This window comes from Flavobacterium sharifuzzamanii (assembly GCF_003254585.1).
Lineage (GTDB): Bacteria > Bacteroidota > Bacteroidia > Flavobacteriales > Flavobacteriaceae > Flavobacterium > Flavobacterium sharifuzzamanii.
On record NZ_QJGZ01000035.1, the window covers coordinates 173,015 to 230,685 of the forward strand.

The window sequence follows — 57,671 nt, forward strand, 5'->3', positions numbered from 1 at the left end:
ATGCTGGAGCTTACTGTTTCTCAATGTCTTCAAACTACAACTCAAGATACAAACCAGCCGAAGTTCTTTGGATGAACGGAAAAGGAATCTTGATTCGCCAAGCCGAAACATTTGAAGATTTACTTAAAAATCAAATTCCGTTGCCACAAGAAATTGCAGCTACGGTTTAACAATAGAAAAAAAGAGAATATCAATTGTTGAAATCCCGTTCCCGAAAGGTGAACGGGATTTTTTTTACTCAATCTTGTCATTTCGAGGGACGAGAAATCTTCACAAGAAACTCCGTAAAGAGAGTTACTTCACACCAGTTTGTCATTTCGACGAAGGAGACTCGAGCGATAGCGAACAGGCGAAGCGAATCTTCGCAGGTAGCTCCACAAAGAAAGTCAAAACACGCAAAGTAACCACAATATTTGTCATTTCGACGAAGGAGACTCGAGCGATAGCGAACAGGCGAAGCAAATCCTCGCAAGTAGCTCTACAAAAAAAAGTCAAAACACACATAACGAAACCACCAAGTTTGTCATTTCGACGTAAGGAGAAATCTTCGCAAGAAACTCCACCAAGCATATAAAATCCATTACAAAAGAAAGAAAAATCTTAAACAATTATTTATCTTTAGCCGAAAAAAAATGCATCAACAAGAAGGCTATCACACATACTACATATACATTCTTACAAACAAATACAAAACCGTTTTCTACACAGGAGTCACAAATAATTTAAAAATTCGCTTAAGTCAGCACAAAGAACACAATACAACGGGAAACAAAACCTTTACTGCAAAATACAATGCTACTTATTTGTTGTACTACGAAAAATTCACTTGGATTCAAGAAGCAATTGCTCGTGAAAAAGAAATAAAAGACTGGCGTAGAGAAAAGAAAATTGAATTAATAAAAACCATTAATCCTGATTTGGATTTTCTAAATTATTTATTTGAATAATGTTTCCAATCTTTGCGGAGCTACTTGCGAAGATTTCTCCTTCGTCGAAATGACAAGATTGTGGATAATTAAGAAGTGATTAAAAGTTTTATAACTACTAAAAAAAAATATTTTTCAACAAATATTATATTTGAAATAAAGAAGTAAATCGCAATTATTTGTAAACTATGAATTCCTTTGAAACTATTTATGATTTTGCATCCAGCGACGGATTCAAAAAGCTTCAAATATTATTTGTTCCAATTGGGTTTTTCTTATTTTCAAGATTTCTCCTATTCTTGATTGAAAATGACAAAGATGAAGATTTATTTAAAGATCCCGAACAGCAGAAATTTAAAGTGTATATATTCCAATATATTTCTGTATTTATTTTTATACTTTTCGTATTAATGTTTGGCAGTAAATATTACAAAACTTATAGCTTATACAACAACTCTCTATTTGAAACTGAAGGATTTGTAACCAATTTTCACGCAATGCCTGAAGGTGGTCACGATAGCGAAAGATTTACTGTTAATGGAGTACAATTCCAATTCTCAGATTTTGACATATCAGGTTTTGGATATAATAATGCAAAATCACATGGTGGAGCAATAGACCAAAATAAATATGTTAAGATTGGCTATATCAAAATAGAAAATTCAAATCAGATTTTAAAATTGGAAGTCAGAAAATAAGAATCAATTAAATTATAAGAAAAACCGTATTTTTGTTTCAGAAAAAATTAAATACCTTTGAAATTATGAGCACGACATCAAAACCAAAACATATCGGCAGAAACATTAGCCGAATCAGAGAGCTTAAAGGTATGAAGCAGGAAGCGCTTGCAATTGCGATTGGTTTAAGCCAGCAAACAGTTTCTAACATTGAAGCAAGTGAAACTGTAGATGAAGAAAGACTTGAAGAAATTGCAAAAGCTTTAGGCGTTACTAAAGAAGCAATTGAAAATTTTTCTGAAGAATCTGTTTTTAATTTTTTTAATAACTTTCACGATCATAGCTCTATTAGTGGTGCACAAGGAATTAATAATAATTGCAATTTCAATCCACTTGACAAAGTTGTAGAACTTTACGAACGTTTGGTTCAGGCTGAAAAAGACAAAGTGGAATATTTAGAAAAATTACTAAAAGGGAAATAATTCCTTAGAAATATAAATTTTACAAAAGCACAGAGATTTACTTTGTGCTTTTTTTAAGCCCAGAAACAAAATGTCATATCTTCTTCTTGCCCTTTTTATCGTCCTACTAAATTGCTCCATTTTTTATTTTCTAAAACCTGAAAATGGGTTAAAAAAAATACTTTTGTATGCATTAGTCTATTTTGTAATTGCAATAGTTTTTACCAAAATTTATACTTTACTAAACATCGAAGGAATGCCAAATGGCTTTGCATTTTTTGTACTTTTAATGTTTAGCTGGTCAATCGTATTAATGCATTTTTTAAAAACCTTAAATAACAGAAGAATAAATATTGCAAAACAATTACAGATAGAAAACAATAAACTTATTAATTCTTCTGCTTATCTCACACTTATTACGGTCTCTATAACTGCCTTTCAATTGTATTTAATTTTATCAAAAACGATTAATGTTTTTAGAAGTTAGTTAGAATTTTAAAATTAAACTTGGCAAATAAAAAAAACATTCAAAGTTTTAAAAATAAAACAGCTTTTTAACTCCAATAAACCACCAGTTCAATGAAAAAAATTTTAGCAGTAGGACTACTTTTTTTTGCAATATCAAATGTTACAGCCCAAAGTAAATTTACTTTAGAAGAATCATTCTCAAATTACGACATTAAGTACGAAAAAAAAAGTAAAGATTGTGAATATAAAATCTACGTAGACAGTATTGGCACAACAAAATATACTCTCTTTTTAATTAAACTACCTAGCGGAAATAATTTTAAAAATACTCATTCGGTATTGGTTTATAATGAACTTGAAAGGAAGTCAACTTACTTTTTTCCAAAAGAAGAAAATAAAACTTCAAATTTAGATACGATCTCTATGGTGGTCAAAAGTTTAATTTCTCAAAATTTTAAGCCCAAAAAAGATATTACGTTATCGGATAAAAACCTGAATAGCCAAATAATAAGTCAAGCTAATAGTAAAATTGCAGATTTAGTAAATAAAAATTATAAAAAATTCGCATTTTCATTGCATCCGTTTACACTAAAAGGGCAAAACTATAATGAGGCAGGTCAGAAATTACAGGATGATTTTCTGCAAAGCAAAATAAACCTTACCTATTTGAAAGGAAAGTCTATTGTTACATCTCAAATAATCAATCATAATCAGCAACTAGAATGTCTGATGAAATGGGAACTTGATGTAAAAGCTGATAATCAGAATCAAAAATTGGTCTGGAATATTTTAGCAACTTCTATTGACGATGGCAAAAATTGGTTTTTTACAGAGTTTGGAAATAAAGAAGGTCTAGAAATTTTGGCAAATGATAAATTTATAAAACTGAATAAAATAATAATTTCTAAAATTACTCTCAATAGTTTTAAATAATCCCCAAAAGCAATGAAACCTACAATCCTACTATCAACACTATTCCTACTATTCACAACAAATTTATTCAGCCAAACCTTAGCCGATTTAAAACTAAAACCAAAAGAAATTCCGAAAGGCGGTTATATGGTAAGCGATGGCAATATTTGCATAACGCCACAAGCTTGTAGTTTTTATAATGATATTGAAACCTACAGTAACATTGTTGGAACTATAAAAAGTAAAGCTATTCAGAGTTTTAAAAGCAAAGCAGATCGCGGTTCTATTATGTATTTTGAATTTGATCATGTTTTTAAAGGTGATCGTTTCCTGCAAGGCTTGCTTTGGGGAAAAGCAGGTGAACCAACAGACGAACATCCAGAAGAATATGTTGTAAAAGGAAAATTTCTAATCATTTGGAGTTTGAAGGCCGATAGTCCGCTAAAAGAAAAATCGGAAACCAAAATAGAAACGCTTTTACCATAAAATAAACTTGAATAACGCTGCAAAACATGACCAAAACATACAGACAAGGCGCAATTGGAGCTGTACTCGATGAATACGAAAGAGCGATTTTAGATTTAAGCAAAACGATCTCTTCTTTTAGTGACACAGCACTTACGGCAACAATCAATGATGTATCGATTCAGTCAATATTATCTCATGTAGTTCGTTCTGGATATGCTTATGCCTTGTACATTCAAAAATTGTTGGGAGAGCAAAATAACATCCCAGATCTTGTATATAGAAAGACTGTTTCCGAGTATCAAAATGACTTAACTGCATTTTTTATTTTCACAGAAAATGTGCTTAAAAATTTTAGCGATAATCAATTGGAAGAATGCGACGACGAGAAGAAAATAACAACTTCTTGGGGACAAGTTTATGATATTGAACAAATGATGGAACATGCAATTGTACATATCTTACGTCATAGAAGGCAAATTGAAAAATTCAAAATTGAGCTTGAAACCAAATAATCAAAAAAGTTTGTTAATCTTAATTCATGAAGTTCACAGACTTCATCTTGCATTCATCATTTAGTAGTATCTTCGCGTATAAAAAAATCATCCTAAAAATATTAAAATGAAACCGCAAATAAGAATCCTGATTTATTCTATACTTTTCTTTTTATACCTTACTTCTACGCATCTTCTGCTTGAATTAAACGAAAAGTTTAAAGGTGATCCGTTTGTAACTTTAGGAGTTGGTTTCGGTATTTTGAATCTTATTTATGCCTTCACAGCTTTAAAATGGAAACCGTTGCTTAATGTACTTTGCGCTGTCGGAATTGCAGCTTTAGCTATGTTTCTCGCTTTACAGTTTACCAATTTACATCTGTTTGTCAATTACGATCCTTATCAGGTTAAAACTGCCATTTTTGCTAATGCTGTCTTCTCAATTATTTTTTGGGAGATTGTGTATCAGGTGAAGATTAGAAAATCTAAATAATATATTTTAATTGCCTCCATTCATAAAAAGTCTCAAAAGGGCTTTAGCCAAATAAATAAATTTTGGCTAAAGCCTTTTTTCTGCATATACTGCCCTCAGCTAAAGCTGAAGGCAATTCATAATATGATTGTTCAATAATTCATAAAACAATATATTTTCGTAGGTAATTTTTTATATTAGCATTTTAAAATCATTTAAGCCTAATATGAAAATTAGAACTCTACTCCTTTTATCATTACTAACTATTTCTTGTAAAAAAGAAACTAAAACTGAATCAGAAACTCCTAAAATTGCTTCAAAAGATTCTCTAAAAGTGACTGAAAAGAAAGAACCCGAAACACAAAAGGCAGATACGATTGTGTTATCTACAAAACATAAAACCAATAAAATTTTATGTGATCTTGACGGAGATAATCTAGATGAAACTGTAGAAATTTTTAGAAGCGTAAAAAACCAAAAAAGCGGTTTTAGAATCACTTTCGGAAACGGAAAAAGAACTGATTATTTAGGTTTTGGAAATAATATTTTAGGAAGAGGTTTTGACGAAATTGATTGGGCTGGAATTTTTGAAAAAGCGCCTAAAAATGAAGTTTACTTTGATAACGTAAATGAAGACGGCGACATTATCGACGAAGAACAAGTTGCAGAAGAAGACAAAATAAAACTGCCAAACGATGGAATCTTTATTCATGCCGATGAAAGTTGTGGCGGTGGCGTTATATATTTGAAAAACGGAAAATACGAGTGGATTCAGCAGGAATAAACTCTTAATAGTAACTCCAAAATTTACGGAATATGAAAAGTACATTAGAAATTGCCAATCGTTTTAGAGAAGTTATTTTAAACGGAACTTGGATTGCAAATACCAATTTTAAAGATCAGCTAGAAAATTTAGATTGGAAAATTGCTAATAGTCCCATTCAGGATTTAAATACGATTGCGGCTCTGGCTCAGCATGTTCATTATTACATAAACGGAATCAATCAGGTTTTTAAAGGCGGGTCATTAGAGATAAAAGACAAATTTAGTTTTAACTTCCCTCCTATTCATTCGCAGGAACAATGGAATAGTTTTCTAACTAAATTTTGGTATGATGCCGAAGCGTTTGCCACTTTTGTAGAACAAATGCCCGACGAAAACCTCAATGATGTCTTTGTAGAAGCAAAATACGGAACCTACAAAAGAAACATAGAAGCTATGATTGAACATAGTTATTACCATTTAGGACAAATTGTACTGATAAAAAAACAACTCTCACATTAGAATTGCACATAACCTTTTTATGAAAAAAATTACAATCTTATTATTCTTTATTCTTCTCTTTTCAAATTGCAAACCAGAGAAAAAAGATGAAATTAAAACTGAGGTTTCAAATGAAAAACCTTCAACGGAAGAACCTTTTATTTTAACAGTTGAAAAAATCGATTCTACACAATTTCCAAGTTCAATAAAATACGAAGGTTTTATAAAAAATGCTGTTCGCTGGAAAGATAAATTGGGAGATAATATTGTGATTACAACAGAAACAGATATACATTTTAATGACAAATTCAAACATGAATTAGATGGAAGAGATGCTGAATTATTTGCGTATCATTTTATAATTTCAGACAATAATGTTAAACAGACTTGGAAAGTGTACGATTATATTTCAGATTGTCCTGTTGATATTGTAGCTTCATTTGTAAAAAACACTTTTCAGGTCACAGATTTAGACAAAAACGGAATTGCCGAAACTTGGCTCATGTATAAAACCGTATGTCATGGCGATGTTAGTCCGTCTGACATGAAGATTATTATGTACGAAGGCAATACAAAATATGCCATGCGTGGCGAAAACAAAGTCGCTGTTGGCATAGATGATAATGGAAAAAAACAGTTTGAAGGTGGTGAATATAAACTAGATGAAAACTTTAAAAAAGGTCCAAAAGTTTTTAAGGAGTTTGCTCAGAAATTATGGAATGATAACTTGATCGAAACATGGGAAGATTAAATGTGTCTACGATAGCAGATGCAAAAGATATATCGTACAGCGGGACAGATGTTTATTTTGAAAATAGCTTTTTCTGCTCCTTAAAATAAATTAGAAAAAGGCATAGTTGTTGAAAGTTAAATAAAATATATTTGCAACTTCAAAAAACACACTATGCAAAAAATTACTTTTCTACTTTCTATATTGTTTTTAGCTTTTTCTTCTTGCGGGGTAAAAACAACACAATCAATGCTTAGCGACGGAAATTATGACGGCGCAATTGATCGCGCTGTTGAAGCACTTCGCACCAAAAAAGATTCAAAAGGAAAACAAGATTATGTTTATCTGCTTGAAGAAGCTTTTGCAAAAGCCAAAGATCGCGATTTGCGTAATTTGGAAATGCTAAATAAAGAAAACAATCCTGCAAATGCCGAACGCATCTACAATACTTATGTACAGCTAAATAACCGTCAGGAGAAAATTAGACCAATTCTGCCTTTGCCTTTATTGAAATTGGGACGAAATGCAAATTTTCCGTTTGATAATTATTCTAATGAGATTGTTAACAGTAAAAATGCACTTTCGAAATATTTATATGAAAACGCTTCGTCTCTTTTGAAATCGAATAACAAATTGGATTTCAGAAAAGCATACGATGATTTTGCTTATTTGGAAAGCATTAATCCTGGATATAAAAACACCAAAAAACTGATGGACGATGCTCAGTTTAAAGGAACTGATTTTGTGGATGTTTATGCCAAAAACGAAACCGAAATGGTGATTCCGAAAATGCTTCAGGAAGATTTATTAGATTTTAAAACCTACGGATTAAACGATAAATGGACGGTTTACCACAGCACGAGACAAAAAAATGTGACTTATGATTATAGTCTGATTTTGAGTTTTAGACAAATCGCTATTTCGCCAGAACAGATTAAAGAGAAAGAATTTGTAAAGGAAAAACAAGTTAAAGATGGTGTAAAAACACTTTTGGACAGCCGTGGAAGGCCTGTAAAAGATAGTTTAGGAAAAGAAATTAAAGTGGATAATTATAAAACGCTTCGTGCAACGGTTTACGAATTCAGACAGTTTAAATCTTGCCTTGTAACAGCAAAAGTGGATTATGTAGATTTAAAAAGCAATCAGTTGGTGCAGACTTTCCCAATAAGCAGCGAATATGTTTTTGAAAACATTTACTCAACTTACAAAGGAAACAGAGGCGCTTGCGATGATAACTATCTTGGGTATTTTGACAAACGCGCTGTTGCGTTTCCAAACAACGAGCAGATGGTTTATGACACAGGTGAAGACTTGAAAGCCAAACTTAAAGATATCATTGTAAAGAATAAATTTAGAAGGTAATTATGTAACACGATTATAGAAGAAAAGACGCATTTTTGATGCGTCTTTTTTTTGTTTACAATATTCTCATTAAAAAAAATCGCATTTTTATATTGCGCAACCAAAAAGTTGCGTATATTTACAACTGATTAGTTGCGAAATAAATATTCCAAAAACATGAAAAGAGATATTTTTCAAGCTATTGCCGATCCGACGAGAAGAGCAATATTAGTTTTGATTTCTTCAAGTGCATTAACCCCAAATGCTATTGCAGAACAGTTTCAAACTACAAGACAGGCAGTTTCTAAACACATTAAAATACTGAATGAATGTGATTTATTGGAAGAAAAGAAATTGGGCAGAGAAATTTATTATCAGCTCAAAATTGATAAAATGAAAGAAATTGATCAATGGCTGGAGCAATTCAAAGCAATTTGGGAACAGCGTTTTAGCCAATTGGATCAAGTATTACTTAACTTAAAATCTAAAGAAAATGAAAACTGATTTATTAATGAATTTTTCTGTAGACAAGGAAAATAAAACAGTGAATGTAAAACGCGAATTTGACGCGCCATTGTCAAACGTTTGGTCTGCTTGGACAGAAGCCGAAATTCTAGATTTGTGGTGGGCACCGGCTCCGTTTAAATCTAAAACTAAAATCATGGAGTTTAAAGAAGGCGGTCGAAGATTGTATGCTATGGTTGGCCCTGACGGCACAGAGCGTTGGAGTTATTTTGAATATTCTTCGATTTCTCCTAAAACAAATTTCAAGCATTCTGCTACTTTTTCTGATGGCGATGGAAAACCAAATTCAGAATTTGGCAGTTCATATTGGGATATTACTTTTTCTGAAGAAGGCAATTCGACAATTGTTGATATCACAATTAGACGTGACAGTTTTGAAGAACTGCAAAAAATTATCGAGATGGGCTTTAAGGAAGGATTTACTTCTGCAATGCAAGGTTTGGATAAAATCTTAGCAGAAAAATAAATGTATTTTTAATTGAATTAATTATTATAAAAAATGTTAGATCTGATTTAACACATAGAAACATAGCCTTAGAATATAGAGAAAAGGCGTTTCACTAATCTAAATGCACATAGTTAAGCTATATGTGGAAACTAGTTTCTTTTGCTTTCTTTCCTAAAATAAAAATCTATGTTTCTATGTGTTTTAAATTTCATCCGACTGGTTATTAACTAAAAATCTAAAGAAAATGAAATCAAATCTTTTAATGAATTTTACTGTTGATAAAGAAAATAAGACTGTCAATGTAAAACGTGAATTTAACGCCTCTTTATCTCAAGTTTGGTCTGCATGGACAGAAGCGCAAATTTTAGATTTATGGTGGGCGCCAGCTCCGTGGAAAGCCAAAACAAAAAGCATGGAGTTTAAAGAAGGCGGCCGACGATTATATGCCATGCTTGGACCAGAAGGAGAAGAGCATTGGGCTATTGCTGATTTTACTTCAATTAGTCCGAAAAGTAATTTTAAATACTTAGATGCTTTTAGCGACAGCGAAGGAAACCTAAACAAAGAATTCCCACGCTCTGACTGGGATGTGACTTTCTCTGAAAAAGACGGATCTACTTTTGTGGATGTTGTAATTAAACATGAAAAACTATCTGATTTGGAAATGATTATTCAGATGGGCTTCAAAGAAGGTTTCACCATTGCAATGGAAGGTCTGGATGCTATTTTTGCAGAAAAAAAATAAGAATTAAAAAAAGTCTTACTATTTGTTAAATCCTGCATTTTTGCAGGATTTTTTTGTATTTTCGATCTGAAAATTAATTTTATGATCTAAAAAACTAAAAAAAATACAAATGATGAAATTCTTTACTTTCTTGTTTTTGTTCATTTCAGCTGCCGTTTTTTCACAAAACAGATACGAGCTTTCTGATGAAGGACAAGACAAACTCTATCTTTCCGATTCTATTTCAAACCTTGCTAAAGCTGGAAAAATCACAGATCATCCGATTGTAGTGGTTGATGGAATTCCACATCGTTTTGAAGATCTAGAAAAAGAAAAACTTGTTCTTTCTAAAATTGAAATCAAAAAAATTATTGCTCTTGAAAAAAAAGCTGGAATCAGTATTTATGGCAATTACGGTGAAGCTGGCGTTTTAATTGTCACTACAAATAGAAGCAGTTATTACAAGCCTGAACAAGAAGTGAAACAAGAATCTTTACCACAAAATTTCAAAAATTAATGACCAAATTTATTGCCCTAGCTTTTTTGCTTTTTTCTTCGAATTTTATATTCAGCCAAAAAAATAAAACTAAAACCACAGAAACTCCAAAGCCTTTTGTATTAGGCGTTATCGATGAAATTCAATCAAAAGAATTAAACGAAAAAAGAGTTTTAAACATTTATCTTCCTGAAGGTTATAATCCTGCGGACACTACAAAATATCCTGTCATTTATTTGCTGGACGGTTCTGCCGATGAAGATTTTATTCATATTTCGGGATTAGTTCAGTTTAATAGTTTTGAATGGATTAATCAGGTTCCAAAATCAATTGTTGTGGGTATCGCAACTGTTGACAGAAAAAGAGATTTTACCTTTCCTACTACTCTTGAAAAAGATAAAACTCGTTTTCCAACCACAGGCCATTCTGATCAATTTATTGCTTTTATTGAAAAAGAATTGCAGCCTTTTATTGAAAAGAAATACATGACAAATGATTCTAAAACCATCATTGGTCAATCTCTTGGCGGATTATTAGGAACTGAAATCTTACTCAAAAAGCCCAACCTTTTTAACAAATATGTTATTGTAAGTCCTAGTATATGGTGGAACAATGGCTCTATACTTGATTTGGATTCTATAATGCTGAAAGAAAATTTTAATCAGCCAACTGAAATTTATATTGCTGTCGGCAAAGAAGGGTTGACTCCAACAGAAATTCCGCGTGTTATGGAAGTTGACGCTAATTTACTTGTAGAAAAACTAAAGGAATCAAAAAGCAAAAATGTAAAAGTCTATTTTGATTACTTCCCCGAAGAAAACCACGGATCGATTCTTCATACAGCTGTTTCTAATTCGTTTAAGTTTTTTTATCCTCGCATTAAATGATCAAATAAGCTGTTTTATACAAAACGGCTCGTTTTGTTTAACCAAAAAATCATAAAAGAGACTCTTCTTTTATGATTTTTTAGTTTAAAACTAAAAGTAATCACTTATGAATCAAACGATAATAAAATCAAAAAAAGAGACAAAAAGCAACAACCAGTTTTTTAAAAAAAAATAAACAAAATTACGTTTTCCCGTAAAGATGTTAGTTTCTTATTACAGTATATTTGGCCAAAAAAATTATAAAACAATTTAACCTAAACAAACAATTTTTATCACTCAATTAAAAGAAGAATAATTCTTTTATTCATCAAACCAAAATAAAACAAATCTATAATAACCTATTTAATTTAATGAAAAAACAAATTTTATTTATTGCTTTAACCCTTCTTTTATCTATTAAAAATTATTCTCAAATAACTTTCGAAAAAGGATTTATCATCTCAGAAAACAATCAAAAAACAGAATGCTTAATTGAAAATATAGATTGGAAAAACACTCCTACCAATTTCAGATACCGAATTTCTAATGATTCGCCTATTATCGACGCAGATATTAAAACTGTAAAAGGGTTTGGTATTACTGGTCAAAACAAATTTATAAGAGCAACTGTAAATATAGACCGCTCTACAAAAAACCTGCAAAACATGACCAAAGACAAAAATCCTGTTTTTAGACAAGAAAATTTGTTTCTACAGGTTCTAATGGAAGGAAATGCTTCTTTGTATTTGTTTGACGATGGAACCGTAAGACGCTTCTTTTACAAAATGAATGATTCTGAAATAAAGCAGCTTGTTTACAAAACTTACTTTGCAAATGACGATCAAATTTCTAAAAATAATCAATTTAGAGAACAGCTTTATCTTGATTTGAAATGCGATAATATTCAACAAAATGAATACGAGACATTAAGCTATTCAAAAAGTGCTCTAATGCGTATTTTTACAAAATATAATAAATGCACAAATTCTGAATTTGTTGATCTTGAAGTAAAAGAAAAGAAAGACTTATTCAACCTTACACTTAGACCTAGATATAATAACAGTTCGCTGTCTATGGATAATTCTGTTTTTGCAGGAATGGACTTTGATTTTGGAGGAAAATCTAGCTTTAGTTTAGGAATTGAAGCTGAATTCATTTTACCATTTAATAAAAACAGATGGTCTATTATTGCTGAGCCAACGTACCAATATTACAAAGGAGAGCAAACAATACAAAGTTCTCAGGTTGTTGGCGGAACGCTAACAGGTAAAGTAGATTACAAATCCATTGAATTACCAATAGGTCTTAGACGTTATTTCTTCATTAATAAAAATGTCCAAATATTTGCTAACGGATCTCTTGTTGTAGATTTCAGCAACAATTCTAAAGTCAGCGTTACAAGAAAAGATGGCTCTGAACTAAATAAATTGGATGTAAAGTCAGGCATCAATTTTGGATTTGGTCTAGGATGCAAATTCTTAGATAAATTTAGTGCAGAGGTGAGATATCAAACACCTAGAGGCATATTGGCAGAAAATCCGAATTGGGGTTCTTCTTACCAAACCACTTCTTTAATTGTTGGATATTCTTTCTTTTAATTTTAATTTAGCTAATTATATATGCTAATTGATAAGATTCTCAATTAGCATATATAATTATAATAAAATCACCCTAGCCACCCTTCTCGATCCAGACTTCTATATTGAATCGCTTCAGCAATATGAGAAGAAACAATATTTTCAGAATGATCTAAATCGGCTATGGTTCTGGAAACTTTCAGAATTCTATCATAAGCTCTAGCAGAAAGATTAAGTCTTTCCATGGCTGTTTTCAGCAATTCTTTTGAAGGCTCATCCAAAACACAAAACTCACGAATTAGTTTACTGCTCATTTGTGCATTATAATGTACATTCTCAACGGTTTCAAATCGCTTGGTTTGAATTTCTCTTGCTGTGGTAACTCGTTTACGAATTTCAACACTGCTTTCTGCTTTTCGTTCGTCTGATAGTTTATCAAACGGAACAGGAGTAACTTCTATATGAATATCGATTCGATCTAATAATGGTCCAGAAATTTTACTCATATAACGTTGCATTTCGTGCGGAGAAGAAGTATTTGGCATACTTGGATCGTTAAAGAATCCGCTCGGACTTGGATTCATACTCGCAACCAACATAAAAGACGATGGATAGGTTATGGTAAATTTAGCTCGCGAAATAGTTACTTCTCGATCTTCTAACGGCTGACGCATGACTTCTAAAACATCTCTTTTGAATTCCGGCAATTCATCCAGAAACAAAACACCATTATGCGCCATCGAGATTTCTCCCGGCTGAGGATAACTGTTATATTTAACTAATAATGAGACAAAAAAGCTACAAGACCTCATTCAAATTGAGATTATTTCGTCCTTCAAGCTTTTTTAAATCAAAATAACACAACATATGTTGAGAATATTTAAAAAAAGAGCGCGCGAAATTGGATATAAATACAGTTCATTATCAGGCTACTTTGTAAGTAAGAAACAACAGAATGAAATTATTCAATTTGAATCCGCATTAGAAAGAGATTACATATACTTGCTGGAATTCAATCCCTCAGTACTTTCATATCTAGAACAGCCTTTATCCATTTTTTATACAGACAGCAGGAATAAAAAACATAAGTATACTCCTGATTTTTTGGTCATATATTCGGATAATAATATTCAAGACACTTTAGTAGAAATAAAATATCATGAAGACTTAACATCTAATTCATTGATTTACAAAGAAAAATTCCAAGCTGCTGACAAATTTTGTAAAAAAAATAACTTAACTTTCGTGATATTGTCTGAGAGAGAAATCCGTGATTCAAATCAAGAATACCTTAATAATATAAAATTTCTCTCTGCATATAGAGATGCATTTGAAGTATTTGAAAAAAACGGACATGAAGTTGACGACAAAGGAGTGTTTTCATTATTAAATAGAATTAATGTTTTAAAAAATTGCAGTATAATTTATTTAATTGACTCTTTAACAGATAATGAATATTATAGAGCTGAATTAATTTATTGCATTTGGTACTTAATCGCTAACAGATATGTTAAATGCGATTTAAATAAAAAACTGAACTTAAGCACTATGATATGGGTCTCTTAAAACTTGAAATAGGAGAAAAAGTACTATATAATGGGAAAAATTCTATAATAGCAAAAATTGTAGATATTGATACTGTTTGTATTGAAGAAATCGAAAGAAATATATTTCATACAATTAATGTTTCAGCTTTAGAACCTCATGATAATTATGAACCTGAAAGGCAATTAGAGTCGCTTAATAACAAAGAATGGGCTATTGCATCGAAGAGACTTGAAATAATCAAACCGCTTATTAATAAAAAGACCAATCGCCTGCTTATTGACAGCGTGGCAAAAGAAAATAAAGTCAGCAGAAGCACAATATACAGATGGTTAGAAAAATATAAGAAGTATAAGACAACATCATCTCTGGCTCCAACTAAAAAGAAATGCAATAAAAGCAGGTTAGCTATTGAAGTTGATCAGATTATTTATGAAAATATTAAAAAAGTATATCTTAACAAATCAAGATACTCAATTAATAGACTAATTCGTTCTGTAGAAGAATCCTGCATCAAAAATAATCTTGCTAAACCTCATAAAAATACAATAATAAGGAGAATAAAATCTTTATCAGAAGAAGAAGTTATGCGCGGGAGATACGGCAAGAGCAAGGCTGACGAAAAATTTTCTCCTAAAACTGGTCATTTTCCTGGTGCTACCTTTCCTCTTTCTGTTGTTCAGATTGACCACAATACTGTTGACGTAATTCTTGTTGATGAAATCTACCGCCAGCCTTTAAAAAAACCAAATCTTACTATTGCAATTGATATTTACAGCAGGATGATTTTGGGATTTTACGTTTCATTCGATCCGCCTGGAGAATTTGGAACAGGAATTTGTATTTATAAATCAATAATGAAAAAAGAGGACTGGCTGCTACAATTTGAAGTGGAAGGTACATGGCCTTGCTGGGGAATAATGCAGACCATACATCTTGATAATGCCAAAGAATTTAAAGGAAAAATGCTTCAAAAAGCAGCAATAAATTATGGGTTAAAAATTGACTACAGACCTACTAAAAAACCGAGCTACGGTGGGCATGTGGAACGCGTAATAGGAACATTTTCAAAAGAAATTCATGATCTTCCTGGTACTACATTTTCAAATATTTTTGAAAAAGGCGACTACGATTCAATGAGAAAAGCAAGTATGACAATAAAGGAATTTGAAAAATGGCTTTTAGAGTTCATCATAAACATTTATCACGTTAGAGTTCACAAAACAATAGAAATGCCTCCTTTACAGAAATACAGGGAAGCTATAATGGGATCAGATACAAACAAACCAATTACAGGTATCCCTCCTGTAGTTATTAATGAAAGACGGCTTAGATTTGATTTCATGCCATATGTACTAAGAACTATTCAAGAGTATGGAGTTAGTATCAACAAAGTATTGTATTACAGTAACGTTTTAAAAAAATATATTCATGCAAGAACTGATAATAGCAAATACTCAGGAAAACAGCAGTTTCTTTTTAGAACTGATCCACGTGACATCAGTAAAATATATTTTTATGACCCCATAATAGAAGATTATTTTGAAATTCCATATAGAGATTCTTCATACCCTCCTATTTCAAAATGGGAATTAAATAGAGTAGTTAATCACCTAAAAAAAACTCAAAACAAAAATATTGATTCAGACAAGATCTTTAAAACCTATCAGAGGATGAAAGAAATTGAGGAAAATTCAAAGAAAGATACAAAATATAGGAGATTAGAAATAACAAGAATGGAAAATAAAAATGTACTACAAAAAAAATCAGACTCAATAGATTCTAAAATTATTATAAGTGAGGAAGAGGATGAATTTGATCCTAACGCTGAACCATTTAAAAATATTGATTATGAATGAATTTATAGAAAAAATATCTTCGCTCTCTGATGAGGAAAGAATCATTGCTTCATCTAAATTTAAATGGATTGGTTATACTCAATCTGACGAGATACTTCGAAAAATGGAGTTTTTAAAAAATTATCCCACCACACTCAGAATGCCAAATGTTTTGCTCGTAAGCGATTCTAACAATGGAAAAACCCGTATTTTAAATAGATTTGAAAAACTCAATAAACCATATATCAATGAAGCAACTGGTGAACTTCATATCCCTGCTTTGTATATAGAAGCCCCCATTGAACCAGATGAAAGAAGATTTTACAACACTATTCTAGAGGCTTTATTTGCGCCAATAAATGCATCTGAAAGAATTGAAATCAGGCAGTCACGGGTGATTCATCTTTTAAAGAAAACAAATGTAAAATTACTTATGATTGATGAAATACATCATGTGCTGGCAGGCACTATGAATAAACAGAGAACTTTTCAAAATATATTAAAGTCTCTGTCAAACAGAACAAAAATTTCTTTTGTTTGTGCAGGAACAAAAGCAGCTTTTAATGCAATCAACACTGACACGCAATTAATAAATAGATTTGAACCTTACATTTTAAATACATGGAAATATAATAATGAATATGCAAAGCTTTTAAAAAGTTTTGAGCAGATTTTACCTCTCAAAAAAGCATCTAATCTTACAGATGATAAACTTTCCAAACAAATACTTTTTAAAAGCGAAGGCTTACTAGGTGAAATTTCAAAAATTTTAGAACTTTCATCAATCTTAGCAATAAAATCTGGCCATGAAAAAATTGATTTAGAAATTCTAGAAAAAATTAGATTTACGGTTCCTTCAAAAAGAAATAATGAGCAATATATCTCAAAATGAATATCGATAAACTTATTTGGCCAGGCTACATTGCTCCTGAAAAGAATGAAATCTTTTCCAGCTGGTTTATAAGATTATGCTGCGAGCATAAAATTAAATCTCACAGTTTTTCAAAGTACTATTTAAATAATATCCCAATCTGGAATAGAGATATTGACCTATACTGCCCTGAATTTTTAGTACAAAAAATTAAGGAACATACGATATTATCTGATATTCAAATTAGAGATTTGTTTTTAAATTCATATCAAGATTTACTATTTAATAAAAATAAAGATAGACTTTTTACAATTAATCAACTTGGAGTAATTCATCGGAAAAGAAAACTAAACGGTTTAAGGTATTGTCCAGGATGCCTAGGTGAGGAAAAAATTTTTTTCAGAAAGAACTGGCGATTATCAACATCTTTAATCTGTACCAAATGCAAACTGATGCTTCTCGATTGCTGTCCAACATGCAGAAGTCCTATATGCTTTTATAGACTTGAAACAGGCAATAAAAGTTCTCTATTAGAATTTCCCTTAAACAAGTGTTGGAATTGCAAAACTAATCTGCACCTTGAACATTTTAAAATCCCTGCAAACAATCTACTATTAGAATATCAGACATACATAGATAATACATTAAATAACGGTTATAATGATAAAACTCAGTATTCTTTTCAATACTTCTATATGCTTATTTCACTACAAAAAAAAATAATAACAAAAAGCCATGGTTGGTCAAGAATAAAGAATGCTGCTATATCTGAATTCGGATCTATTTTCTACAACATTGATTTTGAAAGCAAAGATTTATCATTATTAACAAATTCCCTTCTTGCCTCTTATTTAATACTTCAAAAATCTCCCCTATCTTTTAGTACTTTTTGTGCTGATTATAATTTAAGATCATCTGATTTTACAAAAGATTTAGACAATATACCATTTTGGTTTATCAAAACTTTTAGAAATTCTTATTAAACAGCTTTGCTTATAAAAATACCTAGTTTCTGCTCTATATCAGAAATCTTTTCAAAAGCTTTATTATCACTAGAATAAAAATCTAGTGGATTATAATCTTGAGAATCTAAAATATCAATTTCAAAATCTTTTATAAAAGTAGATCTATCCTGTTTTATTTTAAACCACATATAAAAATTAGGATAACGAAGATAATTATAGATAATTTTATGCAAAAATACTTTCATGGTCAGAGGAGTAATTCTTGAGTATCCTCTTATGCTTGAGACAACTCCAATGTGCTCTCTTAAAAAATCAATCAAATAAAAGTAAAAATCTTTATACTTTATTTCAATAACCCAAACATTAAATTCTAATTCATTGACAAAAATAATTGTTTGCTTTCTTTTAAAAATTACATCGTCAATAGCAATAAAATTAATTTTCTGAAATCTTATATCATTAATTAAAGATTCGTATATTAAATTCATATAATTAGAATTCAAAGCAATTCCTCTACTATTGTTTTGATATAAATTATGGTGAATCTCTATTAATTCATCGTCGCTCATCTGAGTTTCTATGTATAATCCAAAAGAAGAGGGAAGATTTTTTAAGCAAAAATCTGATGGAAAATAAATGCCATTGTAATCTTTTACATATTGCAATTTTTTATACCCTTCATTTAGTTTACGACGCTCTCTTTTAGTTCTTTCACGAAAATTCTTTATTGCATTTTCCCAATACTTAACCTTATTATATTTGGGAACCAGCATTACTTTATCAACCTTAAATAAATCATCATCTTTTATAATTATATTTTTAACAGCATAAGAAAAAAAATATTTTTTGTTGTTAATTGTGATCATTTTTCCTTTTAATTCGAAATCAACCATATTTGAAAATGGCATTATCGTATTTAAATAAATCAATTTATCAGTTTCTTCCATTCTATTCTGAATGAGCCCCAATAATATATTATTAGAAATCAAGTCCAACGATTTCATCCCTAATGAATCTTTCAGAAAAAAAAATGGAACAATCGATCTGACTTCATTATTTAATATTTTGGAATTGTCATATTCAACATATCCAATTTTTTTATTGTCCTTTTCAAGTTCATGAAAAGAAATAAAATATAATAAATCATTCGATACAATGAGTTCAGTTATTATTTCTGATTTAAAATAAAGGTAACTACAAACTGACAGAATAGGAATGATTACCTTAATCCAGTCTTTTTTAATTTTTACATTTGCTACAAAATAGCAAATTTCATTAGTCAATCTCAAAGATGGAAGGGGGTAGAATATATTATCCACCAGTTCCTTAATATTTGCTTTTTCTTTAATTAAACTGTAATTCTCACTTAAAGTAATAACATCACTGTTATAATTATCGCCTTCTGGAAAATGTATTAATCTCCCATATTCGTCAAATACACAACCTATCGAAAAAAAGCATACTAAACTAAATTTCAAACTTATAATTACTCGTTTGCTATTCTGAAATTCATGAAAGTTATCATCTGGAGAGTTTTTATTTATAAAATGAAAGTCTGCATATTTTACTTCATCTCTAATATATATCCCATCAATCCAATATAGAAACCAAAACGATTTTTCTATAAAATTTTCCCTCAGTTGAAAAATATTGGGAATTTCATCTTTAATTTTCATATGTCATCTCTATATTTACCAAAATCAGACTTTAAACTAAATTACTACAAAACAACACACTAACACCTTACTAATTAATTATTAAATACAAACTATATGATATTTTGAGCTGAAATCATCAAATTTATAACGAAGAGACAAATTGGATGGCGAAAAAGAACGGAGTGATATACGTGTATAACCTTTAAAAAACTCCATAATAAAATAAGGCATTTGGAGTTTTTTTATATAATAGTATTTTTAAATCTTTACTAATTTTTAACTATTCCCTTTAGTTAAAGTAAATTCTTCGATTGTCTTATAACCTAGATGTGAATGTCTTCTCTTTTTATTGTACCAATTTTCAATGTATTCGTAAACTTCGACTCTCATCTGTTCCCTCGCAAGGAGTTTATTTCCGTTAATTAATTCTCTCTTAAAATTACCGAAGAAACTTTCAGCAACAGCATTGTCGTTATGATTTTGACGACGACTCATACTGCGCCTAACACAATTATAAGAATCTAAAGTTTTAGTGAAAATTTTATTAGCATATTGAACACCCCTATCAGAGTGGAAAATTAAATCCTTACTAATAGCTCTATTTTTTACAGCCATTTCCCAAGCAGGTAAAGTTGTTTCTTTTGTATTCATGCTGTCGGTTAAACTCCATCCTATAATTTTCCTATCAAATAAATCCAAAACAATTGTAAGATATAAAAATCCCTTTGCTGTTGCTATATAGGTAATATCTGAAACCCATGCTTTAGAAGGCTCATTAACTGTAAATTCTCTATTTAAAATATTCGGCGCAACATAGTGATTGTGAATTGAATCAGTTGTTATCCTAAATCTTGTTTTAGCTCTTTTACGCAAACCTAGCATTCTCATATAAACTTTTACCTGACCTTCGCCGACTTTAAATCCTCGTCTTCGAAGTTCTTTTGTAATTTTGAGATATCCGTATGTTTTCTTAAACTCATAATATACAGACAAAACTTCTTCTTTCAGTAAAATTATTCGAGCTTGCTTTTCTGATATTTCTTGTTTCTTTCTTCGATAATATGCGCTCGAAGACATTTTCAATAATGCACACATTTTACAAATAGGATATTTAGATGAATTATTTTCAATAAATCGTTTAGTCATTATTTTGCCTTGAGCAACATACTCACTTGCATTCTTTAAAATCTCAAGTGTAATTTCTGAATCTTTAATTTTTTTGTTGAGCTCAACAATTATAACATCTTTTGAAGCCAATTTTAGGTAGTCATATTTTTTTCTCCAACTACTCAAAGATTCTCTACTTATCCCAAGTTCTTTAGCGAGACTTTTAATTTCCCCACGTTCATAACTTAACCTTACTGCTTTCTCCTTAAAACTTTGCTCATATATTTTCATTGGAAGAAGTTTTGTAATTTATAACATCATGAATTTTAATGGAGATTTTAATATATTCAGATATTTTTTCTTCCATCTGTTTTTTAGTCAAAAGCATGTTTAAATCAGCTAGTTCAGATTTAAGGGAAGTAAAAAAGATTCTAGGCACAGCATTATCTAAATGATTCCCTGCCCTGCTCATACTTCTCTTAATATCCTTATATGAATTTAATTTACGAGTGAATATCTTATTAGCATATTGAAATGATCTATTAGAATGAAATAACAGACCCTTCTTTATTTTACGATTACGAACAGCCATTTCCCATGCTGGCATAGAAGTTTCCTTTATTGTCACTCCTTCGCTTAAATTCCATCCAATAATTTTCTCGTCAAACAAATCAATAATAATTGTTAGAAACAAAAGTCCTTCCGATACTTCTAAGCTTGTTATACCCGACACCCATACACACGAAGGTTGGTAAGTTTTAAACTGCCTGTCTAGAACATTAGGAAAAATACAAGGATTATTGGGAATAAACCGTGTACTAGATTTTACCTTATTTCTGATACTGTGCTTACTGATAAGCCCCAGTTTTTTCATGTAAAAAGAAACTTGCCCCTTTTTTAATTGAATTCCTCGGCTTTGTAGTTCTACAGCGATTCTTTCATTCCCGTACATCCCTTTGTACTCATAAAAGATGGAAGTAATTACTTCTTCTAAAAAAGCTTTACGACATTTGCTTGGGGAAATTATTTTATTTTTCCATTTATGATATGTGCCAGTTCTTATATGTAAAACTTCACACATACTCCAAAGAGAATATTTATCTAAATTATTTTCAATAAAATGAAAAATGCTTGGTTTACCCTCAGAAATATATTTGCTAGCACTCTTAAAAATTTCAATATGAAGTTCTATTTTTTTTAGCTTTCTTTTAAGTGCGATTTTGAGTTCTGCAAGCCTTTTTCGTTCAGGATTTCTATTAGCAAAACTTTCTACTCCATATTTCCGAAATTCAGCTTGCCATCTATAGATATTTGTTGTCGCTATACCCAGTTCTTTTGCTACTTTAAAACGATTTGTTTTAAGTGCCAATTTGACCGCATTTAATTTGAAATCACGGTCATAAATTTTATGCTTCTCCATTTCCTAAAGTTTAGGTTCCATTACGTGAATTTAAGAAATATAACAATGCACATTGATAATAAGACACTTCATTAATTGCCTATTGTATTGAAAATTTAAATTTATTATAAAACATTATTTCATTTTTAGATTACAGTTTAAATTTGATATTATATCTGTATATTTATCCAACAGACTTATTAAGTTAAGAACATATCAAATACACCTATCCTAAAATTGATATATTTTCACAAATGAAAGCACGTTATATAAGAGTTTCGACATTAAACCAAAATATCGAAAGACAATTGGCAAAACAGCATCCCGATGAAATACTTTATATAGATAAAATAAGTGGAGCAGTGCCATTTCATCAGAGACCTCAGGGAATAAATATGATAGAAGATATTAGTACTGCAAAAATTTCATATTTATCAATTTCTAGCATCGATCGGTTGGGCCGTAATACTTTAGATGTTCTACAGACAATAGAAATACTCCACAAGAATCTAATCTGTCTTAAAGTAGATAATTTAGGATTGGAAAGCATGACTTCTGGAAAAGAAAACCCTACATTTAAACTAATAGTTAGTGTATTAGCAAATATCAGTGAAATGGAGAGAGATACAATGCTAGAAAGGCAAAAAGAAGGAATTGCGATTGCAAAAGCAAAAGGCCTGTATAAAGGAAGGGAGAGAAATACAGTTGAAACCCCTGATAAGTTTCTAGATAAATACCCGAATGTTATTGCCTATTTAAAAAAGAAAAACACCCATTCTTTAAAAGATATCGCTAAATTGTCAGATTGTTCAATAAATACAGTATTAAAAGTAAAAAGATATTTAACTGATTCAGCAGCTGAAAAATATTAATTATTTAATGTTTGCAGGATTATCGATAAATTTATACTGAACATTCTCGGTAGAAACAAGAATAGAAAAAAGAAAATATATTTCTGGATTTTACATATAAATTTAAAATCTTACTCTCTTTTTTACAAAATTTAGCATTGCCTTCAAAAATTAAAAACTCAAATTAAAAATTTATATATTGCACTTATTTAACGGAATATTATATTCAATTAATTTAATATTTTTAAAGCTGCTCCCAAGCAATATTTTAAAAAAGATGAAGAATAATATTTCAATTTTTAAAACAGTATTTATAGAATTTAAGCATTATAGTAGATATCTTTGTTTTAAACATTTTAGATTAAATGTCCAAATTTATAATTGTTGTTATTTTTTAAAAATTGATTTTTAATAATAAAGAAATATGGCAGAAATACCATTTACCGTATCTGCAAGAACTGCCCGTCTGATAGGTCGAGAAAACGTTGCCAATGCTGAGGGTGCTCTTATTGAATTAGTCAAAAATTGCTATGATGCAGATTCAAAAAATTCAATCATACTTATTGATAAAAAAAATGACACTTTACTTCTTATAGATACTGGTGAAGGTATGAACAGTCAGATTATCAGTGAACAATGGATGACTATCGGTACTGATGATAAATTATACAACGCAGTAACTGCTTCTGGAAGAATCAAATCAGGAGCAAAAGGCATTGGAAGATTTGCATTAGACCGATTAGGAGAAAAATGCACAATGCTGACATTTCCCAAATCCGATTTTAACCATGGATACGTTTGGAATGTAGACTGGAATAGATTTGAACAGAAAGATGATGAAGGACGAAATGTTAAGATCAACGAAGTCTTTGCAAATATAGACGATATAGTAGACACAGGCTATTTCTCGGAACTAAAAAAGAATATTGATAATGACAAGGTAATTGAGATTCTCGAAGAGATAAATACTGAAACAAAAATAGATTACGGAACAGCTTTAATTATTAAAGGTCTTCGTGATAACTGGAGTGACAATAACATATCTAAAGTTTTTCAGACTTTAGAATTGCTTAACCCTCCTGAAGGTTTGAACAAAATTAAAATTTGGCTACTAAGCACAGAAGAGCCGAAAAAATATGGTCTTGTAGAAAATGATGAATTTCAAGATTATGATTATAAACTGGTTGCCACATATAAAAAGAATGATACGTTTAAAGTTGACTTCGATATTCATAGAAATGAATTTGATTTTAACCTAATTCCAAAAGAATTATTTAACTATAGTGACATGCAGGAGTTTCCCTTTGATATGGAAACTTTTAAAAATGAAAAATTTAACTTAACCAGGACTTTTCCCGAATTGATAAAAGGTCTGGTTGAAAATAGTCTTCTTTTAAAAAATATAGGAGACTTTGAATTTACCTTTTATTTTTTAAAAAATACTTTAAGCTCAAAAGATAGGGAAAAGTTTTATCAGAAAGAATTTTTAGGAAATCGAGGTAAATGGATTGAAAAATTTGGAGGAATCAAATTGTATAGAGATGATTTTAGAATCAGACCTTACGGAGAATTAAACACACAGTCTTATGACTGGCTCTTACTTGGAGAAAGATATGGACAAAATCCTGCTGCTTTTTCTAGAAAGGGAAGCAGAGTAAGACCTAATCAGGTAGCTGGTGTAGTAAAATTTTCCAGACTTGATAATCCATATTTAGAAGATAAATCCAATCGTGAAGGAATTCAGGAAAGCGATACTTTTGAATTTTTTAAAAACCTTCTTAAAGCTATTATTAAAGTTTTAGAAGATGATAGGAGTACTGTCGGCTTTAATCTAGACAAGCTCTTTTCTGATTTAAATCAGGAAGAAGAAAACATAGAAGAAACTGCCGACATTGCCAATGAAGAAAATGATGAAAATGAATCTCCCGAGGAAACGAAGGAAAAAAATAAAAAATTAAAAAGAGGAGTTCAGGCGCGAGATAAAAAACTTTCTGAAAAAGAAAATGAACTGGCCACATCACGTGCAATGGCTTCTGCGGGCATTATGATTGCAAGCTTTTCTCACGAATTTCATGGCATAAAAAATAATCTCACTTCAAGAGTATTTCTTTTTAAAAAGAGATTAAATGATGTTGTAAGTGAAGAAGATCTGCAAAACAGTTCGCAGGGTATTAAGCTATCCAATGAGCTGGACAAACTTTACAGACAGGATCAGAAATTGAAGCAATGGATTGACTTTGCAATTGGATTGACTAAGAGAGACCGTCGTAAAAACAAAAAAATAAATATAGTTGAATATTTTTCAAATTTCAAACAAATTTGGGATGTTAATCTGTTTACAGAAAGAAACATTACATTTTCATATTCGTTTACAGAAAGTCCAGAATCTTATACAACGAATATTTCTGAGCTAGATCTAGACACTGTATTTGATAACTTAATAACTAACTCAATTGAAGCATTTCAACGAAACGGTGTTAATGGGGAGAGAAAAATAGATGTTAACTTAACTATTGAAAATAATAAAGACATTAGGATAAAATATTCTGATAGCGGACCAGGAATTATTTCCTCTTATTCTAAAATTAATGACATCTTTAAACCTTTTGAAACATCAAAAGTTGATGATTTAGGAAATCCAGTAGGAACTGGTTTAGGTATGTGGCTTGTAAAATCTGCTGTAGACAGTAATAAAGGAAAAGTTTTATTATCAAAACCTCAAAGTGGATTTGAAATTGATTTTTGGTTTAAAAAAATAAAATAATTATGAAATATACGTTAGGTATCCTGGACGAAGAAACTGATCAGATAGAACTGATCGAAGCCTGTTTTCAAGATGATTTTAATATTGTAAAAATTGATTCTATCGATTCCATTGATGATCTTCTTGATATTATTAAATCTGAAAAAATTGACGTTTTGTCCATAGATTACAAACTTAAAGACCATAATAGCGGGTTCATATTTAATGGCGATTACTTCTTTAGTGAACTACTTGATAAATTTGGAGATTTTCCCGCATTTGTACTAACAAATGATGTAGAAAATGCGAAAAAAGAAAGCAAAAAAATAAATCCAAGATTTATTGTCGATAAGGCTGAAATCCATTCATTTATAAATCCTGCAAATGAAAAAGCCAAGAATAGTTTTATTGAGGAATTAAAATTAGAAATTCAAGTTCATAAGAATAAAATAGATAGTGACATTGCTGAATTAAAAGAGCTTGAGCTTATATTAGAACAGGGAAAGACACTTGATGACAAAGAAAACAGATATATAGAGCTTAACAATAAACTTTCAAGATCAATATCTGGGTATGACAGTCTGCCCCATACATATTTTAGTCAGGCCACAAACGATAGACTTGATATTCTAATAAAACAAACAGAAGAAATACTAAATAAATTAGGATAATTATGTATACTTTTATTGACGTTACACCTGCTCATCGCGCCGATGCTCCTGTCTATGCTAAATATACTCAATATAAAAAAATACTTAAAGAGGACTTTAAAAGAAGATGCGCATATTGTCATGATCTTGATAATTATCGAATAAGGAGTTTTGCAATTGATCACTTTGTTCCTCGGAAGCCCATAAATTTTGTTACGACCATACCTCCCAATAAATATGAAAACTTGATTTACAGTTGTTCATATTGTAATAGAGCAAAGTGGAATAAGTGGCCAACTGACAAAGAAGATGAAGAAAATAATGGCAGTATTGGTTTTATAAAACCTACCAATACTGCTTATAAAGATCTTTTCTTCAGAAATCCAAATGGCAGAATTATTCCTGTTGCCAATAATATTCTGGCAGTTCATATAAAAGATGAGTTACTGCTCTGGCATCCTATTCATTCTTTAATGTGGAGGATTGAGAAGTTAATGAAACTTGAAGAGAAGGTTCGATCTAAATTACAAGCAATAAATAACGATGAACTTAATGCGATTCATCATCGAATTACAACTGAAATAACAGATATCGCAAGGATGATTTTCCATACAAATGATTAATAAAAAAGAAACAGGTTCATATTACACCCCTATTAATTTAGCAAAATTTATTGCTGATTATTGTTTATGCCAAATAAACAAAAAGAATATATCCATATTAGAACCAAGTGTAGGCGATGGAAATTTTATAGAAGCGATAAATGATGTAAAAGATTTAGAGAATTTTAAAAAAATTGAATTGACTGTAGTAGAAAGAGAAAATGCAGAACTACAGAAAGCTATAAAAAAAAATAACAATAAAAAAATAACATTAAAAAGCTATAATTCTGACTACTTGAATTTCCATTTTCAGAATGATAAAAAATATACTTTAATATTAGGGAATCCGCCATATGTGAAAAGGAATCTTCTTTCAGAAGAACAGATTGAATTATCTCAAAAAATCCATTCAGAGCAAAATCTTTCTCTTAAAACAATTAATAATGTATGGACTCCCTTTCTGGTAAGTGCTATTTCAAAACTTGATAAAAAAGGGGTCTTAGCATTTGTTCTACCGCTAGAACTACTTCAAGTTAAATTTACTGAAGAAATCAGGGAATTGCTAAAAAAATCTTTTCAAAGACTTGAAATCTTTATGTTCGAGGAACTACAGTTTCAGGAATGTAAAGGTCAAGATACTGTTTTATTAATAGGTTATAAAAAACATATACAAAACGGAACATTTTACACAACCATTAAAACAATCGAAGATCTTCACAGCAGAAGTTTTAGTTTATACACAAACATCAGCGTTTCAGAATCAGGCAAAAAATGGACAAATCATTTTATTACCCCTGAGGAATATTCATTTTTGGAAAACATAAAGAAAGAATTGAAGCTTGTTTCACACTATGTGGATAATAAACCAGGAATTGTTACTGCTGCAAATGACTTTTTCATAGTTGATAAAGAAACTATTCAAAAATATAACCTTGAAAGATTTTCTAAACCGATTCTTCAGAAAGGTTTTTTTGTAAATGGTTCTGTTACATTTACATCTCAAGATCATGAAAGATTAATTTTAGCAGGTAAGCCTGCTTATTTATTGGATTTCAAGGATTTGGAAACTGATAGTATTCCAGCAGATATTGAAGAGTATTTAACAATAGGAAAAGAAAGAGAGCTTCATGATCGCTTTAAATGCAAACAGCGCAACTTTTGGTATAAAATTCCTAATATTAATAAACAAGCGGCAGCATTTTTTTTTAAACGTTCGCATGAATATCCTAAAATCTTAAAAAATGAAGCAGAAGTTTTTGTTACCGACAGTGCTTACATGATAGAAGCAAAAGATACCTGCAACTTAAATGATTTTATTTATTCATTTTATAATTCTCTTACACTGGCTTTTGCTGAATTAGAAGGTAGGTATTATGGAGGAGGAGTTTTAGAATTAACGCCAAATGAATTCAGGTCGCTTCCTATTCCCATGATTAAAGTTTCTGATTTTGAATCTTATGCTGCAGATTTTAAAAATAAATCAAATATTGAAGATCTTTTATCAAAATATAATTTTGAAATTCTAAATCGCTCTCTGAATTTAAATTCTCATGAAATAGATAGGATCGAGCAAATACGAAAAAAACTGGTTAATAAAAGACATCGAAAATAATGTGATAAATAATACGAAAGAAATTCCCAAAAGATTAGCTCCCAGATTTCAAACATTACGACTTCTTCTTGCCAAGTCAGGAAATCAGTGTGCGTTTGAAAATTGTTTTGAAGTTATCTTTAATAATGCCAACGAATTAGTAGGTCAATGTTGCCACATTGAAGCTGCTCTTCCTGGTGGTGAACGCTTTAATTCCAATCAGAACAATGAAGAGAGGAGATCTTTTGAAAATTTATTATTTCTATGCCATAAGCATCATTTAGAAAGTAATGATGTGAACATTTATACAGTATCAGCATTAAAGAGAATAAAAGACAATCATCATAGTAAATTCTCTGAAAAAGAATTCATTGTGAATCCAAACCATATGGATTCTCTGATAGAAAAATTTAATGACATTACTGCTAATTTAATTGAAACTTTAGATTCTGTAAAAAGGATAGAAACAAAACAAGATGAATTATTAAGCAAAATTAATTCTACAAAAAAACAACAGGATTTTGCAGATATTACCGACCTGAACGGAGCTCCAGCAGTTCATAACTTTATTACTAGAAAAAATGAAATAGATAAGGCAGAAAGAAATTTCACTAATTATCAGACTATTATTTTTCAAGGAGTTTCCGGTATTGGAAAATCAAGTCTTGCATCCTATTTTACTGGAAATTTAAAAAAATATAAAGTATTATGGATCAGTTGCGATACAATCACAGACAAAGATTTTTTTTTATTTACGCTTTCAAACTTTTTAATACAAAATTTCAATGACTCGTCATTGGAGAAATGCTTATCTGAAAATGATGAAAGAGCTTTAGAATATAGCTTAATAAATATTCTAGAAAATCATTCCATCTGTATTGTTTTTGATGCCTTAAATAAAGACAGCCACTGTCTTTTCACTTTCGCAAAACTATTTAATGAAAAATTAACCTGCACCAAAATAATTATTACCACAACTCAGAATTTTAATATTTTAAACTGGCGAAATGCTCCAATTAAAATTGCTGTTGGGGGTTTTAGCAGGACTGAATTGAATGAACTCGCTGCACTCTACAATATCCCTAAATTAAATCCTAATGATTTTGAATTATTATATGTTCTTATCGGCGGCCACCCGTACCTATTAAAGCTTGTAGCATCAATAATTCAGTATTACCCAATAAAAGAACTACTTAATGATCTAAAAGACAGGAGTCTTAATGATATTGAAGAATACATAAAAGATTCGTTAATTTCTGAAATCACCGATGATGAAAACAAGCTACTTTTTTACATTTCAGTTTTAGATATACCATTTAGATATGAGCTTGGGAAACACATACCAAACATTAACTTTATAGCTGCAGTCAAATCACTTCATCAAAAATTTATACTAGAAAAAAACACAGAAGACTTTTATGCAATTCCAGAGTATATAAAACTTTATTTAACAAAAAAATATGAGGCTTTAACAAGTGATGCAGATTTACTGATATTAATTGACTATTTAAAGAATATTGGACAGAAGAGAATAATTGAAAAAATAACCTACATCAATCTGCTTTTGAAAGCAGATCTAGAAAATACTGCAAAAAACGAATCGGGCGAATTCATAACATCCTTAGTAAAGTATGGGCATTTTAATCTAGTCATTAAATTTGGTACTAATCTCTTACAGCACTCCATTTCTAAAAATTGGGATTTTATTTATTTTATTCTAGGCCGAATGTACAGACTTAAACGTGAGTATCGGAAATCATTAGCAATGCATGATAAGGGAATAGCCCTTGCAAAAAATCCCCTGTTCTATAACAGCTTACTTTTTGAGAAAGCCAATATGCTTTACTATTTATCTCTTGAAGAAAAAAGTGAACATTTGAAGTCACAGGCAGTAGATATCTACAATAAGCTTATCAACTCAGATGATCTGGAAATATCTATTCAAAGTACATTAGCTTTAGCCAGATTAGTACTAAACAAAGATAAAGCTAAAAAGGTCATTAAAAACATAACAAAAATCCTACACAAAACTGATATCGAGAAGATACAGCCCCATATTGCTGCACAGATATATCATTGTCTTGGAGATGCTTATAGTACAGATGAAAACTATAACTCAGCCATTCAATATTTTGATAAAAGTGCTGAATATTATAGAACTGTCATAAATTTTAACGGTCTACATGCTTTAGATGGACTCTACCATCTTTACATCAGCTATGCCACAGCATATTCGTCCGCAGGTGATTACAATTCTGCATGCGGAATACTTGAATTAAATGTCAATCTCTCTAGAGATTTCAATTTGGAAAAAAAACTTGAACAATCTCTTTTAGATTTCGGATTTCATCTGGCTTTAGACGGAAAACTAGATAAAGCTATTAAAATCCTACAGCAATGTTATAGTTTAATGGACGAAAGTGCTTTGGAACTAACAAAACTGCGTATTTTATATGGCACACTTTTGTTTTCGTATTGGTATTCAAATCAGTCTCTTCTCGCAGTTGAACTTTTAGGTCTCTATATAAATGTTTGCATTTATACAGAAACTCCCCCTACCGTAGCCGTAGTCGAGAAAAATGACACTGCACTTGATTTAATTCAATCATTAAAAAAAGGTTTTATATTTTTAATTATACCTGAAAATAAAAATATAAATGATTTTGAAAACTGGATCTCAGAGGTAAGCTTAAAAGCTCCACATGTAGCAGATTCTTTACAATCTTTTTCACGTTTAAAATAATTTCAACTTATATTCTTATTAAGTTTTTCCTTAGCTTTATATAAATTATAAGTACTCTGAAGCGCTAAAAAATGTTTAGCGCTACCACCAAAAACTTTTTCAAGTTTTAAAGCCATATTAGGTGTAATGCATGTCTTTCCATTAATTATATTGGACATATTTGAACGAGATGTATCTAGAAGTTCAGCAATTTTACTAACAGTTAATTTCCTCCCTTCAACTAGTTCCATCCGCAAAATTTCTCCTGGATGTATATTTCGCATAACTTTTTCCATAAATATATGCACTTAAAACATTAGAATAGTTACTATGATAAAAATACAAAATTATTTATTAAACGCCATATATATAATAAACTGAAATATTCTCAAATTGAATGAGTTATTCCCATCTTAAACAATATATTCTCAAGTTGAGTGAGATCTGACAGCGTTTAACGCTTTCTTGTCCGCGTACGTCTGAAAAATCATGCTCAGGGAAATCGAGAGTTTTATAAAATTCAGCTCTTGTATCGATAACTATAGGTTGTAGCGTTCCTTTACCAGCGAAAAAATCAATGATTTCTTTTAAATTTTCAACGCCATAAACATCCAAACCTGCTACAATTGCTGCTTCCTTCACGTTTTGAATCGGGAGAAAAAATCCTTTATAACCTTCTTCTTTGGCTTTTATAGCAATTGGCAATGCTCCACGAATAGGCTGTAAACTTCCATCGAGGGAAAGTTCGCCCATAATAATATATCGTTCAATTTCTGGAGCTTTGATCTGATCTGAACCGACTAGAATTCCCATAGCCAATGTCAAATCGTATGAAGAACCTTCTTTTCGAAGGTCGGCTGGCGCCATATTAACTGTAATTTTCTTTCCCGGAAAAGTAAATCCGTTATTCTTTAAAGCAGCCGCAATTCTAAAACTGCTTTCTTTTATAGCATTATCTGGAAGTCCAACCAAATGATAACCAATTCCTTTATCCATATGAACCTCAACTGTAATCGTTGTGGCTTCCACTCCAAATACGGCACTTCCGTAAACTTTTACTAACATAATTATTCTTTCATTAATAGTATTTAAAACTAATGAAAAAATAATTAATTGTAAATATTTTATTACAAAATAATTTAATCCTAAAAAGGTAGCTGGATTTGATTTTTAATCTCTTCTACTATCCCACTCAAATCCAAACTATTCTCATGTGACCAAAGTTTACTTTCAATTTCATTGTTCAGAATACAATTTTGACATTCGATTATTTCATGAGAATATCCTTTTCCTAAAGCTGGTAAGGTAAAAGTGGCTTCTTTTTCTTCATTTATATATAAAGAATAACCATTGGCAATAAACCATGGAGCATTTAATTCTATTCTACCTTTTGTTCCTGAAATAATAGCTTTCATATCAGATTCAGAAACTATTGAAGCATTCAAAACTGATTGAGCGGTTTCATATTGCAAAATCATCGAAGTCTGCAGATCAATATCGTTTTTATGCCTGATCGCTTTTGCAGTAATTTCTTTTGGTTTTCCTAAAAGTATATAAGACAGAAATAAAGGGTAAACGCCAATATCAAACAAAGCTCCGCCACCCAATTCTTTATCAAAAAGTCTTTTATTTTCTGTTTCACTTCCGTGAAAGGCAAAATCGGCTTTTATGTAATTTACATCTCCAATTATTCCGTTGCCAATTTTCTGAAGAACATCTTGAACTGAAGGGATAAATCTTGTCCAAAAAGCTTCCATAAAGAATACATTATGTTTTTTAGACGCTTCTATCATTCTTTGTGCATCTTGATAAGATAAAGACATTGGCTTTTCACAAAGCACATGTTTACCTTTTTCTAATGCTTTTATAGACAATTCGGCATGCGAATTATGAGGAGTTGCAATATAGATGATTTCAACTTCTGAATCTTCAAAAAGCAAATCATAAGAATTGTACATTCTTAAAGCATTAAATTTCCCTCCAAATTCCTCAGCTTTAGCAAAATCTCTTGAAGCAACTGCTGTCAGCTCAGCGTTTTCAACCAATAATAAATCTGACGCAAATTGGCTTGCAATATTTCCCAATCCTACTATTCCCCATTTAATTCTTCTATTTCCCATTCTTATATTATAATCATCAAAATTGTTAAAAAGATTAAAAAATATCCTTTACAGCATGTATAGAGCATTTTTTAAACAACAAATATCTATTATCCTACAAAAAATAGCAATCAATTACCCCAAAAATTATCAAAAATGGCAGTAAGTGAAAAAAAAATGTTGTCAAATTGTAAATTTTAAGTTTGTTTTAAGAATTTCATGCAAAATCATAGGGTGTAAATTTTAAATTTAACAAAAATAAAGCACATAACCCTATTTTTTTAGGGGGCATTAAATGATTTTATACTTTTATAAAAAATTTAAAACTAAATAACTATGCGAAAAATTATTTTAAGTGTGATTCTTATCACGATTTTGGTCCTAACCTTTATTTCGAACTTTATCATTGCAGACAACCCAATTCCTGCAGAAGCTGTAAAGTTTGATACAGGAGATACTGCTTGGATGATCGTTGCAACTGCTTTTGTATTGTTAATGACACCTGGATTAGGATTCTTCTACGGAGGTATGGTAGGTAAGAAGAACGTAATTAGTACTATGCTTCAAAGTTTTATGGCAATGGTAATTGTTACAATTTTATGGGTTGTTGTTGCTTTTGGATTGGCTTTTGGTCCCACAATTGGAGGAATCATCGGAAATCCATCTTCGAATTTATTCTTTGAAGGTGTTGGAACTAGCACTGCTTGGAGCCTTGCCCCAACGATTCCTTTTATGTTATTCGCATTATTTCAAGCAAAATTCGCCATCATTACACCTGCTTTAATTACTGGTGCTTTTGCAGAACGTATTCGTTTCTGGGCTTATTTATTATTCATGGTTTTATTCATAATCCTTATATATGCTCCATTATGCCACATGACTTGGCATCCTGATGGATATTTCTTCAAAATGGGAGTTCTTGATTTTGCTGGAGGAACTGTAGTTCACATGAGCGCTGGATGGGCGGCATTGGCTGGAGCCATCTTCTTAGGAAAAAGAAAAGTTCAAAAAGTTAATCCTGCAAGAATTACTTATGTATTATTAGGAACTGGTTTACTTTGGTTCGGATGGTTTGGTTTCAATGCTGGATCTGCATTAGGAGCAAATGGTCTTGCTACTCAAGCTTTAGGAACAACTACTGTTGCTGCTGCAGCTGCTGCAATGGCTTGGGTTTTCCTTGATAAAATCTTAGGACATAAATTATCTGCTCTTGGAGCTTGTATCGGAGCTGTTGTAGGTCTTGTTGCTATTACGCCTGCTGCTGGTTTCGTAAGTATTCCTCACGCAATCTTTATTGGTTTATTCTCTGCAATTGTAAGTAACATTGTAGTGAGCAAATTCCCTAAAGGAAAAATCGATGATGCTCTTGATGTATTTGCTTGTCATGGTGTTGGTGGTATGGTAGGTATGCTTTTAACTGGTGTTTTCGCTTCAAAAGCTATCAATCCAGCCGTTGGAGATAATCAAGGTTTAATCTTCGGAACTCCAACTTTATTCATCAACCAATTAACTGCTCTTGTTGTGGTTTCAATCTTTGCTTTTGTTGCTTCTTATGCATTGTTTTTCATCGTAAACAAAATTACTCCGCTGAGAGTTACAGAAGAAAAAGAAGAATTAGGATTAGACATCTCTCAACACGGAGAATTCTTATAAGAACAAATTCCCTTTCTCACATTACTTGATAATTAAAAAAGCACTCTAAATTTGACTTAGAGTGCTTTTTGCTTTTTGAATTAAATCCCTTTTATATTTTAGATTTTAGAATGTAGATTTTAGATTTCTGAATATCCTCTTGCTTCTATTATCTTTTCTCTTAATTACTTAAAATTCGAAATTCCTTCTTTTAGCCATTGCAAATATTCTTCTGTACTCACGTAACTAATTGTTGGTTTTGTGCTGTTCAAATTATTCCCTTCTAAATCTGTAATTACATACAAAGGTTGTGTATTGGTTTTATATTTAGAAATCATAAAATCTGTCCATTTATCTCCAACCGTAATAATTTTATCTCCTGCTTCAGTTGTAAATTGTTCTTCTTTAGGCAATTCACGTTTATCATCAACATAAAGCGAAATCAAAACCACATCATTTTTAAGAATTGGCAAAACTGAAGGATCAGACCAAACATTGTTTTCCATTTTTCTGCAGTTCACGCAAGCATAACCAGTAAAATCAAGCATAATTGGCTTATTGATTTCTTTTGCATAGGCTAAACCATCTTCATAATCATGGAAAACCATAATTCCGTGTGGCCCCAATTCTGCTCCTTCCGGCATACCTTTTATAGATTCTGCAGAAACCGCTCCGTTTCCTGAACCCCCTACTCCAAACGGACTTTCACTATACTGTGGAGGTGGTGGAAATGCACTGATTAATTTTAAAGGCGCTCCCCAAAGCCCTGGAATTAGATACATTGTAAACACAAATGTCAATAATCCTAAATACAATCTTCCTACAGAAATATGATTGGTCGGACTATCGTGAGGCAATGTAATTTTTCCGAATAAATATAAAGTCAAAGCACCAAAAATAGCAATCCAAATAGCGATAAATACTTCTCTTTCTAAGAAATGCAATTGTAAAACTAAATCGGCATTTGATAAAAATTTGAAAGCCAAAGCCAGCTCTAAAAACCCTAAAACTACTTTTACAGTATTTAGCCATCCTCCAGATTTTGGCAGAGAGTTTAACCATCCTGGGAACATTGCAAATAACATAAACGGAAGTGCTAATGCCATAGAAAATCCTAACATTCCAACAATTGGAGCAATTCCTCCATTTGAAGCCGCTTCAACCAATAAGGTTCCAACAATTGGTCCTGTACAAGAGAATGACACAATTGCCAAGGCTAAAGCCATGAACAATATTCCGATTAAACCACCTTTATCTGCTTGCTGATCTGCCTTATTTGCCCATGAATTTGGAAGCATAATTTCGAAAGCTCCCAAAAATGAAGTAGCAAAAATGACCAAAATCACAAAGAAAATCAGGTTAAACCAAACATCGGTTGATAATGCGTTTAGAGCATCTGCACCAAATATTTTAGTTACAATAAGACCTAAAATAACATAAATGGCAATGATCGAAAATCCATAAATAATCGCATTTCTAATTCCTTTTGCACGGCTTTTACTTTGTTTTGTAAAGAAACTTACCGTCATCGGGATCATTGGAAAAACACAAGGCGTTAACAATGCCGCAAATCCTGATAAAAAAGCAATAAAAAAGATTGACCATAAACTTCTCGAAGGCGCTGGTGCAGGAATTTCTTCTTTAGCAGTTTCAGCTGTTTTTTCTACTTTTGGCTGCGTAGCTTCTTCTTTTTTAACGGTATCAACAGCCAAACCAACAACTTTTGTTTCGTCTAATTTAGCTTCTGCGACAACTGGAACTTCGTCCATTTTAAAAGTCGAAGGCACAGCAATTGAGAATTTTTTGCTCGAATTGATGCAAACTTCTTTACAAACCTGAAAATCAAAATCTACATCAACCGTTTTTAAATTTGGGTTAATGATTTTTATCTCTTGTTCAATATGCGCTTTACCCTCAAAGAAAGTTTCATCTACACCGAAAACATCGTTGAAAGCGGTTCTAGTTTTACCTTCTTTTGCTTTTCCAACTAACTCGTAATTTCCTTTTTGGTTTTTAAACGAAATTTCCAAAGCAAGCGGTCCGCCATCTGGTGTAAACTGAGAGTACATATGCCAGTCTTTTTCGATTGTTCCATCAAAAATTAGAATAACCTTGTCTCCTTTTTTCTCCATTTTAGAAGTCCATTTTACCGGTTCTAATATTTGAGCGTTACTTGCTAATGCAAAAAAGAAAAAGAGCAAAAAAGCAGTTATTTTATTCCAGATACTTTTCGAAATTATCGACTGATGGGCTTGAGTAAAGTTCATTATTGCAATTCTATTTTTAGTATTTTATTTGTGGCTTTTTCTATTTTAAAACGTTCGTCCTGTCTCATTCCGACAACCCAGACTATTTGATCGTCTGAGCATAAAATCCAAGTTTTCTCCTTTTCTATCAAGGATAGCTTTTCATCTTTAAAAAGTTTGCTTACTTTTTTCGATTTTCCATGCATTCCAAACGGCTGAAAAACATCTCCTTCTTTCCATTTACGTAATATCAAAGGGTAACGGATTTTATCGGAATCGACAAATATAACTTTATTTGAGCCGAATGTTGTGTGACCTACGTTACAAAGACTCATTTTTAAGGGAAAATTAACTTCTGTATCGCTTTCGCCGATTTCATATTCGTCTTTTTCTGATGTTTCAAAAAACGGACTTAAAATGAGTGTTTCTCTATTCTTCAACAATCTAAACTCCTCTGAAAGAACTTGTTTTCCAGATTGGCTTTCTATTAAATCATAAATATCATTCCAAGCAGAAAAACCAAATTCTTTCAGCCATTGATACAAATACGATTTATAATTTGGAAGTTTTTTAAGCTGATTTAAATCAAAATGAATATCATCACCTTCTTCTTTTGCTACTTGCTGATAAACGATAATCGATGCATCTTCAACCATTTCTTTTGATTCTTGAAGAAAAGATTGCGTTTTCTGAAAAGCATCCAAAAAATTCGGATTGATTTCTTTTAAAACCGGAACTAAATTATGACGAATTTTATTTCTGAGATATTTTGTCGAGGCATTACTGCTATCTTCTCTCCATTCTATGTTATTTTCCTCTGCGTATTTCAAGATTTCTTCTCTTGAAAAGGGCAACAACGGACGAATAATTTTATCGTTTTGTTCTGGAATTCCAGTTAAGCCTTCTAAACCTGTTCCGCGCGTTAAGTTGATGATAAAAGTTTCTAGATTATCATCGGCGTGATGTGCAGTCAGAATATAATCGAAAGCTTCTTCTTCTAATAATTCATAAAACCAGCTATAACGCAGTTCCCTTGCTGCAACTTGCGTAGAAAGTTTGTAGTCTTTAGCGAAAGCTTCTGTATCAAAATGAGTTGTAAAAATCGGGATATTATTCTGATCGCAATAGTTCTGAATAAATTCCTGATCTCCAAAACTTTCTAATCCGCGAAGTTGAAAATTACAATGTAAAACGGCAATTTCATAAGACAATTGATTCATTAAATGCAACAAAACCATACTGTCAAGTCCGCCACTTACAGCCAGAAAAAGCTTTTTTTCGGCTAAAAAGGGAAATCTTGAAACGATATGATTTTGAAATTTTGAAAACATCTGATAAAAGTAAAAAATTAAATTCGATCTATTTTTAAACGAAATGTTAAGCGTTGTTTTTTTCTGCCACGAATTACACGAATTTGCTCGAATTATTTTTTTGCCTCTCCCGATAGCTATCGGGATAAAAAGATTTACACAGATTTTTTTTAATCATTTTAATCCTTTAATCTGTGGCTATTTTTTAAGCGAATTGAAGAAAAAATTAGTGGAAATTAGTGTAATTCGTGGCTGAAAATTACTGCAAAACTTCGTGCATTGCCTTTGCCTTTAGCAAACATTCTTCGTATTCTTTTTCTGGAATTGAAAGCGATGTTATAGCGCTTCCAACCGAGAAAGAAACATATTTATTTTCCTCATTGTATAAAATACTTCGGATTACGACGTTGAAATCAAAATCGCCTTCAGGAGTAAAATAACCAACCGCACCGCTATATAATCCTCTTTTTGTTTCTTCTATTTTTTCGACAATTTCCATTACTGAAATTTTTGGTGCACCAGTCATGCTCCCCATAGGAAAAGTCGTTTTCAAAACATCTATAGCCGAAAATTTTGAATCTAATTTTGAAGTGATCGTCGAAATCATCTGATGCACTTGGAGAAACGAATAAATTCCGCAAAGTTCTGCAACCTCAACCGAGCCTTTCTGCGCTGTATGCGATAAATCATTACGAACTAAATCGGTTATCATGATATTTTCAGCTCGCTCTTTGGCGTCAGAAACTAAAATATTTTTTGATTCTTCATCTTGAATCAGATCTGTAAAACGTTTTGAAGTTCCTTTGATTGGTTGTGAAATAATCTTATCTCCCACTTTTTTCAAGTAGCGTTCTGGCGAGGCAGAAAGCAGATATTGCTTATAATTTTTAAAGAAAACCGAAAAAGGTGCTTGCGAAATCTCATTAAGTTTCTGAAATTTTTCTAACGGATTTATAATTGCATTTTTAGCATAAAATTCCATACAGAAATTGGCTTCGTACATATCCCCAATATGAATATGATGAAGCATTTGATTCACTTTTTCAACATATAATTCTTTCGAAATTCGTTGCTGTATGATTATCGTTTCTTGACTTTCGACTTTTGACTTTTGGCTTTCGACTATCTCATTAAAATCTTCTTCAAGCTCATCATCGCAAAGCATTAAATACTGAATTTCGAGTTCATTGCCTTTTAGTATAAAAACTTTTTTAGGCTGAAAGAAAAATAAATCGGGAAAATTTAAACCATCAAAATTATTAGATTGAAGATTTTCAATATCATTTTTTAGATCATAAGAAAGATATCCAAAAAGCCAATCTTTCGTGTTTTGCTGATATTGTTTTAAATCTTCAAAAGCATTGTAATAATCTGTTTTTAAAGACGTAAAAGCATCAACTGCCAATATGCAGTCAAAACTTGAATACTGCTGCGGATAAGAATTACTGTCTAAAAAAACGACTTCGCGAAATTGCTGCGCCCAACTTAAAAGCTGTTCCTTAAACAGTCTCGAATTGGCAATATTTTTACGGATGGAAACTCTCAAAAATGGTAATTTTAAAGGTCAAAATTACGACAAAATTATTTCATTAGAAGAAAACAAAAAAATATTCAAAATGATTTGGATTACATTGCAAAACTGTTAAAAAGACATTCATTTTATAAGAAAAAATTCGTTATATTTGATATTCAATTAGATTAATCCAAAAACAGTATTGATTTGATTATAGAATCCTTAAAAAAGAACCTTAAAAAAAAATATTTTATGATTCTCTTTTAGGCTTTTAGATTGCATTTCTTCCAATAACTTAATTAATTTTTTAACCTTAAAAAAATCCTAAGTATTATGAAAATTGCCACAATTATTGTCCGCGTTTTAATTGGCCTTTTGCTGCTGTTCGCCTCTATCAGTTATTTTTTCCATCTAATGCCTGAGCCTGAAACTACAGGGAATTTTAAAGCATTTAATGTAGGTTTAATGGCCTCGACGTATTTAATGCCACTGGCAAAATCTATCGAGTTATTGTGTGGTATTGCATTTGTATCTGGGCGTTATGTAACTTTAGCAAACATTTTGATCTTACCGATTACGGTAAATATTTTGTTTATCAATTATTTCCTTACTCCAGATGGTCTGCCAATTGCAGCTCTTCTTTTTCTAGGAAACCTATTCTTGATTTACAGATACTGGGATAATTACAAAAGTGTTTTTACTGCATAAGTATTTTTCAAATCGAAATAAAAAAGTCCGTCAATGTTATCTGACGGACTTTTTATTTTTAATTTGCCTTATCGTGTTTTACCCAAACCAAATCGGTTACTTTATATCCAATTTCCTGAGCTTTGATAAGAAAATCTGCTTTTACACTTTCTGGAATTGTTTTTTCTCTAGAAAGTATCCACATATATTTTAAGCTTTCTCCAGCCACAAGCGCGTATTTATAATCAGAATCGATTGCTACGACATTGTAACCAGAATAAAAAGGACCAAAAAATGAGACTTTCAGCATACCAATGTTGTCTTTTTTGACAAATCTAGCTTTCCCGACACTTTGTTCCCATTTGTCTTTTTTGACATTATAGCCCTTATTATCGACTTTTATTGTTTTATCTTCATTTAAAGAATACTCGGCAGTTACATTGTTCAGATCTATTTCCCATTTGTAGTCCAATCTGGCAATTTCATACCATTTTCCGAGATATTTTGCGCTGTCAAAGTTTGTTACAGCTTCTGCATTTTTGGGAATTCCGCCTCCGCATGAGTACAGCGCGATTCCAATTCCTGCTCCGATCAAAACCGGAACTACATATTTAGTTTTCATAATCCTATCTTTTTAATTATCATAAAGATAGCACCTGAAATACACATCTAATTTACAAAATTATTTTTGATTATTATATTATATGAAGCACAAAAAAACCGTCAGATCACTCTGACGGTTTATAAATATAATTTAACGTAAAAATTATACGTGTAAAGCTCTATTTTCAGTTGCTGCTAAAGCTGCTTCTTTTACCGCTTCCGCGAAAGTTGGGTGTGCGTGGCTCATTCTAGAAATATCTTCAGCAGAAGCTTTAAATTCCATTGCAGTAACCGCTTCAGCAATTAAATCTGCTGTACGAGCACCAATCATGTGAACTCCTAAAACCTCATCTGTTTTCTCATCAGCCAAGATTTTTACAAATCCATCTAAGTCAGCACTTGCTCTTGCACGTCCTAACGCTTTGAATGGGAAACTTCCAGATTTGTATTTTACTCCAGCCGCTTTCAATTGCTCCTCAGTTTGACCAACTGCAGCAACTTCTGGCCAAGTGTAAACAACACCAGGAATTAAGTTATAATCGATATGTGGTTTTTGACCAGCTAAAATTTCAGCAACCATTACTCCTTCTTCTTCCGCTTTGTGCGCTAACATTGCCCCACGAACAACGTCACCAATTGCATAGATATTTGGAGTACTAGTTTGTAAATGATTGTTTACTTCAACTTGTCCTCTGTCTGAAATTTTAACTCCAGCTTTGTCAGCGTTTAATCCGTCTGTGTAAGGACGACGACCAACAGAAACTAATGAATAATCTCCTTCAAGAGTAATAGTTTCTCCTTTTGCGTTTTCAGCTTGAACAACAACAGCATCACCGTTTCTTTCAACTGATTTTACTTTGTGAGAAACGTAGAATTTCATTCCTTGTTTTTTCAATACTTTAGTCAATTCTTTAGAAAGCGCTCCGTCCATTCCAGGAATGATTCTGTCCATGAATTCAACTACAGAAACCTGAGCACCTAAACGAAGGTAAACTTGTCCAAGCTCGATTCCGATAACACCACCACCAATGATTACTAAGTGTTTTGGAACTTCTTTTAAAGCCAAAGCTTCAGTAGAAGTGATGATTCTTTCTTTGTCAATTTTGATAAATGGCAAAGAAGATGGTTTTGATCCTGTAGCAATTACAGTATATTTTGCTTCGATAGTTTCAGAAGTTCCGTCAGCTTTTGCAACAGCAATGTGAGTTGCGTCTACGAAAGAACCTAAACCATTGAAAACAGTAATTTTATTTTTATCCATTAGGTAGTTGATTCCACCTACTGTTTGATCTACAACAGCTTGTTTGCGTGCGATCATTTTCTCTAAATTGATTTTTACATCGCCAGAAACTTCGATTCCGTGATCTGCAAAATGAGCGATTTCTGAATAATGGTGAGAAGAAGATAATAATGCTTTTGAAGGAATACAACCTACGTTAAGGCAAGTTCCGCCTAATGAATTATATTTTTCTACAATTGCAGTTTTGAAACCTAATTGTGCGCAACGAATTGCTGATACATATCCTCCAGGACCTGAACCTATAATGACTACGTCAAATGAACTCATAGTATTTTGTTTTTATTTTAGCGGTTACAAAATTAAGCAATAAAGTTCTGTTTGAGGTTTAAATTTCAATGTTTTTTGTGTGAAATATTAGCCTGTTTTAATCTTGAAGCTGGTAAGATTGTATAGGGTCCGCTAAGTTTTGTTTTTAATCTCGCAAAGACGCAGAGTCGCAATGTTTTTTTTATAAATTGTTTTGAATGTTTTCTGCCACGAAGGCTCGGAGACAAAAAGTTTTTGTTTTTTCATGAGTTTTTTGTCATCCTGAGGAACGAAGGATCACACTAGAAATTCCGCAAGCTGAATCGCCAATATTTGTAGAGTTTCAGTGTGATCCTTCGTTCCTTAGGATGAGAAACAGAACGTTAGACGCACTGCGGTGCGTCTCTACATAAAATCTTTGCGCCTCTTAGAACGAAATCACCGTAGAGTTCTTCACTTCACTAATCATGAACATACTTTGCGTACTTCCGATATGTTGCAGTGAAGTCAGTTTTGTGACTAAAAACTCTCTATACGCTTCCATATCTTTTACCAAAACTTTCAGAATATAATCATAATCACCGCTTACGTGATGACATTCTAGAACTTCATTTAGTTTGATGACTTCACTTTCAAATTTGGTTAAGAATTCTTTAGTATGTTGAATGAGTTTTAGGTGGCAGAAGACCACAAATCCTTTTTCAATTTTGGATTTATCGACTAAGGCCACATAGTTTTTTATTATGCCTTCTCGTTCCAGTTTTTTGATTCGTTCGTAAACTGCTGTAACCGAAAGATCAAGTTTTAAGGATAATTCTTTGGTTGTTTTTTTACTATCGGTTTGAAGTAAAACCAGAAGTTTTTTATCTGTAGCGTCTAAAGTCATTTTTAGTTGATGGTTAATAGTTGATGGTTGATGGCTATTAAAAAGAAATAAAATCTACTGAATTGCAATTTCAGAATCAAATTTAGATTAAAAATCATTATAAAAACATATTTATAGTTTTAAAATCTAATTTTTCATTTTACAGTTGATTAATTTTCTTATTAGACATTATTTTGACTAGAATTTATTTTGAAAATGAGTGTCCTAACCCTGATAGAAGTGGAAATCCTTTTGTGCCGGTCCCGATAGCTATCGGGAGGCACAAAAGATTGAAACGGATAGCAGGAAATAGCTCCTAATAATTTTGTTTCAGGTTTCAAGTTTCAGATTGTTGGAACTTGAAAACTGAAACTTGACCCGAGGTTGAAAGCCGAATGGGCGAAGCAAACAAAACAAAAAAACTAACTATAATGAAAAACTTCAATCCAGCAGATAAAATTCAGGACTTACAATATTTTGGCGAATTTGGCGGTGTGAATCCTTCGATTTCCGATTCTTCGACCTATACTTTTCTTTCGGCTAAAACCATGTTTGATACTTTTGAAGGCAATATGGAAGGCTGTTATTTATATTCGCGTCATTCTTCTCCAAGTAATTTATACTTAGATCAGGCTTTGGCGGCGATGGAAGGAACAGAAACGGCAAACGTTTCGGCTTCGGGAATGGGAGCGATTACGCCTACTCTACTGCAATTGTGCGGTGCGGGTGACCATATCGTTTCGAGCCGAACTATTTATGGCGGAACTTATGCTTTCTTGAAAAACTTTACACCGAGATTCGGAATTGAAACAAGCTTTGTTGATATCACAAAACTGAATGCTGTTGAAGCTGCGATTACTCCTAAAACTAAAGTTTTGTATTGCGAAACGGTTAGTAACCCTCTTTTGGAAGTTGCCAATATTGCAGGTTTGGCAGAAATTGCGAAAAAGCATAATTTGAAATTAGTAGTTGATAATACATTTTCGCCTTTATCTGTTTCTCCAGCAAAATTAGGTGCAGATATTGTGATTCATAGTTTGACAAAATACATTAACGGAAGCAGTGATACGGTTGGTGGTGTAACTTGCGCATCGAAAGAATTTATCAATTCTCTAAAAAATGTGAATTCTGGTGCGAGCATGCTTTTAGGTCCGACAATGGATAGTTTGCGTTCTGCAAGTGTGATGAAAAACCTTCGAACACTTCATATCAGAATTAAACAGCACAGCCATAATGCACATTTTCTAGCGGATCAGTTTGAAAAAGATGGCTTAAAAACGGTTTATCCAGGATTGAAAAGTCACCCGAGTCATGAATTATATAAAACGATGATTAATCCAGAATACGGTTTTGGTGGAATGCTGACAATTGATGTTGGTTCTTTGGAAAAAGCCAATGAATTGATGGAGTTAATGCAAGAACGAAATCTAGGTTATCTAGCGGTAAGTTTAGGTTTTTATAAAACTTTATTCAGTGCGCCTGGAACTTCGACTTCTAGTGAAATTCCGTTAGAAGAGCAAAAAGAAATGGGATTAACTGATGGATTGATTCGCTTTTCTATTGGATTGGACAATGATATCCAGCGCACTTATGAAATGATGAAAGCTTGCATGAAAGAGCTTGGAATCTTAAAAAAAGAAACATCACTCTATTAATAAATTTGCACATTTTTTTTTAGATTGTTTTGAATCCGCTGGAGATTTTCTCTAAGCGGATTTTTTTATTTACTAAAAACTCTCATTTACAACCATTTAAATTTTATAAATATCAATTTCATATTAAAAAATAACAAATTTTACGATTAATGTTTTTTAACTCATTATTTCTGAAAAAGTTTTAAACACTAAAACGTTGTAGTAATTGGATTTCAAATTATTAGATATTTTAAATGTTAATAAAATATACTTTTATCAGAAATTTAACCATTTAACCAACTAAACTGAAATTATGAAGAAAAACCTACTCTTGTTTTATGCCTTGTGCGTTCCCTTTGCTTTTCTGCAAGCACAAGTGCATACTTCTTACTTATGGCATCTGCATCAACCGACTTATTGGGGTGATCTAAGTAAGAAAAATCCAAATCGATACCAAATCGTAAAAGAATCTCAAGACTTGAAAGTCTCTGGTGCCAATAACGATAAAAACGGATTGGCTCACCCAACAAACAATCTTGAAGAAATTTTTGGAGCAGGTGATCGAGTGGCCGCTTATCAATTTGCACCAAAAAATGCTATTAATTCTATTCGTGATTTAAGCAAAGCTGGAGCGCAAATTACATACGGTGGTTCTTTAATGGAAAATGTTAATGAATTGGCACAAGCAAATCAATGGGGTTATTCGAATTCTTGGACACAGAATATCAAAGATGCAAAAGGATGGAAAACTTCTGGCGGATTTTCTCGTATGGAGGTAGTTTCTTTTACAATGCATCATGCGCTTTCTCCTTTGTTAAGCGACGAGGCTCTAAAGAAAGAGATAAAAGCACATCAATACTATAGCGCTCAATTATTTGGAACTCATGATTCTAAAGGATATTGGCCAGCAGAATGTGCTTTTTCTGAAAGAATTATAAAAACTTTAGCTGAATGTGGCATCGAATGGTCTGTAATTGCCAATAGTCATTTATCAAGAACTTTGGCCGACTACCCTATAAAATATGGCTCTGGAGGAACTATGTGCGATCTTCCAAACAAAGCAGATCAGGTAGAAACTCTTGGAGGAACTTGGTTCTCTGCACAAAAAGATGCTCGTGGCGGACAGTTTGCCGTACCTTATTCTTATCTTCCTTATAAAGCCAAATACGTTGATCCTGAAACTGCTCAGGAATATAAAATTACTGTAGTTCCAATGGCTGATTACGAAAGTTACGAAGATGGATATGCCGCAATAGGAACTTCATTAATTGCTCCAATTGTAGCAAAAGCATCGACTTCGCCAAGACCACCATTGGTATTATTTGCTCATGATGGCGATAATGCTTGGGGCGGTGGATCGTCTTATTACAACGAATCGGTGACGGGATTTTCTCATGCATCGTCTGCTAATGGAAACATTGCAACTACAATTCCACAATATTTATATGACAATCCTGTTCCAGAATCTGCGGTTGTACACGTTGAAGACGGAGCTTGGGTAAACGCAGATGGAGATTTTGGACATCCACAATTTACCAATTGGCTTTGGCCTTTCTTTGATCCGGTTACCAAAAAATTTAACCCAAATGGCTGGACTGAAGACATGATGAATCAAGCGATAACAACTGCTGGAGAAAATCATGCAATTATGGCTGAGCAATTGGAAGGCAATAATCTTAGAATGAGCGAAATTGTAAATCCGACCGCTGGGGTAAGTCCCGCTGAAAAAGCATGGCACTTTTTAATGGCTGGTTATGACAGTGGAAATGCTTATTATGGACTAGCTGAAGATTTAGAAATAAAAACCACGCTTGCTGTTAATAGATGCGTGCAATTTGCAAAACCTACTTTAGATGCACATCCAGGAGTTGATGCAACAAAACCATCTGTTTTTATTCCGCAGCGCTGGCCTTATAATCCTGGAGAAAAAGGATATGGAGCGCCTTATGCTTATAAAGATTTCTTAAACTCTGCCGATTTTACGGTATATACTTTTGCTTATGACGTGAGCGGAATTGAAAGAGCGGAATTAAAATATAGAATTGATGTTGACGGAAAAAATAATCTGAATTCCAATCAAAATGAAACTTATGCTGGCGGAAGCGAAGTAGGAAGCTGGATAACTTTGCCTATGGCAGAAAGAGTTTTCCCGAAAGGAAATGTTACCAATAATCCGCAAGCTGATTTATACATGCTTCCAGATGTAATTGCAAATCAATACTCTGCTGAAATTGCTGGAATATCAGAAAAATTATTAGACTACTATGTGGAAGTGACCGATAAAAAAGGAAATACCACTAAATCTAAAATTCAACACGTTTGGGTTGGCAAAAATCTTGATGTTGCTCCAAAAATTGCTTTTACACCAGATGCTGGAAATTCGACTGCAGCAATAGATGTCACTATTACAGCTACAGACAGCACAGATCCTAAACCAAAATTATATTACACAATTGATGGTTCTACTCCAACGACAGCTTCGCCAGTTGTGGAGTCGACAAAAACAATCAACATTACTCAAACTACAACAATTAAAGCTTTTGCAGTAGATAAAGACGGCAATCAATCTGATATTGTAACCAAAACATATACTATTGGTGCACTTCCAGAATTTACGGTTTATTTCAAAAAACCATCTAACTGGAACTCTGCTGTCAAAATTTACTATTGGTCACCAACAGGAACTGCTCCTGCAGTAACTTATCCAGGAGTTGCAATGACTCAAGATTGTGGAGATTGGTATAAATATACGTTCCCATCGACAGTAAGTGCTTCAAATTTATTGTTTAATGATGGTTCCCTAAAAACAGGCGATTTAAGTTCGGCTGGTGGAATCAAATTTTATGATAACGGTTGGCTAAGTGCTGAACCTGCAAACAGATGCCCTTCTGTTGTTCCTGATTTCACATTCTCGCAAGCAGGTGGAAATTTCACTACAGGAACCACTTTAAATCTGACTTTAACAGCAAACGAAAGCGCTTCTGTAATCTATTATACTCTTGATGGAACAGATCCTACTACAGCTTCTGCTTCTGCGGTGGGTTCAAAAGCAATTACAATAACAAGCACAACGACACTTAAGGCTTTTGTTAAGAGTGCTACCGGAATTAGTTCTGCTATAAAAACAGAAACCTATACTTTTAGTACTCCTGCTGCTTTTACGGTTTATTTTAAGAAACCATCTAATTGGAGTTCTTCAGTTAAAATATATTATTGGTCTCCAACAGGAACTGCTCCTGCAGTAACTTATCCTGGAATTGCAATGACACAAGATTGTGGAGATTGGTATAAATATACTTTTCCGTCAACAGTAAGCGCTTCGAATTTATTGTTTAATGATGGTAACCTAAAAACTGGAGATTTAAGCACTACAGCAGGAATTAAATATTATGATTCTGGCTGGCTGAGTGCAGAACCTGCGAACAGATGTCCTGTTATTGCACCAGATTTTACCAATTCTAAACCAGGAGGAACATTTACAACTGGAACGACTGTAAATGTTGTTTTAACCGCAAATGAAACGTCTTCTACTCTATATTATACTTTAGACGGTACAACTCCAACAACAAGCTCTGCATCTGCAATTGGCAGTAAATCTTTTGCTTTTACTGCAAATACAATTTTAAAAGCTTTTGTTGTCAATACGTCTGGAGTTTCATCAGCTGTAAAAACAGAAACTTACACTTTTACTGCAGTTCCAACACTTACAGTATATTTTAAACCTCCAACAACTTGGACTACTGCTCCAAAAGTATATTATTGGAATGCTGTTCCATCAGGAAGTGTCGCTAATGCGACTTGGCCAGGTGTAACAATGACAGCCGATACAAACGGTTTTTATAAATACACCATCACTGGACCAACATCAATCAATCTTATTTTCAATAATGGTTCTAGCGGTTCTGCAAATCAAACTGCCGATTTGTTAAGTAAAACTGATGGCTACTCGTACACATGGGGGGCAAGTACGGCAAAAATGGCAATTAATGTAGCTACCAAAGAAGAAGCACAGGAAACCTATGCCGTTCGTCTATACCCTAATCCAGTAGATCAGACACTTCTCATAAACTCAACTATTGCAATAAGTAATTACACTATTATTTCTGCACAAGGAAGTATTGTTCAGGAAGGAAAATCGAATACAAGCAGTATTGATGTAAGCCGTCTAAGCTCTGGATTGTATTTTATTACCATCCGTTTAGAAAATGGCGTAGAAACGATGCAAAAGATTGTAAAAAAATAAATCTATTAAATTATTATTTCAATAAAAAAAGCCGTTCTGAATTATACAGAACGGCTTTTGCAATTTATCTTGGCTCAAAATGTCTAAACGACTGCCAGTATTTGTCTTTGTAAATTTCATAGCTTATTTCAAAAACACCATTGTATTTTTTAATTAACTCGTCAGCAATTTTGGCTGGCTTTCTAAAGTCCTTGCAAGTAAAAAAGATTTCCCTTTTATTATTTGCCGTTTCTCTTCCAATATTTAAATATCCTTCAGAATCTGGAAGACTATAGACAATTTCTTCTTCAATTTCCTCTAACAGCTTGTATGTTTTTTCATCTGGTAATCCGCCGTTGTCACAGTCATCAAAAGGAACTCCAACTATAAAAACCCAAGGATGAGACGCTTTTTTATCCCACTCAATAATTGTGGTATTGATCAAAGCCAAAACTATTGAACCATCTTGCTTTTTACCTTCAAAATTGGCATAACTGTCATTCTCTGTATTATGTCGTGTCCCTTCGTATTTTTCAACAAATTCTTTCTCTCTCCAAATTAAATAATCTTTTAATTTTTCTATCGGAATTAATTCTTCAGAAACATTTTCTGAACCTGTAACAACCAAATTATCAATCAAAGTTACAGAATGCAGTTCCCCCAAATAATTATCCAGAAAAATATAAACTCCATTGCTTATATTAGACTTTTTCTCTTCAATAAAATGATCATAAACAATTACCAGATCAATTTCATCTGGATATCCTTCATGAATGCGAGGATAAAATTTCAGGTTTTCTTTACTGAACTCAAAATCCTGATACGTAATACCTATATTGTTGATATCTGAGGCTGGCTTTAGAGCTGTAAATTTCCAGCCATCAATTTTAGGAGCATTAGCAACTAATTCCTCAATTGCATAAATATTTCTAATTGCTCCGTCTGGCGTTAAAACTAATTCGGCTGTCTGATCGTCAAACATTCCAGTAAGGAAATAAATTCCTTCATGAATCTCATCCAGTTTTGGAGCTAGTTTATCAAAAAAACCTTGGTGTATATTCTCTCCGCTTTGTACGGTTTTAAAAAACGCTTTTTCATTTCCTGAAAACCAATTCCAGAAATCATTATAAGATTGTATTGGAGCCTCTTTTTTGCCCAATATTTTATCTAGAAAACTCATGTATTACTAATTAAATTTAAAATTTCACTAGAAACAAACTTAAGGAAAAGCGTTTTTAAAACATAGGAATATTTCTATAAAATATCAAAAATGCAAAAAGCCGTTCTGAAGTACTCAGAACGGCTTTTTGCAGTATATAATTTTATTTTTATCCTATATTTTCAGTATTCAGTTTACTATTTTTTCGGCTGTAGCCAAAATAAATCAGTAATCCGATTAGTAACCAGATTGTAAAATAAATCCAGTTCCAAACGCTTAATTCGGCCATCATATACAAACAGCAGATTAATCCTAAAAGTGGAATTAAAGACAGATTTTTTCTGAAAGCCCAAACTGCTAAACCAACTAAAACGAATAAGAATATCCACATTGGAATTTTGTGTTTGAATAAGCTGAATCCTGATTCATATTTTGCAGAATCAGCAATTGGCAATCCTTTTACAACCTCAACATATTTAGCTTCATCATCTTGATATTGTCCTAACAAATGTTCTAAATCTGAAGTTTCGGCTGTTTTATTGTTTACTTCGATACTTTCCAAATATTTAAAAACCTGCTCAGATTCTGATTTATCTAAAGAAGTTACAATTGAAGTAGCATCGTAAATCTGCGGGTCGTTATTGATAAATGCCATTGTAGCTTTATTGTTGAAAGCAAAAGCGTAATACAGGCCCGCAATCATTAAAACTGGCAAAATATATTTTGAATTGATATAAGGTGTTTTGAATTTCCCTCTTGGAATTTCAGGCTTATTCTGCAATACTAAAACTCCCGCGCAAACTAACACAAAGGCAAATAAAGTTCCGATACTGCATAAATCGGTTACCATTGTAAGATTTAAGAATAGTGCAGGAATCGCCACAACAAATCCTGTTACGATTGTAGCGAAAGAAGGTGTTTTGAATTTTGGATGAACAGTAGAGAATTTCTTTGGAAGTAATCCGTCACGGCTCATACTCATCCAGATACGTGGCTGTCCCATTTGGAAAACCAATAAAACGCTCGCCATAGCCACTACTGCACTTACAGCAATAATTCCAGACATCCATTTCAAATCTAATTTATCGAATACAAATGCAAGAGGATCTCCAACATTCAATTCGTGATATTGCACCATTCCAGTTAAAACTAACGCAATTGCAATGTATAAAAGAGTACAAATAATAATTGCCCACATCATACCACGTGGCAAATCTCTCTGCGGATTTTTACATTCTTCTGCTGTTGTTGAAATAGCATCAAAACCAATATAAGCAAAGAATACAGCTGAAACTCCTTTTAAAACGCCGCTAACTCCATTTGGCGCAAACGGATCCCAGTTTGCTGTGTCTACATAAAATACTCCAACTGCGATAACTAAAAGAACCACACAAAGTTTTACCACAACCATTAAGTTGCTTGCGTTACGAGATTCTTTCATTCCTCTATAAACCAATGCTGTAATCAAAATAATAATGAATAAAGCTGGTATATCAGTAACAAAATGGAAAGATCCTATTGTTGGTGCAGTTGCCCATGCTGTATGAGCCTGTTGTAACGCAACAGTTAAATTTTCGAATGATTTTCCGCCGCGCATTAAAGCTTCTGCATCTTTAAATCCGTTTGAAGCAGTTAAGTAATCCATCTGAATCCATTGCGGTAAATGAATTCCGCCGCTCTGGAGAAGTCCCGTAAAATAATCACTCCACGATATGGCGACGGTTATATTTCCAACGGCATATTCCATAATCAAAGCCCAACCGATAATCCAGGCAATCAACTCTCCAAAAGCTACATACGAATAGGTGTAAGCACTTCCTGAAACTGGAACCATCGAAGCAAATTCTGCGTAAGCAAAAGCAGCAAAACTACATGCAAGAGCAGTAAACAAGAATAGGAAAATTACAGCTGGTCCGCCATCTGCACTCGCTTTTCCGATCGTGCTAAAAATTCCCGCTCCAACAATCGCCGCTATTCCAAAAGCCGTTAAATCCCTAGTTGTCAAATGTTTCCCTAAGGCATTATGACCATCTGTTTCGTTCTGTGCAACCTGCTTCAGAATATCCTGTACTGTTTTCTTTCGGAATAAACTTGAAAATGCCATATAATGTTTTACTGTTATAAATTAATTTAATTCAATTCTTTTTGTTTTATTTTGCAAATAATGCAAAAATTATCTTGATTTCAAATATATAAAACGATTTTGTTTTTACAGGTGTTTTTTTCTGCCACGAATTCACGAATTATTTTCTCAAATCTTTGTCGATAAATTTTCTATCGCAGATTTAGCAGATAATGCAGATTTTTATTATGCTGAAAAGATTTACGCAAATTTTTTTTCCAAATTAAATCTGCAAAATCAGCTTAAGTCATCATTCTCGATAGCTATCGGGAGCCTGATACAAAAAATAAATCTGCTCAATCTGCCAAATCTGCGTGAAACAAAATCATTCTAATCTTAATAATCTGTGGCTAAACTTAAAAATAAAAAATCCGTATTAATCCGCGTTTTCACGAAGTAAATCCGTTTCATCAGCGTGCTATTTCTCAACGCAAACAATTTCTCAAAATACTAACCGGATGTTGCGCCTCACGTTTTGTTCCGTCGTAAATTTGATGACGGCAGCTCGTTCCTGCAGCTGCGATTTTTACATTTTCAGCTGTGTTTCTCACTTTTGGAAAAAGCGTATCCTCTCCCATTTGCATACTTACTTGATAATGTTCTTTTTCATAACCAAAAGAACCCGCCATTCCGCAACAGCCCGAATTGTAAATCGTAACTGTATTATTTTTAGGAAGATTCAGCATTGCGAAAGTCGCTTCAACAGAACTCAAAGATTTCTGATGACAATGTCCGTGAATTTTAATCTCTTTCGTTTCTTCTGAAAAAGAATCTGAAGTGATTTTTCCGTCTATTATTTCTTTCTTGAAGAATTCTTCAATCGTAAAAGCATTTTGAGACAACTTTTCTGCAGCTTCTTTATCATCGGCTAAACGAAGATATTCATCTCTGAAAGTTAAAATCGCCGAAGGTTCAATTCCGATTAAAGGCGCATTGGCTAAAACCAAATCTTTAAAAATGTTTACGTTGTGGTTCGCAATTTTCTTTGCTTCTTCCAAAAATCCTTTTGAAAGATAGGTTCTGCCACTTTCTTCATGATCTACAACTAGAACCTGATAGCCTAATTTGGTCAGTAATTCAAAAGCATCAATTCCGATATTTACGTCGTAATAATTCGTGAATTCATCTACAAACAAATACAATTTCCCATTTGGAAAATCTGATGAAGCAGGTTTATTGTTTGCATACCATTTTCTAAAAGTCTTTTTTGCCAATAACGGAACTTGTCTTTCTGGCGCAATTCCCATTGTTTTTTTCACCAAAGACTGATTCGAAATAAAATTCGTAATCGAAGGGAATTTACTTCCCATTTTGTTCAGTTTTGCATTGTTGGCAAAAATTTTATTTCTGGTCGAAAACCCGTTTGCTTTTTGATATTGATATAAAAATTCGGCTTTTAGAGTGGCAACATCAACATTACTCGGACATTCGCTCGCGCAGGCTTTACAGCTTACGCACAACTCAAAAACTTCGTATAATTCTTTCTGATCAAATTTGTTTTCTTTTTCTGAATACGTCAAATATTCTCGTAATGCATTTGCTCTCGCACGAGTCGTTTCTTTCTCGTTTCTGGTCGCACGATAACTTGGACACATCGCTCCGCCAGCCGATGGCATTTTTCTACAATCTCCCGAACCATTGCATTTTTCGGCCGCACGCAAAATTCCTAAACTGTCTGAGAAATCCTGAAACGTTTTAATATCCGGTTCTACCCTTCCTGAAACTACACGATGATTCTCGTCCATTTTCAAAGCGTTGACAATCTTCCCGATATTTAAAACCGAATTCGGGTCAAACGCCAATTTAATTCTTTTCAGCAATTCGTAATTCTTATCACCAATCATAAACGGAATAAACTCACCGCGCACGATTCCGTCACCGTGTTCACCGCTCAGCGAACCTCTATATTTTTTTACCAAATGCGCTACTTCGGTCGCAATGGTTCTAAATAATTTTAAATCTTCCGTTTTCTTCAAATTCAAAACTGGACGTAAATGCAGTTCTCCCGCACCCGCATGCGCATAATAAATCGCTTCCTGTCCGTGACGCAACATCATTGCCGAAAACTCTGCAATATAAGCTGGTAAATCGCTTAATTCTACCGCTGTATCTTCAATCGAATCGGCTGCTTTGTCGTCGCCTACAATACTTCCTAAAAGTCCGAGTCCCGCTTTTCTCAATTCGTTGGCTTTGTCAATATCAGCTCCAAATAATTTAACGCTAGCATATCCAAAATTGTGTTTCTCTAAATCGGCAATTAAGGCGTTTGCTTGATTTTCTGCATCTTCAAGATTATGTGAAGCCACTTCAAACAGCATAATTGCTTTTGGTTCCCCAACCAAAAAGAAACGATTTTTAATGTGTTCGCGGTTCGTTTTGGTACAATCCAAAATCGTGTCATCGATCATTTCGCAAGTGTACAAATGATGCTTCATCGCGACTACAACCGATTCCAAAGATTCCTGAATCGTGTGATAATGCGCCACAACCATAATACTGTGAGGTGGCGGTAAATCGTCAACTTTTAACGTAATTTCGGTTGTAAAAGCTAAGGTTCCTTCGCTTCCGCAAAGCAGTTTCCCTAGATTTATTGTAGGTTCAGTTCCGCCAAACAATTCTGATTTTAACAGAATATCAACTGCGTAACCTGTATTTCGCCTGTGAATTTCTGGTTTCGGAAACTCCTTTATAATTTCTTCCTGATTCTCTTTTAGCGAAAGTTCGTCGTAAACGCTTTTGTAGATTGTATTTTCTAAAGAATCACCTTTGGTTTTCTCAATAAATTCTGCTGATGTTAATTCGCCAAAAGCCACTTCAGTTCCATCGCTCAAAATCGCTTTTACCTCAGCAATTTTATCGCGCGTAACACCATACCGAATCGAAGTAGTTCCAGAGGAGTTATTTCCCACCATTCCGCCAATCATCGCGCGATTTGAAGTTGATGTAATTGGCGCGAAAAATACGCCATAAGGTTTCAAATATAAATTCAATTCATCGCGAATAACTCCAGGCTGAACGATAACCGTTTTTTTCTCGGCATCGTAACCTAATATCTTGGTAAAATGTTTCGAAACATCCACCACAAGTCCGTCTCCAACCGCTTGTCCTGCCAATGAAGTTCCAGCAGTTCTAGGCGTAACCGAAATATTATGCTGTCCCGCAAATCGAATTAACTTGCTAATATCAGCCGTAGATTTAGGCAAAGCCACCGCATTTGGACGAATTCGATACACCGATGCATCTGTCGAATAAAGTGTTTTATGAAGATCATCGTATAAAAGTGTGCCTTCGAGTTCGCTGGCTAATTGCTCTAAATCCTTAAGTATTGACATTCTTGCTTTCTTTTTGAAGTACAAAAATAGGGATTTTTTTAGGTTCAAAGGCTCAGAGTTACAAAGTGCCAAAGGTTTTCTTTGAGATCGTTTTTGGAGTTGGATTTGGTATTTCCTTTTTTGGAATTTCACCCCCATTGTCACCCTGAGCGAAGTCGAAGGCTTTTGAAACCTAAAAACTGACACAACAAATTTCCCAAATCTTGTCATTTCGACGAAGGAGAAATCTCCACGAGAAACTCGACAAAGATTGGCTTTTCGTTGCGGAGTTACTTGCGAAGATTTCTCCTTCGTCGAAATGACAAACTACGTGGAAATCTCACTGAGTTTATCGTTTCTCGAAATATCGTTTTATATTTACAACGTAGAGATGATTTACTACAGTTAGCTCGCTTTCAAGTAATAAAAAATATATTATTTTTCTTACTTTTTGTCGTTTTTTTTGATACTTTTACAACTCTTAAACTACGACCTTAAGAACTAAATAGACTTTGCCCTTGTATTATGTGGACGGTATTGGAAACGACCGTGACGCTGTCGTAGGCGTTAGAACCACTAATTTACAAGGGTTTTATTATTTTTAAACTACGACTTTATGAATGCAAACACAATTTCAAAACAAACCGAAATCAAGCTTTTGAATTTCTTCAACGACAGAATCGATCCTGTAGAAATGGCTAAAACTTTAAGGCAGGTAAATTTCACACTCGCTTTATGTGTTTTGAGCGAACATGAAACATTTCAAAGCGAAATCATCAAATTAAGAGACAGCTTTTACTGGCTCAATGAATTGGCAGAAACTTTAAATCCTTATTTGGAGTTGGAGTAGAATTTAAAATGAAAAACCTCGATTTTAAAAAAAATCGAGGTTTAAACAAAAATAATAATTTTCAACAGTAATACCAAATTTGCAATCTTTATCTTCAAAGCATATAAACCTCTATTTTTTTCATATTATTTTGAAGACAATCCTAAATATTTATGGGATATTAAAACTAGAAAAATTATGATAATAAGATGTTTTAGCAATCTTAAATTTTCGATCCAATTGATCAGCATTTGAAATTGAAATCAATTGTTTGTTAAGTAAATTATATATATAAATATCTTTCAAACTATCAATCGTTGCTTCATCATATAAATCAAAAATATTTTTTCGAAATAATTTTGTAAAAATATTTCTTGGAGCCAATTCCATACTCAAAAATTCATAAACATCCATTTCCGCAAATGTATCTTTAAATCCCTTATCTGTTATATAATTTAAAAATTTATTAATAAACAAAGGCGTTTTAATCCGTTTAGCTGTATTTT

At 32.4% G+C, this 57,671-nt stretch carries 49 protein-coding genes and 2 pseudogenes (2 of these 51 running past the window's edge); 34 read left to right on the top strand and 17 right to left on the bottom strand.

Annotation, left to right across the window (positions count from 1 at the left end; genetic code table 11):
* The 19 genes from lysA to DMA14_RS05965 all read left to right on the top strand — a co-directional run.
* Positions 1-170, top strand: partial view of a diaminopimelate decarboxylase gene (gene lysA / locus DMA14_RS05875; RefSeq protein WP_262510315.1) — the end only. It extends 1,123 nt beyond the left edge of the window; 170 of the gene's 1,293 nt are visible here — the last part of the coding sequence; its start codon lies off the left edge, out of view; its stop codon occupies positions 168-170.
* 462 nt (positions 171-632) lie between these two features.
* A complete protein-coding gene (locus tag DMA14_RS05880) occupies positions 633-947 on the top strand; it encodes a GIY-YIG nuclease family protein (RefSeq protein WP_111423850.1) in 315 nt (104 codons plus the stop codon).
* Between the two features lie 167 nt (positions 948-1,114).
* Positions 1,115-1,624, top strand: coding sequence for a hypothetical protein (locus DMA14_RS05885; RefSeq protein WP_111423851.1), 510 nt, complete (start codon positions 1,115-1,117; stop codon positions 1,622-1,624).
* A 65-nt stretch (positions 1,625-1,689) separates the two neighbouring features.
* On the top strand, positions 1,690-2,085 hold the full coding sequence (locus DMA14_RS05890) for a helix-turn-helix domain-containing protein (RefSeq protein WP_111423852.1): 396 nt from the start codon (positions 1,690-1,692) through the stop codon (positions 2,083-2,085).
* A 163-nt stretch (positions 2,086-2,248) separates the two neighbouring features.
* A complete protein-coding gene (locus DMA14_RS05895) occupies positions 2,249-2,551 on the top strand; it encodes a hypothetical protein (RefSeq protein WP_157957673.1) in 303 nt (100 codons plus the stop codon).
* Between the two features lie 92 nt (positions 2,552-2,643).
* On the top strand, positions 2,644-3,465 hold the full coding sequence (locus DMA14_RS05900) for a hypothetical protein (RefSeq protein ID WP_111423854.1): 822 nt from the start codon (positions 2,644-2,646) through the stop codon (positions 3,463-3,465).
* A gap of 12 nt (positions 3,466-3,477) precedes the next feature.
* Positions 3,478-3,930, top strand: a complete 453-nt coding sequence (locus DMA14_RS05905) for a hypothetical protein (RefSeq protein WP_111423855.1) — start codon at positions 3,478-3,480, stop codon at positions 3,928-3,930.
* A gap of 26 nt (positions 3,931-3,956) precedes the next feature.
* Positions 3,957-4,424: a DinB family protein gene (locus tag DMA14_RS05910; RefSeq protein ID WP_111423856.1), complete on the top strand. Its 468-nt coding sequence runs from the start codon at positions 3,957-3,959 to the stop codon at positions 4,422-4,424.
* A gap of 106 nt (positions 4,425-4,530) precedes the next feature.
* The gene (locus DMA14_RS05915; protein WP_111423857.1) at positions 4,531-4,896 is read left to right on the top strand and encodes a hypothetical protein; all 366 of its coding nucleotides are present in this window, start codon (positions 4,531-4,533) and stop codon (positions 4,894-4,896) included.
* A gap of 205 nt (positions 4,897-5,101) precedes the next feature.
* Positions 5,102-5,659: a hypothetical protein gene (locus DMA14_RS05920; RefSeq protein WP_111423858.1), complete on the top strand. Its 558-nt coding sequence runs from the start codon at positions 5,102-5,104 to the stop codon at positions 5,657-5,659.
* 32 nt (positions 5,660-5,691) lie between these two features.
* Positions 5,692-6,159 carry a DUF1572 domain-containing protein gene (locus DMA14_RS05925; RefSeq protein ID WP_111423859.1) on the top strand — a complete coding sequence of 156 codons (468 nt, stop codon included), beginning with the start codon at positions 5,692-5,694 and terminating at the stop codon, positions 6,157-6,159.
* A 19-nt stretch (positions 6,160-6,178) separates the two neighbouring features.
* A complete protein-coding gene (locus DMA14_RS05930) occupies positions 6,179-6,889 on the top strand; it encodes a M949_RS01915 family surface polysaccharide biosynthesis protein (protein ID WP_111423860.1) in 711 nt (236 codons plus the stop codon).
* A gap of 153 nt (positions 6,890-7,042) precedes the next feature.
* The gene (locus DMA14_RS05935; RefSeq protein WP_111423861.1) at positions 7,043-8,230 is read left to right on the top strand and encodes a hypothetical protein; all 1,188 of its coding nucleotides are present in this window, start codon (positions 7,043-7,045) and stop codon (positions 8,228-8,230) included.
* A 156-nt stretch (positions 8,231-8,386) separates the two neighbouring features.
* A complete protein-coding gene (locus DMA14_RS05940; protein ID WP_111423862.1) occupies positions 8,387-8,713 on the top strand; it encodes an ArsR/SmtB family transcription factor in 327 nt (108 codons plus the stop codon).
* A complete protein-coding gene (locus DMA14_RS05945) occupies positions 8,703-9,200 on the top strand; it encodes an SRPBCC family protein (RefSeq protein WP_111423863.1) in 498 nt (165 codons plus the stop codon). Before DMA14_RS05940 ends, DMA14_RS05945 begins: the two co-directional genes overlap by 11 nt.
* Positions 9,201-9,426: 226 nt before the next feature.
* Positions 9,427-9,927, top strand: a complete 501-nt coding sequence (locus DMA14_RS05950) for an SRPBCC family protein (RefSeq protein WP_111423864.1) — start codon at positions 9,427-9,429, stop codon at positions 9,925-9,927.
* A 109-nt stretch (positions 9,928-10,036) separates the two neighbouring features.
* Positions 10,037-10,423, top strand: a complete 387-nt coding sequence (locus DMA14_RS05955) for a hypothetical protein (RefSeq protein WP_157957674.1) — start codon at positions 10,037-10,039, stop codon at positions 10,421-10,423.
* The gene (locus DMA14_RS05960) at positions 10,423-11,289 is read left to right on the top strand and encodes an alpha/beta hydrolase (protein WP_111423866.1); all 867 of its coding nucleotides are present in this window, start codon (positions 10,423-10,425) and stop codon (positions 11,287-11,289) included. The genes DMA14_RS05955 and DMA14_RS05960 overlap by 1 nt, the downstream gene beginning before the upstream one ends.
* A 350-nt stretch (positions 11,290-11,639) precedes the next feature.
* Positions 11,640-12,866, top strand: a complete 1,227-nt coding sequence (locus DMA14_RS05965) for an outer membrane beta-barrel protein (RefSeq protein ID WP_111423867.1) — start codon at positions 11,640-11,642, stop codon at positions 12,864-12,866.
* A gap of 68 nt (positions 12,867-12,934) precedes the next feature.
* On the opposite strand, the pseudogene DMA14_RS05970 reads toward DMA14_RS05965, so the two are convergent.
* Positions 12,935-13,627: pseudogene (locus DMA14_RS05970) on the bottom strand (YifB family Mg chelatase-like AAA ATPase); the annotation flags it as partial.
* An 85-nt stretch (positions 13,628-13,712) separates the two neighbouring features.
* Between DMA14_RS05970 and DMA14_RS05975 the strand changes: the two are divergent.
* The 4 genes from DMA14_RS05975 to DMA14_RS05990 are packed head-to-tail and all read left to right on the top strand — an operon-like array spanning position 13,713 to position 18,082.
* A complete protein-coding gene (locus DMA14_RS05975; protein WP_111423868.1) occupies positions 13,713-14,411 on the top strand; it encodes a TnsA endonuclease N-terminal domain-containing protein in 699 nt (232 codons plus the stop codon).
* Entirely contained in the window at positions 14,399-16,249 is a 1,851-nt protein-coding gene (locus DMA14_RS05980; RefSeq protein WP_111423869.1) for a Mu transposase C-terminal domain-containing protein, read from the top strand. The genes DMA14_RS05975 and DMA14_RS05980 overlap by 13 nt, the downstream gene beginning before the upstream one ends.
* Positions 16,242-17,120, top strand: coding sequence for a TniB family NTP-binding protein (locus DMA14_RS05985; RefSeq protein ID WP_157957675.1), 879 nt, complete (start codon positions 16,242-16,244; stop codon positions 17,118-17,120). The genes DMA14_RS05980 and DMA14_RS05985 overlap by 8 nt, the downstream gene beginning before the upstream one ends.
* Entirely contained in the window at positions 17,117-18,082 is a 966-nt protein-coding gene (locus tag DMA14_RS05990) for a TniQ family protein (RefSeq protein WP_111423871.1), read from the top strand. Before DMA14_RS05985 ends, DMA14_RS05990 begins: the two co-directional genes overlap by 4 nt.
* Here DMA14_RS05990 and DMA14_RS05995 read toward each other — a convergent pair.
* The 3 genes from DMA14_RS05995 to DMA14_RS06005 all read right to left on the bottom strand — a co-directional run bounded on the left by DMA14_RS05995 (position 18,079) and on the right by DMA14_RS06005 (position 22,249).
* Positions 18,079-19,740, bottom strand: coding sequence for a hypothetical protein (locus tag DMA14_RS05995; protein ID WP_111423872.1), 1,662 nt, complete (start codon positions 19,738-19,740; stop codon positions 18,079-18,081). The two genes, DMA14_RS05990 and DMA14_RS05995, sit on opposite strands and share 4 nt — an antisense overlap.
* Positions 19,741-19,998: 258 nt before the next feature.
* The gene (locus DMA14_RS06000) at positions 19,999-21,120 is read right to left on the bottom strand and encodes an IS3 family transposase (protein WP_111423873.1); all 1,122 of its coding nucleotides are present in this window, start codon (positions 21,118-21,120) and stop codon (positions 19,999-20,001) included.
* Positions 21,107-22,249 (bottom strand): IS3 family transposase, encoded by a 1,143-nt coding sequence (locus tag DMA14_RS06005; RefSeq protein ID WP_111423874.1) that lies wholly within the window; start codon positions 22,247-22,249, stop codon positions 21,107-21,109. The genes DMA14_RS06000 and DMA14_RS06005 overlap by 14 nt, the downstream gene beginning before the upstream one ends.
* Before the next feature lie 233 nt (positions 22,250-22,482).
* Here DMA14_RS06005 and DMA14_RS06010 point away from each other — a divergent pair, with 233 nt between their 5' ends.
* From DMA14_RS06010 to DMA14_RS06035, 6 genes are all read left to right on the top strand, one after another.
* Positions 22,483-23,100 carry a recombinase family protein gene (locus DMA14_RS06010; protein ID WP_111423875.1) on the top strand — a complete coding sequence of 206 codons (618 nt, stop codon included), beginning with the start codon at positions 22,483-22,485 and terminating at the stop codon, positions 23,098-23,100.
* A gap of 403 nt (positions 23,101-23,503) precedes the next feature.
* A complete protein-coding gene (locus DMA14_RS06015; RefSeq protein WP_111423876.1) occupies positions 23,504-25,843 on the top strand; it encodes an ATP-binding protein in 2,340 nt (779 codons plus the stop codon).
* A 2-nt stretch (positions 25,844-25,845) separates the two neighbouring features.
* A complete protein-coding gene (locus DMA14_RS06020; RefSeq protein WP_111423877.1) occupies positions 25,846-26,493 on the top strand; it encodes a hypothetical protein in 648 nt (215 codons plus the stop codon).
* A gap of 2 nt (positions 26,494-26,495) precedes the next feature.
* Entirely contained in the window at positions 26,496-27,095 is a 600-nt protein-coding gene (locus tag DMA14_RS06025) for an HNH endonuclease (protein WP_111423878.1), read from the top strand.
* Complete coding sequence (locus tag DMA14_RS06030; protein WP_111423879.1) at positions 27,088-28,686, top strand: Eco57I restriction-modification methylase domain-containing protein; 1,599 nt, start codon at positions 27,088-27,090, stop codon at positions 28,684-28,686. Before DMA14_RS06025 ends, DMA14_RS06030 begins: the two co-directional genes overlap by 8 nt.
* 1 nt (position 28,687) lies before the next feature.
* Entirely contained in the window at positions 28,688-31,408 is a 2,721-nt protein-coding gene (locus DMA14_RS06035) for a tetratricopeptide repeat protein (RefSeq protein WP_111423880.1), read from the top strand.
* A 2-nt stretch (positions 31,409-31,410) separates the two neighbouring features.
* Here DMA14_RS06035 and DMA14_RS06040 read toward each other — a convergent pair whose 3' ends face one another.
* From DMA14_RS06040 to DMA14_RS06050, 3 genes and pseudogenes are all read right to left on the bottom strand, one after another.
* Positions 31,411-31,683 carry a HigA family addiction module antitoxin gene (locus DMA14_RS06040; RefSeq protein ID WP_111423881.1) on the bottom strand — a complete coding sequence of 91 codons (273 nt, stop codon included), beginning with the start codon at positions 31,681-31,683 and terminating at the stop codon, positions 31,411-31,413.
* 151 nt (positions 31,684-31,834) lie between these two features.
* A pseudogene (locus DMA14_RS06045) lies at positions 31,835-32,452 on the bottom strand (magnesium chelatase domain-containing protein); the annotation flags it as partial.
* 80 nt (positions 32,453-32,532) lie between these two features.
* Positions 32,533-33,507 carry a Gfo/Idh/MocA family protein gene (locus tag DMA14_RS06050; RefSeq protein WP_111423882.1) on the bottom strand — a complete coding sequence of 325 codons (975 nt, stop codon included), beginning with the start codon at positions 33,505-33,507 and terminating at the stop codon, positions 32,533-32,535.
* Positions 33,508-33,822: 315 nt separating this feature from the next.
* On the opposite strand from DMA14_RS06050, the gene DMA14_RS06055 reads away from it, so the two are divergent.
* A complete protein-coding gene (locus DMA14_RS06055) occupies positions 33,823-35,139 on the top strand; it encodes an ammonium transporter (protein ID WP_111377790.1) in 1,317 nt (438 codons plus the stop codon).
* Positions 35,140-35,303: 164 nt separating this feature from the next.
* On the opposite strand, the gene DMA14_RS06060 is transcribed toward DMA14_RS06055, so the two are convergent.
* From DMA14_RS06060 to DMA14_RS06075, 3 genes are all read right to left on the bottom strand, one after another.
* Positions 35,304-37,385 carry a protein-disulfide reductase DsbD family protein gene (locus tag DMA14_RS06060; protein ID WP_111423883.1) on the bottom strand — a complete coding sequence of 694 codons (2,082 nt, stop codon included), beginning with the start codon at positions 37,383-37,385 and terminating at the stop codon, positions 35,304-35,306.
* Positions 37,385-38,695 (bottom strand): tRNA lysidine(34) synthetase TilS, encoded by a 1,311-nt coding sequence (tilS, locus tag DMA14_RS06065; RefSeq protein WP_111423884.1) that lies wholly within the window; start codon positions 38,693-38,695, stop codon positions 37,385-37,387. The genes DMA14_RS06060 and tilS overlap by 1 nt, the downstream gene beginning before the upstream one ends.
* Positions 38,696-38,933: 238 nt before the next feature.
* A complete protein-coding gene (locus tag DMA14_RS06075) occupies positions 38,934-40,220 on the bottom strand; it encodes an anthranilate synthase component I family protein (RefSeq protein ID WP_111423886.1) in 1,287 nt (428 codons plus the stop codon).
* 300 nt (positions 40,221-40,520) lie between these two features.
* Between DMA14_RS06075 and DMA14_RS06080 the strand changes: the two genes are divergently transcribed.
* The gene (locus DMA14_RS06080; protein ID WP_111365426.1) at positions 40,521-40,895 is read left to right on the top strand and encodes a DoxX family membrane protein; all 375 of its coding nucleotides are present in this window, start codon (positions 40,521-40,523) and stop codon (positions 40,893-40,895) included.
* 58 nt (positions 40,896-40,953) lie between these two features.
* On the opposite strand, the gene DMA14_RS06085 is transcribed toward DMA14_RS06080, so the two are convergent.
* From DMA14_RS06085 to DMA14_RS06095, 3 genes are all read right to left on the bottom strand, one after another.
* Complete coding sequence (locus DMA14_RS06085; protein WP_111423887.1) at positions 40,954-41,496, bottom strand: lipocalin family protein; 543 nt, start codon at positions 41,494-41,496, stop codon at positions 40,954-40,956.
* 144 nt (positions 41,497-41,640) lie between these two features.
* Entirely contained in the window at positions 41,641-43,044 is a 1,404-nt protein-coding gene (gene lpdA / locus DMA14_RS06090) for a dihydrolipoyl dehydrogenase (protein ID WP_111423888.1), read from the bottom strand.
* 406 nt (positions 43,045-43,450) lie between these two features.
* Complete coding sequence (locus DMA14_RS06095; RefSeq protein WP_012024199.1) at positions 43,451-43,909, bottom strand: Lrp/AsnC family transcriptional regulator; 459 nt, start codon at positions 43,907-43,909, stop codon at positions 43,451-43,453.
* Positions 43,910-44,319: 410 nt separating this feature from the next.
* Between DMA14_RS06095 and DMA14_RS06100 the strand changes: the two genes are divergently transcribed.
* Complete coding sequence (locus DMA14_RS06100) at positions 44,320-45,543, top strand: aminotransferase class I/II-fold pyridoxal phosphate-dependent enzyme (protein WP_111423995.1); 1,224 nt, start codon at positions 44,320-44,322, stop codon at positions 45,541-45,543.
* A gap of 292 nt (positions 45,544-45,835) precedes the next feature.
* The gene (locus DMA14_RS06105) at positions 45,836-49,765 is read left to right on the top strand and encodes a starch-binding protein (RefSeq protein WP_111423889.1); all 3,930 of its coding nucleotides are present in this window, start codon (positions 45,836-45,838) and stop codon (positions 49,763-49,765) included.
* 64 nt (positions 49,766-49,829) lie between these two features.
* On the opposite strand, the gene DMA14_RS06110 is transcribed toward DMA14_RS06105, so the two are convergent.
* The 3 genes from DMA14_RS06110 to DMA14_RS06120 all read right to left on the bottom strand — a co-directional run bounded on the left by DMA14_RS06110 (position 49,830) and on the right by DMA14_RS06120 (position 56,357).
* The gene (locus DMA14_RS06110) at positions 49,830-50,924 is read right to left on the bottom strand and encodes a DUF695 domain-containing protein (RefSeq protein ID WP_111423890.1); all 1,095 of its coding nucleotides are present in this window, start codon (positions 50,922-50,924) and stop codon (positions 49,830-49,832) included.
* Between the two features lie 148 nt (positions 50,925-51,072).
* Positions 51,073-53,007 carry an amino acid permease gene (locus DMA14_RS06115; protein ID WP_111423891.1) on the bottom strand — a complete coding sequence of 645 codons (1,935 nt, stop codon included), beginning with the start codon at positions 53,005-53,007 and terminating at the stop codon, positions 51,073-51,075.
* Between the two features lie 443 nt (positions 53,008-53,450).
* A complete protein-coding gene (locus DMA14_RS06120; RefSeq protein WP_111423892.1) occupies positions 53,451-56,357 on the bottom strand; it encodes an FAD-binding and (Fe-S)-binding domain-containing protein in 2,907 nt (968 codons plus the stop codon).
* Positions 56,358-56,952: 595 nt separating this feature from the next.
* Between DMA14_RS06120 and DMA14_RS06125 the strand changes: the two genes are divergently transcribed.
* Positions 56,953-57,186, top strand: coding sequence for a hypothetical protein (locus DMA14_RS06125; RefSeq protein WP_111423893.1), 234 nt, complete (start codon positions 56,953-56,955; stop codon positions 57,184-57,186).
* Positions 57,187-57,336: 150 nt separating this feature from the next.
* On the opposite strand, the gene DMA14_RS06130 is transcribed toward DMA14_RS06125, so the two are convergent.
* Positions 57,337-57,671 carry the 3' portion of a hypothetical protein gene (locus DMA14_RS06130; RefSeq protein ID WP_157957676.1) on the bottom strand. 646 nt of this gene lie beyond the right edge of the window, so only the last 335 of its 981 coding nucleotides appear in the window; the start codon falls outside the window, past its right edge — the gene reads right to left on this strand; it ends in the stop codon at positions 57,337-57,339.

Excerpts from the sequence above, each read along its gene's own strand:
- DMA14_RS05965 (WP_111423867.1), top strand. The coding sequence starts at position 11,640 with ATGAAAAAACAAATTTTATTTATTGCTTTAACCCTTCTTTTATCTATT.
- DMA14_RS06050 (WP_111423882.1), bottom strand. The coding sequence starts at position 33,507 with ATGGGAAATAGAAGAATTAAATGGGGAATAGTAGGATTGGGAAATATT.
- DMA14_RS05910 (WP_111423856.1), top strand. The coding sequence starts at position 3,957 with ATGACCAAAACATACAGACAAGGCGCAATTGGAGCTGTACTCGATGAA.
- DMA14_RS06110 (WP_111423890.1), bottom strand. The coding sequence starts at position 50,924 with ATGAGTTTTCTAGATAAAATATTGGGCAAAAAAGAGGCTCCAATACAA.
- DMA14_RS06005 (WP_111423874.1), bottom strand. The coding sequence starts at position 22,249 with ATGGAGAAGCATAAAATTTATGACCGTGATTTCAAATTAAATGCGGTC.
- DMA14_RS06060 (WP_111423883.1), bottom strand. The coding sequence starts at position 37,385 with ATGAACTTTACTCAAGCCCATCAGTCGATAATTTCGAAAAGTATCTGG.
- DMA14_RS06000 (WP_111423873.1), bottom strand. The coding sequence starts at position 21,120 with ATGAAAATATATGAGCAAAGTTTTAAGGAGAAAGCAGTAAGGTTAAGT.
- DMA14_RS06020 (WP_111423877.1), top strand. The coding sequence starts at position 25,846 with ATGAAATATACGTTAGGTATCCTGGACGAAGAAACTGATCAGATAGAA.
- DMA14_RS05940 (WP_111423862.1), top strand. The coding sequence starts at position 8,387 with ATGAAAAGAGATATTTTTCAAGCTATTGCCGATCCGACGAGAAGAGCA.
- DMA14_RS06115 (WP_111423891.1), bottom strand. The coding sequence starts at position 53,007 with ATGGCATTTTCAAGTTTATTCCGAAAGAAAACAGTACAGGATATTCTG.
- DMA14_RS05960 (WP_111423866.1), top strand. The coding sequence starts at position 10,423 with ATGACCAAATTTATTGCCCTAGCTTTTTTGCTTTTTTCTTCGAATTTT.
- DMA14_RS05920 (WP_111423858.1), top strand. The coding sequence starts at position 5,102 with ATGAAAATTAGAACTCTACTCCTTTTATCATTACTAACTATTTCTTGT.
- DMA14_RS05985 (WP_157957675.1), top strand. The coding sequence starts at position 16,242 with ATGAATGAATTTATAGAAAAAATATCTTCGCTCTCTGATGAGGAAAGA.
- DMA14_RS06010 (WP_111423875.1), top strand. The coding sequence starts at position 22,483 with ATGAAAGCACGTTATATAAGAGTTTCGACATTAAACCAAAATATCGAA.
- DMA14_RS05980 (WP_111423869.1), top strand. The coding sequence starts at position 14,399 with ATGGGTCTCTTAAAACTTGAAATAGGAGAAAAAGTACTATATAATGGG.
- DMA14_RS06030 (WP_111423879.1), top strand. The coding sequence starts at position 27,088 with ATGATTAATAAAAAAGAAACAGGTTCATATTACACCCCTATTAATTTA.
- DMA14_RS05890 (WP_111423852.1), top strand. The coding sequence starts at position 1,690 with ATGAGCACGACATCAAAACCAAAACATATCGGCAGAAACATTAGCCGA.
- DMA14_RS05975 (WP_111423868.1), top strand. The coding sequence starts at position 13,713 with ATGTTGAGAATATTTAAAAAAAGAGCGCGCGAAATTGGATATAAATAC.
- lpdA (WP_111423888.1), bottom strand. The coding sequence starts at position 43,044 with ATGAGTTCATTTGACGTAGTCATTATAGGTTCAGGTCCTGGAGGATAT.
- DMA14_RS06025 (WP_111423878.1), top strand. The coding sequence starts at position 26,496 with ATGTATACTTTTATTGACGTTACACCTGCTCATCGCGCCGATGCTCCT.
- DMA14_RS05955 (WP_157957674.1), top strand. The coding sequence starts at position 10,037 with ATGATGAAATTCTTTACTTTCTTGTTTTTGTTCATTTCAGCTGCCGTT.
- DMA14_RS06080 (WP_111365426.1), top strand. The coding sequence starts at position 40,521 with ATGAAAATTGCCACAATTATTGTCCGCGTTTTAATTGGCCTTTTGCTG.
- DMA14_RS06055 (WP_111377790.1), top strand. The coding sequence starts at position 33,823 with ATGCGAAAAATTATTTTAAGTGTGATTCTTATCACGATTTTGGTCCTA.
- DMA14_RS05925 (WP_111423859.1), top strand. The coding sequence starts at position 5,692 with ATGAAAAGTACATTAGAAATTGCCAATCGTTTTAGAGAAGTTATTTTA.
- DMA14_RS06085 (WP_111423887.1), bottom strand. The coding sequence starts at position 41,496 with ATGAAAACTAAATATGTAGTTCCGGTTTTGATCGGAGCAGGAATTGGA.
- DMA14_RS05990 (WP_111423871.1), top strand. The coding sequence starts at position 17,117 with ATGAATATCGATAAACTTATTTGGCCAGGCTACATTGCTCCTGAAAAG.
- DMA14_RS06015 (WP_111423876.1), top strand. The coding sequence starts at position 23,504 with ATGGCAGAAATACCATTTACCGTATCTGCAAGAACTGCCCGTCTGATA.
- DMA14_RS05930 (WP_111423860.1), top strand. The coding sequence starts at position 6,179 with ATGAAAAAAATTACAATCTTATTATTCTTTATTCTTCTCTTTTCAAAT.
- DMA14_RS05905 (WP_111423855.1), top strand. The coding sequence starts at position 3,478 with ATGAAACCTACAATCCTACTATCAACACTATTCCTACTATTCACAACA.
- DMA14_RS05880 (WP_111423850.1), top strand. The coding sequence starts at position 633 with ATGCATCAACAAGAAGGCTATCACACATACTACATATACATTCTTACA.
- DMA14_RS05995 (WP_111423872.1), bottom strand. The coding sequence starts at position 19,740 with ATGAAAATTAAAGATGAAATTCCCAATATTTTTCAACTGAGGGAAAAT.
- DMA14_RS06120 (WP_111423892.1), bottom strand. The coding sequence starts at position 56,357 with ATGTCAATACTTAAGGATTTAGAGCAATTAGCCAGCGAACTCGAAGGC.
- DMA14_RS06095 (WP_012024199.1), bottom strand. The coding sequence starts at position 43,909 with ATGACTTTAGACGCTACAGATAAAAAACTTCTGGTTTTACTTCAAACC.
- DMA14_RS05935 (WP_111423861.1), top strand. The coding sequence starts at position 7,043 with ATGCAAAAAATTACTTTTCTACTTTCTATATTGTTTTTAGCTTTTTCT.
- tilS (WP_111423884.1), bottom strand. The coding sequence starts at position 38,695 with ATGTTTTCAAAATTTCAAAATCATATCGTTTCAAGATTTCCCTTTTTA.
- DMA14_RS05945 (WP_111423863.1), top strand. The coding sequence starts at position 8,703 with ATGAAAACTGATTTATTAATGAATTTTTCTGTAGACAAGGAAAATAAA.
- DMA14_RS06040 (WP_111423881.1), bottom strand. The coding sequence starts at position 31,683 with ATGGAAAAAGTTATGCGAAATATACATCCAGGAGAAATTTTGCGGATG.
- DMA14_RS05915 (WP_111423857.1), top strand. The coding sequence starts at position 4,531 with ATGAAACCGCAAATAAGAATCCTGATTTATTCTATACTTTTCTTTTTA.
- DMA14_RS05950 (WP_111423864.1), top strand. The coding sequence starts at position 9,427 with ATGAAATCAAATCTTTTAATGAATTTTACTGTTGATAAAGAAAATAAG.
- DMA14_RS06125 (WP_111423893.1), top strand. The coding sequence starts at position 56,953 with ATGAATGCAAACACAATTTCAAAACAAACCGAAATCAAGCTTTTGAAT.
- DMA14_RS06105 (WP_111423889.1), top strand. The coding sequence starts at position 45,836 with ATGAAGAAAAACCTACTCTTGTTTTATGCCTTGTGCGTTCCCTTTGCT.
- DMA14_RS05885 (WP_111423851.1), top strand. The coding sequence starts at position 1,115 with ATGAATTCCTTTGAAACTATTTATGATTTTGCATCCAGCGACGGATTC.
- DMA14_RS05900 (WP_111423854.1), top strand. The coding sequence starts at position 2,644 with ATGAAAAAAATTTTAGCAGTAGGACTACTTTTTTTTGCAATATCAAAT.
- DMA14_RS06100 (WP_111423995.1), top strand. The coding sequence starts at position 44,320 with ATGAAAAACTTCAATCCAGCAGATAAAATTCAGGACTTACAATATTTT.